Here is a 57,671-nt window from a genome sequence, read left to right as displayed (position 1 = left end):
ACACGCAGTCCCGGATTGTAACTCGGGGTCCTTACCGGCGACGATGTGGAGGTGAACTGCCTGATCTGCAATCTGACCGGCAGATGTAATTGAAGATGGTGCGGACTCTGTTTACTGGTCGCGCTTTTCCACCAGACATAGTTGATATTGAATTCTGCCTCGTAGTAGATACCATCGACTTTAAGATTGTTGTCCAAATCCACGCCGCCAAGTAAGGTGACGTAAGTAAGATTAAGATGTTCCAGGATCTCTTTATCGAATGGGTTTTGTGACTCCTGTATTGGATGAGGATGCGCCTGTGCCGAAGTGGCGACCACAAGGATCAATAGTCCGGCGAAGAAACGATACGTGTAGCGTGTCATAAAGTATTCCAGCATCCTTTGGCGAGTAAACCCATGGGTCATGGTCTTGAAAGGTTATTGTATGGTTACTATATTTCGAGGGCCGTGCTTAGTTTCTGTAGAGTATCGAACAACGGCGAGATTTGCAATTTTACCGTAGGTTTTTAATCGGAATGAACCTGTCCCAGGCCTTTAATTGCAGACCTTTGAGGTAAAAAAATTATTGACAAGAAGTGGGATTTTTGCCTATTATCCTGGGATTCTTACGGGCCTTCTTTGTGTGAAGGATGAAAGATTGGTCTTTGAGGGGGGCGTAGGTGAGCTATCCCCCCTTTTTTTTGTTCTCATAATCATAACATATTGAAAACAATAGTGACTTGACTCAAATTAATTATTGGAGGTAAGGTTATGGCAAAGGTTTTGGAGGGTCCGGGAATGGGGCTTCTCTCAAAGTGGGGGATGGCGGTTCCTCACTATGTGGTGATTACAGAGGCAGAGCAGCTTGAACGTCTTGCGCAAGCCAATCCCTGGTTGAGAGAATCAAAGCTCGTCACAAAAGCGCATGAAGCGATCGGCTCCCGAATGAAGTTGGGTCTGGTCAAGGTGGGGATCGACCTAGATGGTGCGGAAAAGGCGGCCTCGGAGATGCTGGGCAAAGAGATTTCGGGCATCACTATTTCTCAAGTTATTATCTCGGAGATGATTGATCATAATGAGGAATTTTATCTGGCCGTTCAATCAACCCGTGACGGAGCCGAGATCCTTCTGGCGAGTATGGGCGGGATCGAGGTGGAGTCCAACTGGGAGAAGGTTAAAAAGACATCCATTCCGCTGGGGACCGATCCGACAAAAGACCAGTTGGTTACATTAGCGAAAGAGGCGGGTTTTGAAGGGGGACTTGAGCAAAATGTCGCTGAGTTTGCGATCAAACTCTTCCAGTGCTATGACCAGGAGGATGGAACTTATCTCGAAATCAATCCCCTGGTTCGGCGCGATGGGGATGGGGAATTGATGGCCCTGGATGCGGTGACGATGGTAGATGCGGATGCCCGTTTTCGGCATCCGGATTGGAACTTCAGCTTTGCGTCTGAATTTGGCCGCCCTTATTCTGATGCGGAGAAGGCGATCCTCGAGATCGACACGCGCATTAAAGGTTCGGTCAAATTCATCGAAATTCCGGGGGGTGATACCGCCCTTTTGCCGGCAGGAGGCGGGGCTTCGGTTTATTATTCAGACGCGGTCCTTGCCATGGGAGGAACACTGGCCAACTATGCTGAGTATTCCGGCGATCCTCCTGATTGGGCCGTAGAGGCATTGACTGAAAAGGTTTGTTCTCTGAAAGGGATCAAGCGAATTATTGTGGGCGGGGCGATCGCCAACTTTACGAATGTAAAGAAGACCTTCGGAGGGATTATTAATGGTTTCCGTAAGGCCAAGTCGGAAGGAAAAATGGACGGTGTCCAGATATGGGTGCGTCGCGGTGGTCCTTTTGAAAAAGAAGGTCTTGCCTCAATGAAAGCGCTTGAGAAGGAAGGGTTTGATATTCATGTCTATGACCGCTATACGCCCTTGACCGACATTGTTGATTATGCCACTAAAGGAGTTGGAAAATGAGTATTGTTGCAAACAAAGATACCCGTGTGGTGATTCAGGGGGGACCCGCCGCCGTGAATGCGGCGCGCCGCATGGCGGAGTTTTGTCATCTTATCTGTAAACCCTTGAATGTCCTGGCTTTTGTCTTTCCACCCGATGCCGGAAAGACCGTAGAAATTACGTTTGGGAGCGAGTTAGTTTCTGTCCCTGTTTTTAAAACCGTTGCTGATGCAACCCGCAGCTTCCCAGAGATTAACACCTCGCTTGTGTACATCGGTCCGAATCGTGCCTACAAGGGGACGATGGAGGCGCTCTTGGACCCGAATATCAAGGTGGTCTCCATGATTACCGAGGGTGTTCCTGAGAAGGACGCGAAATTGCTGAGCCTTAAGGCAAAAAAACTGGGAAAGACCTTCAATGGTCCTTCATCCATCGGGATCATTTCCGCGGGGGAATCCCGTCTGGGTGTGGTTGGCGGGTCATACGATAATCTTATTCTTTGTCAACTTCACAGAGCGGGTTCATTTGGTGTTGTGACCAAGTCGGGTGGCCTTTCCAATGAGATCATGTGGATTTGCAGCCAGTTTGCCGATGGAGTCACAACCGCGATCGGCATCGGGGGGGATACGTATCCGGGGTCGGACTATGTGACCTACCTCGAAATGTTTGAAAATGATCCTCAGACGAAGGCTGTTGTAATGGTCGGAGAGATGGGAGGGGACCTTGAAGAGCGGGCCGCGGCCTGGTATGGCGAGAAAAAACGCCGAATCAAGCTGATATCAGTTGTGTCCGGTTACTGTCAGGAAAAGCTCCCGAAGGGGATGAAGTTCGGCCACGCCGGCGCCAAGGAAGGGAAGCATGGTGAAGGCTCCGCCCGTTCCAAGGCGGAGGCCCTGTCCAAGGCCGGGGTGATTGTGCCGGATACCTTTGGAGGTCTTGGTCCTGTCATAAAGAAGACTTATGAAGAACTTTTGAAAGATGGGTCGATAAAAGCGCTTGCCGATGAGGACATGAAAAATATCCCGAGCCTTCCAAAACCGCTGGAAGAGGCGGTGAAGTCGGGTGAGGTCTTCGCCGAGCCCCTTTTGAAATCGACGATTTGTGATGACCGGGGAGAGGAACCGCAATATGTGGGTTATCCTGCGTCGGAGTTGATCAACAAGGGGTATCAGATCCCGCATGTGATTGGATTGTTGTGGGATAAGCGCCTGGTGAGTCCGGTGGAAGCCGAGATTATTAAAAGGATTGTTATGCTCTCGGCGGACCATGGTCCCTGTGTCTCCGGAGCCCTGGTGACGATTATTGCGGCAAGTGCCGGCATCCAGATGGCGCAAGCGGTCGCGGCCGGCTTGATTATGATCGGTCCTCGCTTTGGCGGGGCGGTAACCGGTGCGGGAACCTGGTTTAAGTACGGTGTTGAACACAAGATGACCCCTGAAGACTTTCTGACCCATATGAAGAAGAATGTTGGACCGGTTCCGGGGATTGGCCATCGCGTCAAGAGTGTCTCTAATCCAGACAAGCGGGTGAAGGAGTTAGTTTCTTTTGTAAAGTCACAAGGCATCCCGACCCCGCATCTTGATTTTGCACTTTCGGTCGAAAAGATCACAACGGCAAAAAAGGGAACCTTGATTTTAAATGTGGATGGGGCAATGGCCGCGATTCTGGTTGATATCAGCTTTCCGGTTGATTCTTTGAACGGGTTCTTCATCCTCTCCAGGACGATCGGTTTGATCGGTCACTGGGTGGATCAGAAACGTCAGGGAAGCCGTCTGGTGCGTCTCTTTAAATATCTCGCGAACTATGTGACCACAAAAAGGAGAGAAGTTCCACCGCTTGATTCTGTGTAAAATGAATGGTTGAAATAGCAGGGGGGGGGGGAGTCATGTCTATCGAATCAATTAAGAAGCTTTATCAATCCATGCCGGAACGCCTTGTTCAGGCCCGAAAGAAGTTTGGACGTCCGCTGACTCTGGCGGAGAAAATACTGGTGTCCCACGCGGATAATTTTGAAAATCAAGACTGGGAGCGAGGAAAGGCACAGCTCCTTCTGCGACCGGACCGGGTGGCGATGCAGGATGCGACGGCCCAGATGGCAATGCTGCAGTTTATCCAAGCAGACAAGAAACGGGTCGCGGTCCCAAGTTCTATTCATTGCGACCATCTGATTCGTGCCCAGAGCGGCGCCAAGGAAGATATCGAAATTGCCATCAATGAGAACCGGGAGGTTTATGATTTTCTCGGTTCCGCAGCGAAGAAATACGGAATTGGGTTTTGGAAACCAGGGGCCGGAATCATTCATCAGGTTGTTCTCGAAAACTATGCCTTTCCTGGCGGTTTGATCATTGGAACCGATTCGCATACCCCGAACGGTGGCGGGTTGGGAATGCTTGCCATTGGTGTGGGGGGGGCGGATGCAGGTGAGGTCATGGCCGGTCTACCCTGGGAGGTTCTTCATCCCAAGCTTCTTGGTGTCTGCCTGACCGGATCACTTAATGGCTGGACGGCGCCCAAGGATGTGATTCTCCACCTTTTGGGACTCTTGACGACAAAGGGGGGAACGAACAAGATTGTCGAGTATTTTGGTCCGGGGACCGAGACAATCAGTGCCACGGGCAAAGGAACCATTACCAACATGGGAGCGGAATTAGGGGCAACCACCTCAGTCTTTCCCTATGATGCCAAGATGGCGGCCTATTTAAAGTTGACGGAACGCGCTGACATTGCGGCGCTGGCCGACGAACATTCTGAACTTTTAAGGGCTGATCCAGAGGTTTTGGCTTCACCGGAAGACTATTTTGACCAAGTGGTCGAGATCAATCTCTCCGAATTAGAACCCTATGTGGTCGGGCCGCATAGTCCTGATCTTGCGCGTACAATATCGAAGTTGGCATCAGAGGCCAAAGAAAAAAACTACCCACAAGAGGTGAAAGCTGCGCTGATCGGGAGCTGTACCAACTCTTCCTATGAAGATATCTCCCGCTCTGCACATATCGCACAACAGGGTTTGAAGGCCGGGCTGAAGGCAAAGGTGCAATTCCTTGTCACCCCGGGTTCTGTACGGGTCTACGAAACGATAAAGCGAGATGGTTTCCTGGAAACCTTTGAGAAAATGGGCGGAACAGTCCTTGCGAATGCCTGTGGTCCCTGCATCGGGCAATGGAAACGCGAAGATGTTCAAAAAGGCGAAGCCAACTCCATCATCAGCTCATACAACCGTAATTTCCCTGGCCGGAACGACGCCAACCCTGAAACACTTTCTTTTTTGAGCAGTCCTGAGATTGTGACGGCGATGGCCTTTTCCGGCGATCTTCACTTTAATCCCTTAACCGATACCCTGAGGACATCCGATGGGACGGAAATTCGGTTTGAACCGCCCCATGGGGAGGAGCTTCCTCCCAGCGGTTTTGCAAATGCGGAGGGAGGATACATTGCTCCTGTAGACAACGGAGATGAAGTAAAAGTTGAGATATCCGCCAGTAGTAAGCGATTGCAATTGCTAAAACCCTTTCCAAAGTGGGACGGGCAGGATCTTTCAAGGCTGTCGCTCCTCCTCAAGGTGAAGGGAAAATGTACGACAGATCATATTTCTCCGGCAGGTCCCTGGCTGAGATATCGAGGACATCTTGATCAGATTAGTGACAATATGTTCCTTGGCGCAAACAATGTCTTTACCTCTGAAGCGGGGAAGGCCAACGATATTTTTTCCGGAGAGGGTAATCTGACGCCTTCAGCGGTGGCAAGACGGTATAAGGCAAAGGGTATCGGGATGATCGTTGTCGGTGATGAAAATTACGGTGAAGGAAGTTCTCGTGAACATGCTGCGATGTCTCCGCGTTTTCTCGGGGTTCAGGCGGTGATTACGAAAAGTTTTGCGCGTATTCATGAGACGAACCTGAAAAAACAAGGGGTCTTGCCCTTAACCTTTGTAAATCCTGATGACTGGGATAAAATTGGAGAAAAAGACAAGGTGAGCGTGGTCGGTTTGTCGGAGTTGGTCCCTGGAAAGCCGGTCGAACTCATTATTCATAAATCGGGCGGAGAAGAGGTCTCCATTCAGGCAGATCACAGTATGACTGTTGATCAAGTCGGGTGGTTTAAGGCGGGTTCCGCACTCAATGCGTTGGCAAAGTAAGATTAAACATAAAGTGTTGCAGTATTTTTTGAGTGGCGATCTTTCCGGAGAAAGATGTCCGTATTGTGAGGCAAAGAGATGACCCCTCTTCCTGTCAAGAGTGAGACGAATCGCTTGATTAAAGTCGAGATTATGGGGAAGGTTTATGAGATTCCCGCCGGATTGACGATGCTGCAGGCGATGTGGCATACCGGTTATGAGTTGCTTCGCGGAGCGGGTTGCCTGGGCGGGATCTGCGGGGCGTGTTCGACGACTTACCGGACAGAAGGCGATATCAAGATCAAGACCTGCCTGGCCTGTCAGACTGAGGTTGAAGATGGGATGTCTTTTTCTCTGGTCTATACCTATTACCCAAATCGGAAGATCCCCTACGATTTCGATAAGGTTAAAGATCCGAAGCAGGATCTCTTCCGATTTTATCCCGAAGCGGCCCTCTGCCGGAACTGCGACGCATGTACAGAGGCCTGCCCCAAAGGGATTGATGTTCGGACCGCTGTCTGGGAAGCGGCCCTGGGAAGGTTTGATAAGTGTTCAGAGCATTTCCTTCCCTGTGTCATGTGCAGCCTCTGCGTCCCGGTTTGTATTGCAGATATCGCCCCCAATCAGGTGGGTCTTTATGTTCGCCGATCCCAGGGGATTTTTTTCAATGAACGTCCTCCCCAGCTCTTAACGCGGATCGAGGAGATTAGAAAAGGCAAGTTTGAATCGGAATGGGAAAAACTCCTTCCCCCCGCGGGGGGATGATGAGTCGGTCTATTACGATTGAGTTTGACGGGGCCCCACATTATGTCCCGGAAGGCATTACGGTGATTCAGGCCATGTGGCATCTTGGTCACCCGATGATCCGGGGGATCGGATGCCTGAATGGTGTCTGCGGGGCCTGTACGATTACGATGCGCTCTCCCAGCCAGGGTGAAAGTCGAACAGCCTTGGCCTGCCAGACGATGGTGGAAGATTCGATGTCATTCACCTTCCTTCCGCCGGATGCGTCTAAAAAGGCGATTACCCCGCTTTCAGCAGAAGTGCCGGACGAAAAGAAACTTCTTCATTTTTATCCGGAGACAAAACGCTGTGTTGCCTGCCAGGCCTGTACCACCATCTGTCCTCAGGGAATTGATGTGATGGGGGGTGTGCGTGCCGCGATTAATGGTGAAATTTCTGCGGTGGCGGAAAGATTTACCTCCTGCGTGATGTGCGGACTGTGTTCAATGGTCTGTGATGCGCGTATCCGGCCACATCGGGTCGGGATTTTAGCCCGGCGTCTTTCCGTCGCAGCACATCCTGGGTCGACTGAACAACTCTACGTCCGAATTGACGAGATCAACACGGGAAGATACAAGGAAGAATGGGAACGCGTGATGTCATCATGATGTCATCTACATGCTCATGGAAAAATTGGGAATGGATAAGATAGAAGAGTCAAAGAACCGTGTCCAGGCGCTTCGCGCGTCTCGGAAAGATATAAAGTGGCCCCTCCTTTCCGAGGAGGAGAAGCATCATCTCGTACACCAGTACCACCCGGACTATAAAAAAGAAGCCTACGGGGAAATTCGAATTGGACCGAATCGAGGGGAAAAGACCGTTCTAGAAGTTGTAAAGCTTCTGGAGGGAGAAAGCAGCATCGCGTCGGAGTCCATCTCTCTGTCGGCAGCGCGTCAGGTCGATGTCTTGATCATTGGAGGCGGCGGGGCCGGGGCGACGGCGGCCTTAAGTGTAAAAGAAGCTGGAGCAAGCGTTCTCATGGCGACAAAGCTCCGCCTGGGGGATTCCAATACTGTGATGGCCGAAGGAGGGATGCAGGTTGCCATATCGCCTGATGATTCTCCTATACAGCATTTTATGGACTCGCTGCGTGGCGGACACATGGAGAATGATCGAACCCTCTTGAAGACGCTTGTGGAATCCGGGCCTTCGGTCGCAAAATGGTTGCTCGATATTGGTGTCCTGTTCGATCGTGAAGAAGATGGTAATTTGAGTCTGCGGCCTGGAGGGGGAAGCAGCCGGGCAAGATTACTTCGGTGTAAGGATTATACCGGACTCGAACTGATGCGGGTTTTGAAGGACGCCGTTCTTGATGAGGAAATAGAGGTGCTGGAATTTTCGCCGGTCGTTGAGCTTTTGACTGATGGAGAAGGAATCTGCACCGGGGCGATCCTGAAAAATCTGGACAACAACAAGTATCTGACCGTTCAAGCGAAGACAGTCATTCTGTCTACAGGAGGCATGGGCCGCCTGCATATTCAAGGCTTTCCAACCAGTAATCACTATGGGGCAACGGCCGATGGTCTTCCGATTGCGTACCGGGCTGGAGCCGCGCTGACCCTTCAGGATACTTTCCAGTATCACCCGACGGGTGCCGTCTATCCTGAGGCGATGGCCGGGATACTCGTGACGGAGGCGATCCGGTCGGTGGGTGCCCAACTGGTGAATTCGAACGGAGAACGCTTCGTGAACGAAATGGAAACACGAGATGCGGTCGCCTCGGCCGTGATCCGAGAATGTCAGGAAGGGCGGGGCGTCGAGACCTCATCCGGCCGACGTGGGGTCTGGCTTGATATGCCTTTGGTTGACCTCCTGAATGGGGAAGGTACACTGAAAGACCGGTTCCCGAACATGGACCGGCAATACAGTCGTTATAAAATCGACATCTCAAAAGACCCTGTCCTCGTTTATCCGACGCTCCATTACCAGAATGGCGGCATCAAGATCAATGTCGATGGGGAGTCGACCTTGAAGGGACTTTTTGTCGCCGGAGAAGCCTCTGGCGGAATTCACGGACGAAACCGACTGATGGGGAACTCCCTCCTTGATATTATTGTCTATGGAAAACGTGCGGGCCGAGCCGCATCACTGAGGGCATCGGAGACCGAGTTTCGAAAATTGACCCTCCGCCACCTGGAAGAATATCAAAAAGAACAAAAAAGTGCGGGTGTTGTGCCGCAGATCGTGTCGCCGATTCTTTTTCCGGATTATGTTAATAAGGATTAAAATAAGAAATCTTATTTTGGTATGCGTGAAATAATGCAGGGGACCGGGAGTCAGATCGGTCATCCAGACTATCAGGGAGAAATCTGAATTATGAATATCCATGAATATCAGGCAAAGGCACTTTTTGCTCAGTACAAGGTTCCTGTTCCAAAGGGAGGGGTTGCTTTTTCGGCGAAGGAGGCTGTTTCCATTGCTGAAAGTCTTGATACCCCCATCTGTGTTGTGAAAGCGCAGATTCATGCCGGTGGACGGGGAAAGGCCGGGGGTGTGAAACTGGCGAAGAAAAAAGAGAATGTTGCAGAGATAGCCAAAGAACTCCTGGGCAAAATACTGGTTACGCACCAGACGGGTCCTCAAGGAAAAGAGGTTAAGAAACTTTTGGTCGAAGAAGGGGTTGATATCGCGAAAGAGCTTTATGTGAGTTGGGTTGCCGATCGGGGAACGGGAACGGTCGTCCTGATTGCCAGCACCGAAGGTGGTGTGGATATTGAGAAAGTGGCGGAAGAATCCCCTGAAAAGCTCGTAAAGCTTTCTATTGATCCGGTTTTTGGATATCAAGCTTACCAGGGAAGGTCTGTCGCATTCAAGCTGGCCCTTCCAAAAGAGGTCATCGGGCAATGGGCGGCGCTTCTGGGCAATCTTTATCGCTTCTTTATTGAAAAGGGCGCCACACAAATTGAAGTCAACCCCCTTATTATTACCCAGCAGAATACCCTGATCGCCATAGACGCGAAGGTTAACTTTGATGACACAACCCTTTTTAAAAATGAAGATATCCGCAAGCTTCGGGATCTGGATGAAGAAGATCCTCTCGAGACAAGGGCGACAGAGCATGGTCTGAACTATATCAAGCTGGATGGACAGATAGCTTGTATGGTGAATGGTGCGGGGTTGGCGATGTCCACGATGGATGTGATTCAATTGGCGGGCGGTTCACCGGCGAATTTTCTGGATGTAGGAGGCGGCGCGTCGGAAGAAACCGTCAAACAGGCGTTTCAGATTCTGTTGTCCGATCCGAATGTGAAAGGGGTCTTTGTGAGTATCTTCGGAGGGATTGTTCGTTGCGAGCGGATCGCGGGGGGAATCATTAATGCGGCCAAAGAGATCTCTCTCAATGTGCCATTGGTTGTCCGACTAGAGGGAACGCACGCCAAAGAAGCGAAGGAAATGCTGAGCGAGTCGGGCCTCAACCTGATTGTTGCGGATACATTATGGGATGGGGCGCAGAAAATTGTTGCAGCAGTGAAGTAACTATTCATCCAAGCTGAATAGTTACTAATGATTAAAAAGGAGCGAGAATGAGTATCTTGGTTGACAAAAATACACGTGTTCTGGTCCAAGGGATTACTGGAAAAGAAGGTTCGTTCCACGCCGCAGACTGTAAGTCTTATGGAACACAAGTTGTCGCGGGTGTCACCCCGGGAAAAGGGGGAGCCGATTTTGAGGGGATTCCTGTCTATAACACGGTGGAGGAGGCGATCCATCAGACCGGAGCAGATGTCGCCCTCATTTTTGTCCCGCCGCCTTTTGCCGCGGATGCCATTATGGAATCAGCCCATGCCGGGATGCGACTTATTATCGCGATCACTGAAGGCATTCCTGTACTCGACATGATGAAGGTCAAGCAGTTCCTCGCAGACAAGCCGGTTCGTTTGATTGGACCGAATTGCCCCGGGGTGATTACTCCGGGAGAGTGCAAGATCGGGATTATGCCCGGATTTATCCATAAAAAGGGTTCTGTCGGTGTGGTCTCCCGGAGCGGGACCTTGACTTATGAAGCGGTCTGGCAATTGACGGAGCGTGGCCTGGGTCAGTCCACCTGTATCGGAATCGGAGGCGATCCGGTCAACGGGACTCATTTTGTGGATGTGCTAGAAATGTTTGAGAAAGATGAAGAGACCGAGGCGATTGTTCTCATCGGTGAAATCGGCGGAGATGCAGAGGAACTGGCGGCGGAATACATTAAGAAAGAAGTCAACAAGCCGGTCGTTTCCTTTATCGCCGGGATCACGGCTCCTCCGGGCCGAAGGATGGGACATGCCGGGGCCATCATCTCGGGAGGAAAAGGAACGGCGTTAGATAAGATGGCCGCGCTTGAATCCGCGGGTGTGACGGTGGTCAAGAATCCTGCCCTGATCGGTGAGGCCATCGAGAAGGTCCTTCAGAAGTAAGGATTAAGTCCATCATGATTCCAAAAGACGTAACCCCAACTGAGATAGAAAAAATTGGTACAACAGGGATTCGTGTGGCCTGGAGCGATGGCCACCAGGCGACTTATACGAATGCGGCCCTCCGCGAAGCCTGTCGCTGTGCCTCATGCGTTCATGAATGGAGTGGTGAAAAGATCATCTCGGCGGAAAACATACCGGACAACATTATGTCGATAGAAATAGAGGCAGTCGGGCATTATGCCGTCTCGATCGATTGGAATGATGGTCATACCACGGGAATTTATGCTTTTGATTATCTGAAGGAGATCTGTCCCTGCGAAGTGTGTGCTGGTGAGCGGAGACAGGAAAATTAGTTCAAAAGTGACTGAGCGCAGCGGAAGCCGTTGTCCGGACCTGCGATGTGGGGCCGGTTGTAGTTTCGAAAAGTGACCTGAGCAAACATATCATCAGCGAAGTGCCGATTAACATTAAAAGAACCACCGCGTACCACCTTCTGGAAAATTCCGTAATCTTCTGACGGAAAGGTATTCCCCGGGTAAGCCCGATACCAGGTGTCGGTCCATTCTGAGACATTCCCAGCCATATCGAAAACGCCGTAGGGGCTTTTATCTTTTGGAAAAGAGCCGACCGGCATCGGTGCTGCTCCCGTATTTGCCAATTTAAGTTCAAACTTATTTCCCCATGGATAGGCGCGCCCATCGGTCCCCCGCGCGGCCTTTTCCCATTCGGCCTCCGTCGGAAGACGTTTCCCAAGTGAATGACAGTAGCGGTCGGCATCATGCCAGGTGACGTGGGTCATCGGGATGTCTGGCGTGCGATCCGGTATTTTCATTTCCGGTTCAAACTTTTGATAAGCACCATGGGTGACTTCATGCTGGTCGATGTAGAAAGTGGGAAGTGAGACCTCGTGTTTCGGTTTAGAATCTTTCTGGCCCCACGGGGTATCCGGAGGAAGTTCATCGATCCCCATCCAGAAAGGGCCTGCTGGAATGATGACCATCCCTTGTGGTAAGTCCTTGTCTGCGGTTTTGATCTTTGAGGCCTGAAGGTTACCGGAAAAGAAAAGGAAGGCAACGACGATCAGGATATGACAAATATTTTTCATAAGCAGATTTTAAGATGCATTGAGGATGATGTCAACTGAACAAACCCTTACACCCCCATATTGTAGTTTCTGCCCGTAATCCATTTGTCGTCTACTCCTCCATTTAACATCGTCATTTGCCCCTTCACAATGGGTAAATCACCTGTCTTATTATCGTTCTTTTCGACCCCCCCTCCATTGATTACAATAATACCTTATATTTTAATTAGTTATGATGACATCCCCACTTCTATCTCTATGGCATGGTGATTGCATCCCACATAGAGATAATTGCTTCTTTTCGAGGATACATCCAAAAAAAGGGTTTCAATTAACCGGATTTTATTACGGGGGAGAAATGAAAATTTTGCGTAAGTCTAAACTCAAACATAAAATACCAATCGGAGTGTTCATTCTCATCTTAATAGGTGCCATCGCCGGTTGCGGTGAGGGAGGATCTTCGGCTCCGGGCATCGAAAATTCTCAAGATATAGGAGCTCGCCAGAATGAGGAGATTCCCGTCGTTCTAAAAAAAAGTTTAGGACCACGAAAGGAGATATGTTGGAAAGGGAAGAGTCGATTAAAGGAAATAGAGCTTCAAAGAGATCTAAAAGCGAGTTTTAGAAAGTTGGAGTGTAACCAGATCACCAGAAGGGTAAAGGCGATACAAAATCAAATACGTGCACAAAGATAGCCACGTATTTGATTGGACCTTTTTATCTCTAGTCAGCACGTAAGGAGGACTTAGACATGATAACAAAAGAAAAAATGACAGCCAAGAACGTATATGTTACTAAGGTATGTATAATGCGTAGAGTTCTCGTTCTTGTCGCAATTCTTGCGGTCACTGGGTTTCCCATAATTTCGGCCTTTGGACAGCCCACTCCGGTCAATCAGGCTGAGGATCTGACAGCTGAGGCTGAGGCTCTGGCGGATCAGGCTGAGGTTCAGGCGGTTCAGGCTGCGGATCAGGCGGCTCAGGCTTCGGCTCAGGCGGCTCAGGCTGCGGCTCTAGGGGCTGCGGCTGAGGCGGCTCAGGCTGCGGTGACGGCTGAGGCTCTAACGGCTCAGGCTGAGGCTGAGGCTGAGGCTCTGGCGGTTCAGGCGGAGCTTGTGGCGGCTCAGGCTGAGGCTGAGGCTGAGGCTCTGGCGGTTCAGGATGAGGCTCTGGCGGCTCTGATTGAGGCTCAGGCTGAGCCTCTGGTTGAGGCTCTGGCGGCTGAGGCTGCGGCGATTCTGGCGGTTGAGGCGGTTGAGGCGGCTCAGGCTGGGGAGTTTCAGACTACGGCTCTGGCTGCGGCTCAGGCGGCTCAGGTTGAGGCTCTGGCGGCTGAGGTTACGGCTCTGGCGGCTGCGGATCAGGCGGCTCAGGCTTCGGCTGAGGCGGCCCAGGCTGAGTTGGCTGCGGCTCAGGCTGCGGTGACGGCTGAGGCTACGGCGGCTCAGGCTGAGGCTCAGGCTGAGGCTCTGGCGGTTGAGGCTGAGGCTCAGGCGGTTGTGGCTGAGGCTGCGGCTGCGGCTCAGGCGGTTCAGAATGAGGCTCTGGCAGCTCTGATTGAGTTTCAGGCTGAGCCTCTGGCTGAGGCTCAGGCGGCTGAGGCTGCGGCGATTCTGGCGGCTCAGGAGGCTCAGGCGTTTCTGGATGGGGATCTTCAGACTGCGGATCTGGCGGCGGCTGAGGCGGCTCAGGCTGAGGCTCTGGTGGCTCAGGCTGTGGTTCAGACTGAGGCTCAGGATGCTGAGGCTCTGGCGGTTCAGGCTGCGGCTGCGGCGGTTGAGGCTGAGGCTCAGGCGGTTGTGGCTGGGACTCTGGCGGCTGCGGCTGAGGCTCTGTTGGCTGAGGCTGAGGTTGAGGCTGAGGCTCTGGCGGCTGCGGCTGAGGTTCTGGCGGATCAGGCTGCGGCTCAGGCGGTTCAGGATGCGGCTGCGGCTGCGGCTCTGGTGGCTCAGGATACGGCTCAGGCGGCTCTGGTGGCTCAGGATGCGGCGAATCAGGCTGCGGCTGCGGCGGTTGAGGCTGAGGCTGCGGCTGCGGCGGTTGAGGCTGAGGCTGCGGCTGCGGCTGCGGCTGCGGCGGTTGAGGCTGAGGCTGCGGCTGCGGCTCTGGCGGTTCAGAATGAGGCTCTGGCAGCTCTGATTGAGTTTCAGGCTGAGCCTCTGGTTGAGGCTCAGGCGGCTGAGGCTGCGGCGATTCTGGCGGCTCAGGAGGCTCAGGCGTTTCTGGATGGGGATCCTCAGACTGCGGCTCTGGCTGCGGCCGAGGCGGCTCAGGCTGAGGCTCAGGCTGTGGCTCAGGTGGCTCAGCTTGTGGCTGCGGCTGCGGCGGTTGAGGCTGAGCTTGCGGCTACGGCTGCGGCGGTTGAGGCTGCGGATCAGGCTGTGGCGATTCAGGCTGAGGTTCTGGCTGCGGCTCTGGCGGTTGAGGCTGAGGCTGCGGCTGCGGCTGCGGCGGTTGAGGCTGAGGTTCAGGCTGTGGCTCTGGCGGTTCAGGATGAGGCTCTGTTGGCTGTGATTGAGGTTCAGGCTGAGCCTCTGGCTGAGGCTCAGGCGGCTCAGGCTGAGGCTCAGGCGGCTCAGGCTGTGGCTCTGTTGGCTCTGGAAGGGACGGCTCAGACTGCGGATCGGGCTGCGGCTCTGGCGATTCAGGCTGCGGCTCAGGATGCGGCTCAGGCGGCTCAGACTTCGGCTCTGGCGGCTCAGGCTTCGGCTCAGGCTGTGGCTCAGGCTGCGGCTCTGGCGGATCTGGCTTCGGCTCAGTTGGCTGAGGCTGCGGCTCAGGCTGAGGCTCTGGCGGTTCAGGCTTCGGCTCAGGCGGTTCAGGCTTCGGCTCAGGCGGTTCAGGCTTCGGCTCAGGCTGTGGCTCAGGCGGCTCAGGCGGCTCAGGCTGCGGCGATTGAGGATGAGGCTCTGGCGGTTCAGGATCCGGTTCTGTTGGCTGAGGCTCAGGCAGCTCAGAATCTAGCTCTGGCGGCTCAGGGTTTGGCTCAGACTGCGGTTCAGACGGCTCTGGATGAGGCTCAGAGGGCTCTGGATGCTCAGGCTCTGGCGATTCAGGCTGCGACTCAGGCTGCGACTTTGGAGGCTCAGAATTTGGCTCAGACTGCGGCTCTGGCGGCTCTGGATGAGGCTCAGACGGCTCAGGCTGCGGCTCAGGCTGATGCTCTGGCGGCTCTGGCGCCTGAGGATGATGCTCTGGCGACTCTGGCGGCTCAGGCTGGGATTCGGGCGGAAAATGCTGAGGTTCTGTTGGCTCAGATTGAGGCGGATCAGGCTGCGGCTCTGGCTGCGGCTCTGTTGACTCAGCCTGCGGCTCAGGCTGCGGCTCTGGCGGCTCAGGATGCGGCTCTGGCGGTTCTGGCGGCTGAGGCGGCTCAGGATCCGGTTCTGTTGGCTCAGGTTGCGGCTCAGGCTGATGCTCTGGCGGATCTGGCGGGTGATCCTGTGGCTCTGGCTGTGGCTGAGGCGGCTCAGGATGCGGTTCTGGTGGCGGCTCAGGCTCAGGTGGCTCAGGAGGCTCTGGCGGCTCAGGCTGATGCTCTGTTGGCTCAGGCTGCGGTTCAGGCTGCGGCTCTGGCGGCTCAGGCTGATGCTCTGGTGGCTCAGGCTGCGGTTCAGACTGATGCTCTGTTGGCTCAGGGGCCTCAGGCTGTGGCTCTGGCGGCTCAGGATGCGTTTCAGGCAGCTCAGGATGCGTTTCAGGCAGCTCAGGATGCGTTTCAGGCGAATCAGGATGAGGCTCGGGCTGGCGTTCGGGCTGATGCTCTGGCTGCGGCTGAGGCGATTGTTGCGGCTGAGGCTGCGGATCAGGCGGCTCTGGGTTTTGCGCCGCCTAAGACATGCCCTACCTCGCCGTGTGTGGAACTGATGAACGGAGTTCTATTGACATTAAAAGTGCCCGAATCGCCATTTGCGACCGAGGGCCCGATCTGGGATATTGATACTGCTAATCAGTCGATTAATGTGACCGGAAAAACTCTGACGCTCCCCAGGTTCCTCGATGGTCAGCACCTCGAGTTAAACGGTTCGTCGGCCTTTGGTCAGGACGGTGAAGCTGAGACCGGTATCAACGCGACGACCTTCGATCGCCTGCTAGATCTTAACGCAACTGATCGCGACGTGTTACCAGCAAGACAGGGCGCTGCTCGGTCGCTTTTCAGCACGAGTGAGGCCAGGCGTGTCGATGCTACTAAACCTCTGAGTCGTAATCTCGCGGCCTATCAGAATATGAAAGCGAACTATTTTAGGTACGTTAAAGCGGCCGCTGCCAAGCACGACGTCTTGCCGGCAGATTTTCTCGACCGTGCCGGTATAGGTCGGACCGGTGGGGACGTCTATCCGGTGACTGCGGGCGCGACGCTGAAATCGGCCGGACATATTTATGTGGGTCCAGGTGGTGGTGAATATTATATTCCAGACATCGAGGCTGTCCTTGAGCTTTCTGAGAATGTTGCGAGCGGAAAGATCATAAGTATCGATGCAGGAGATGCTGTAACGCCTGCCTCCTTCGTGATCGGCGAGTTACTAATAATCATGAACCAGGACCCCCGGTTCGGGGCTCATATATTCGGGCTGGCTGAAATGGATATCTCCCTGGATATTTTTGTTGCGCAAGGTATAGGCAAGACTGTTGACACCATCGGCCATTCGATCGGTGAACACGTTCTTTTTGTGCAGGAAATCATTACGGACTTGATTGACACCTCGAAGGGTATCATCGTGGGGACCGAGCGTTGGCAATTAGAGGACGTATCAAACCGGATCCGCTTCCGCGGCCATGTCAGTCAGGTGAACGTCACTGGACAGAAAGGCCCTTGCCCTCTACCTGCTACGATAGGAGAGTGCCTCCGGACCGAGGTGGCCCTGCAGGTTCAGTTCTTTGACGCAGATAGCTTCCAAATCGGAGATACCTTTACTGCCCTCCTAGATCCTCCTGGGGCTGATCTCGTCCTTGGTGTGGGTGCTGGAGCACCTCCAGGCGCGGTTTTTGACTTCCGAAGCCGAGGCGAAATTAACGTAGCGGAAGTGAGCACAATAGATGTTAGCTTGGTCTACCTTTATAATGGCATAAACAGTGAGACCGGTGTAAGCTTCATCGTGGGGGAGACGGTCGGCCTCAAAACAATATTTCGAGACGCGGTGGTAGATCCACTACCATAATCGTTCAGCTTCAAAATAGCTGTAAGTTTCCAAAGGGGTAATAACATACTGAAAGCCTCCTACCGCAAGCGGTAGGAGGCTTTCAGTACTGCTCGACTCTTATGATCTTTTTTCCTGGCAACAGATTGGTCAGAGATTTGACCGCTTCTTCGAGATAGATTTTATCTTTTGATTCGATTGTGATGATCATTTTGTAATCCGGCTGATGTGAAATCGGATAGGACCCGAGCAGGATATTCGGGAAACGTTTAAGCGTCATTTTTAAGTCTTCAGCAACCGTGATCTCGTCATCGGAAAAATATATCTTTTTGAGATAATAGGGCGGTTCTCTGAAACGCTCTTTAATCGCCTCAAACTTTTTCACAAAAAGTTCAGGGATTCCGGGGAGAATATAAATTTCATCAAAATGAAGTACCGGAATGCGAAGCCCTTCCGCGTAAAGGAGTTCTATTCCTTCGGGCACCAGGGCCAGGGCCATCTGCGTGGGCGTCACAACGCCGCGATAAATCTCCTTCAACAGGCGCGTCAACTCTGGATGCTGGATAAGTGGCTGTCCGACGGCCTCCGCAATCCCGGCCATGGTGACATCATCGTGGGTTGGGCCGACACCGCCACTTGTAAAGATGAGATCATACTTCCCTCGGCAGTAAACAGTTTCTTCTGATATGTGTTTCACATCATCGGGGATGATGACAATGCGTTGCAGGTCAACCCCTAAAGAGCGCAGCTCATGGGCTAGATAAACGGCATTCAGATCGGCAATCTTTCCGGAAAGGAGCTCGTTTCCGATAATAATGGCTGCGGCATTTTTGCTGTTCATGCTCAAGGATGTCCTGGTTCTCGCTGAATCGTACTTGTACTTCGCATATATATTGGTTAGGGAAGTGGTTTTCCGCAGTCTTTGCAATTATCGGCTTCTGAAAAATTTTCAGTTTTGCACGAAGGACATACCTTTGGGATGCAACCAGGGGGAGGCCGCCGAATGATGGGTAGCGCAAACATAACGATCCAAACGCCGAGAATGACAAAACCAAACATAATAAAAAGAGGATCACCCATGCTTTATCTTAATCCTTATGTCCGGACCCCAAACCATAAATCCAGGGGTCCCTTAGACTTTAATTCTTTATCCATTCGCAGTTTTCGGGAAGGACCGTGCCGATTGGATTGTGTTTCTTCATCTCTAATATAGAGAAGTTCCGTTCAAAAACCAAATCTTTTTATAGGAGATCTTGAATCAAGCGACCTTTCATGATATTAATCCATCCAAGTAATGAAACGCTATTGAGAGGATAAAGGGGATAGTATGAAACCAAATGGGGATCCGATTGAGGACGCATGGCAGGTTTTTCTTTCCAAGGCGGGGAAGGGACCACTCGGAATTGAAAAAATCTCCATTTTGTCGGCAAGCGGTCGCATTTTGGCAGAGGATATTGTTGCAGAAATGGATGACCCGCCTTATGCCAGATCAATTATGGAGGGTTACCTGGTCTCTCCTTTGGATATATCGGATGCTTCAAAAGAAAAGCCAGTCTCTCTCGGTATTGCTGGAGATATCCCGGTTGGCAGTGGAGAGGCGGTGGGCCTTGGCCCCGGAAAGGCCTTCAGTGTCACCACGGGTAGTTATATCCCGTCTGGAGAGTATTCGGTCATCAAGAAATGGGATGTTCAGGGGCGGGGAGATCAGATTGTCATAGACAAGCCTACGACAAAGGGAGAGAACATAGAGGCTGAGGGAAGCGAGAGGAAAAAAGGGGACGCCCTTTTTTCCAAAGGGACGCGAATTCTGGGAGAAGATATTTTTCTTCTGGCCAGTCAAGGGGTATTGGAAGTCAAGGTTGCCAATGCGCCGCGAGTCGCGATCTTCTCTTCCGGGAATGAGGTCATTCCACCCACTGCCCCGTTCAGAAAGGGAGCCATCTGGGATTGTAATTCATATGGGCTTTCTGCCTTGATTCGGGATGCTGGCGGGGTGCCGGTTTTTAAAGGCATTATAAAAGATGATTTTGATCTGTTTAGAGAAAAGGTCAAGGAGGCTTTTAAAGAGGTTGATATGGTTGTGATATCCGGGGGCACTGCAGTGGATGGAAGAGATTTTACAGCCGATCTCTTAAATGCGCTTGAGCCACCGGGTACGCTGGTCAATGGAATACCGATGCGTTCGGGCAAGCCAATCGTTCTCGGCGTTTCGGGAGTCGTACCAATTGTCTGCGTCGCTGGACATCCTCCGGAGGCCGCACGGGGTTTTAATCTTTTTGGGCGGCCGATGATGGCCCATCTCATGGGAGAATGTACTGAGGAAGCGGAATCACCAAAACTTGTAGGAGGAAAACCATGAAAACTTGGAAAGACTTGGTTGTTGAAGCAAAGCAGGAGATTGGACTTCTTCAGGTGGGTGATGTGAAAGAGAAGCTTGATCGAGGGGACGAATTCATCCTGATTGATGTCCGTGAGCAGGAAGAGGCACAAAAGGGACGTATCGAGAAGAGTGTTTTTATTCCGCGCGGTGTCCTGGAAATGACCGCGCAGCAGAATTTTAGGGATCCGCGTAAACCGATTATTCTCTATTGTGCCGGTGGCGGAAGAAGTGCGGTGGCCGCGCAATCCTTGAAAAAGATGGGATATGAGGATGTTTCCTCCATGGAGGGGGGATTCGAAGGCTGGAAACGCTCCGGTCTTCCGGTGGAGTCTTAAGGACCACAAGACCTTGGCGATGCAAAAATATCAATACCATCTCTTTATCTGTATGAATAAACGGGCCGAAAATGACCCTCGAGGGTGCTGCCTTTCAAGAGGCTCCGAAGAAATTCTAAGCACCTTCAAGGTAGAGCTCAAAAAGCGAGGTCTGAAGGGAAAAATCCGTGCGAACCGGGCCGGATGTCTTGATGCCTGCGCGTTCGGACCTTCTGTTGTGATCTACCCGGAAGGAATCTGGTATACCGTGAAAACTAAAGAAGACGCCTTAGAGGTGATCGAGGAACACCTCGTCAAGGGTAAAACCATCGAGAGACTCCTGATGAAAAGTCCGTGGGCAAAAGGTTAAGGTGCTGATCCAAATCGATCCAAATCCGACAATCGCGTCTCGTCCTGAACTCAGGGTTTCTCTCCATGCGCTCGGTTGTCGACTCAATCATTCTGAAAGTGTCTCTATCGGGGGCACATTTCACCATGCAGGATTTCAGGTCGTGAGTGATGGTCAACCGGCAGATTTGTCTATTATTAATTCATGTGCCGTCACTGAGCAGGCTGAGGCGAAATGTCGTGCTCTGGTACGTCGAATATTGAAAAAAAAACCTGACACCTTTATTGCCGTAACAGGCTGTTACGCTCAAACCAGCGTTGATTCCCTAAAGGAGATCCGAGGAATTGATCTTATCGCCGGAACGGACCAAAAGATGGAACTCGCGTCTCTTGTTCAAAGCCTTATTCAGGTTCGCCGCGATAAGGGAGACGCAAGCGGGATGCAGGGAGGCGAGGTGCTCTTAAAACAGTCGCGCCCTCTGGTCTTCCACACGCCAAAGATCCGTCGGGGAGATTTTACGATTGAAACCGAACGCTTCGCCGTTTTCGATCATACAACCCGTCCCAACATCAAGATTCAGGATGGCTGTGATTTCTTTTGTACTTTCTGTATTATTCCTTATTCACGGGGTCGCTCAAGAAGCCGGCGTATGGATGATATCCTTCTGGAGGTATCGGCCTGGGTGGCCCGGGGTCATCGTGAAATTGTCCTCACCGGGGTCAACCTGGGAGAATATGCCACAGAGGAAGGCGGGCTTTCAGACCTGATTGATGCCTTGGAAGGGATTGAGGGGCTTCGCCGGATTCGAATCTCATCTATTGAGCCGACCACGATTACATCAAGGCTCCTGGACCAGTTTTTAAATTCAAAAAAACTCTGTCCTTACCTTCATTTGCCTCTTCAAAGCGGCAGTGATCGCATCCTTTCACTTATGGGAAGAAGATATACACAAAAAGAGTACGTTGACTTTGTAAAGACGGTCACCGCGATGATTCCGCATCTTTGCCTGGGTACCGATGTGATGGTCGGCTTTCCAGGTGAAGGAGAGACGGAGTTTCAGGAAACCGTCTCCTTAATCGAGTCGCTCCCTTTTTCCTATCTTCATGTCTTTCCATTTTCGAGACGAAAGGGGACGCGGCTCAATAGAATGTCCCTCACACCTGTTCCTCCATCCACGGTTAAAGAGCGGTCTCGGGTCTTGTGTGATTATTCCAGGCAAATCCGCAGAAATTATTATCACGCCTTTATGGGGCAAAGGGTCGAGGTTTTGTTTGAAACGAGGAATAAAGACGGCCTCTTTTGTGGTTTGACAGGGAATTATATCCGTGTCGGTGTTTCCAGTGAGCAGGATCTCTCAGGTCACCTCATGTGGGTCCGTATCCAGCGGATAGAAAACGGGCTGGCCATTGGGGAGATTACAGGATGAAGGTTTACCTGGAAACCTATGGATGTCAGATGAATGAATACGACTCGGAACTGGTTCGATCTATCCTCACAACGGCCGGAAATGAATTGACTCCCAGACTCGATGAGGCCGAAGCGGTCTTGATCAATACCTGTGCGATTCGTGAGAATGCGCACCGTAAGATATACGGCCGTCTTGACCTGCTTCGCCCTTTGAAGAAACGCTTGAGAGGGCAGGGTCGGGATCTTGTGGTGGGTCTCCTTGGGTGTATGGCGCAAAATTTAAAACAAGAGCTCTTTAAACATCCGGTTTTGAATCTGATTGTCGGGCCAGATAACTACCGAGCCCTTCCAAAGCTGATCACGCGAGTGAAGAAACAGGGGAGCAAAGAGATTGATGCCAATCTTTCTGAATATGAAACATATCGTGGTATCGCCCCCGCGCGTGTGGAGGGGGTCAATGCCTGGATCGCAATTATGCGTGGCTGCGACAACTTCTGTTCCTTCTGTGTTGTCCCCTACACAAGAGGCCGGGAAAGAAGCCGGGAAATAGATGATGTTTTGGAAGAGGTGAAGGCCCTTGCCGCACAGGGATATCGCCAGGTCACCCTCCTCGGTCAGAATGTAAATTCATATCGAAGCAAGGGTGGAGCCTTTTCCGACCTGATCTTAAAGGTTGCAGACGTTCCCGGAATCCAACGCGTCCGCTTTACCTCACCCCATCCAAAGGACTTCCCGCAGGCTCTTTTGGAGGCCATCTCATCGCATCCGAATATCTGCAAGCATATCCACCTTCCGCTTCAAGCGGGGAGTGACCGTATACTAGAGATGATGAACCGAACTTATCAGATGAAAGAATATATGACGCTGGTCAATATGATCCGGAAAATGATTCCCGGGGTTGTCCTGACGACGGATATTATTGTCGGTTTTCCAAGCGAAACCGAAAAAGAATCCAGGGAGACGGCCGAGGTGATGGAAGCAGTCGGTTTTGACAGTGCCTACATCTTTAAATATTCCGAGCGCAAAGGGACCATTGCCTCAAGAGAGTTTTCGGATAATGTCTCGGCCGATGAAAAGAAGGATCGGATCATCCGGCTCTTCGATATACAACGCCGGATTTCTTTGGAAAAAAACCAGAAACGTATCGGACAGAACATTGAGGTACTCATTGAAGGATCAGCGGACAAACGCCCCGATCATCAAATGGGCAAGAGCGATGGAAATCAGACAGTAATTTTTCCCAATACCTCCCTTCACAGGGGATCGCTGGTTATGGTTGAAATCATGGAAGCCTCCGCCGGGACTCTCTACGGAAACCCTCTGCACACTCCCGCCTTGACCTGTATTTGATGATGAGCGATTCCCCCCTTTCTTTTCATCTGGAGCGTGGATCGATTCAAAGTGGCGATATCCCACTTGCTTTCCAGTCCGTTCTCCCAGAGGATCCTAAGGCACTTCTAATAATCGTACACGGCATCAGCGAACACAAGGGGAGGTACCTTTGTCTCCAAAATGATCTGGCGTCAGCAGGATTTGGAAGTTATGCCTATGATCAGCGGGGTTTTGGTCATTCGGGGGGGAAGCGAGGCCATGTTGATCGCTACAGCGACTATCTTCATGATATCAAGGCGGTGATCACCTTTGTGCGCTTAAGCCATCCTTCAGCCAAGGTCTTTCTGATCGGTCATAGTCTGGGAGGATTAATTTCCGCCACATTTTGTGTTGATTTTCCTCATGAAGCCGACGGCCTCGTCTTGTCCGCCCCCGCATTTGATGTGCTTGTTCTCCCCTGGGCACTTGAAAAGCTGGTTCGCTTGTTGAACTGTCTCTTACCTACCCTGCCGATGCATTATCCGAGTCTGGATGGGAAAAAAAGTCACGACCCTGAGGTCGATATCGCCTTCAATAAAGATCAGTTTGTCCAGACAAAGGCGACACCCCGGTTTTACGTTGAATTTAGAAAGATGAATGACTATCTCAGAAGTTCTGTCGGCAAGATCATCATCCCGACACTCATCCTGCAGGGAAGAGCGGACCGGATAGTCCGACCGGAGGGTGCCCAGACCATATTTGACCACTTGAAAATCATAGAAAAACGATTAGTATGGTATGAAGGATTTTTTCATGAAATTTTTAATGAGGTGGGTCGAGAGAGGGTGATCTCCGATCTTGTTACATGGTTGAAAGGAACAATCGATGGGGTTTCAGAAGAAACTGTTGTCTCCGATTAGAGGAGGTGCGATGATGAAAAACTTTATAGGAATCGTGGGTCTTCTCCTGGTTCTTTCCCATTCAGCACCTTCCGAAGGGGTGACGCTTCCGGGGGGATTCGGGAAAACCGTGTGGGGGATGTCCTGGGAGGAAGTGATCACGACATATCAGGTTAAACTGGTTCCCCCTAAAAGCGCTGATCCTGGAGGTATCTGGGCGATACAGGGACCGGCACCTGGAGAATTGACTGTCTCCGGCGAAGCGCTCGGAGAGCCGGAGGTCCGCTCTGTCAGCTTTGGCATTCACCCAAAATGGGGGCTTGTCATTGCGCATGTGCGTTTTAAGAATACGAACGACCCCTCTCATGTCGAAAAGCTCCTGCCAAAGTGGACGGCAGAGTATGGCGCGCCAAAAGAGAAACGTCCCGGCCCGAAGGTGATCTGGGAAGATGACGAAACGCACATTGAGCTGACCTACCACACGGTCTCGCTACGCCATCCGACACCCTCTGACCACCTTGCTATCGTCCTCTGGAGTATCCCCCTGATGGACAAGCTTGACGATCAGGAAACAGGACTACAACACGTCCCTGATGTGGAAAAGCTAGAGCCGATGCAAGAGCTTCATAAAAAAAAGTAGAGGTTATGCTGGATCGTGACAATTATTTAAGTTGATGTCGAACCCGTTATGGTGTAGCATTCTGTTATGGGAAACATGATATTGCTTGCAGCAGGTATCTTTCTTCTTTTCATGGCTGCTTTGTCGGTCCCCCCGCCTCCTGAATGACCCTTGGTGTTGTGTGTGTACAATTAAATTTGCTCAAAGATCCTGGGGTCCCGGAAGGGAGAAGGCGGTGACGCTGAACTCGCCTGAGGTGAAGAGGGAAGAGTATTTCTAAGGAGTTGAGAAGGCCCTCTCGGCTGGAAATTGTCCGGAACCGTGTAAAGTCTGGATGTCCAAGCGCCTTTGGGGAAGGTTTTTTAAGTGGTGCCGAGACGCAGAATCGAACTGCGGACACGAGGCTTTTCAGGCCTCTGCTCTACCGACTGAGCTATCTCGGCAATGGAGGTTGACACTAGCAAATGAGATGCATATTGTCAACCTCTTTCCCTGCCCGAATGGCCAGAGATCGATCATTTTTCTAAATTTATCCTCCTCGACTGTTTCCTCTATACAGCAAAACAAAAACATTTCTGATATAAGCCTGCTTGATCTTTGACCCTCACCCGATAAGCTCGAAAGCGGAAATAAGGGTTTGAAAATCGTCTAATTTTTGATATATTATCCGTCGATCCTTCTTGGTGTTCGCCCTTTTTGTTGTTTTGGAAGGTTTTTTGCGTACAAAATGCCAGGATATTTTCCGGTAGGCATATCAGGATTATTTACTTTGTCATTATTGTCACGTAGATAAAGGCAACTGCAAAACAGATGAAGTCTGTTAGTCAATTTATATATTCTTTTGCCGGTTTCATCTCCGTCCAGATTTGGGGACGCTTAAGCCGTTCAATGCAATTTGCGATATCTGCACTTATTGCGAGGTTGTATAATACGCGCCTTTCGGCGTTTCTGATTAGGCCCTATTGCTTGTGGCATTATGGAAACCCAGATTATCATCAGGGCTTTCTCCCCGGGAACGGGGCCCAGCATTTCAAAACATTTCAAGAATTCTTTACGCGTGACTTCATTGAGCTCCCCGAAATTAATTCAGGTGCGATCTGGCCTTGCGAGGGTTATCTGTGTGAATCTGGACAGACCGAAGCGCTGTCAACCGTCAAGGTGAAGGGTGAAGAGAGGGAAATCCCCAGTATTTTTGGGAGAAAAATACCAGGAGAGTCTTTTTTTAGCAACGTTTTTCTTCATAACAATAATTATCATCACATTCATGCCCCGGTGTCCGGGAAGATATTGCGTATTGTTCGTATACCGGGGGAACTTCTCCTGCTCAGGCCCTGGGCCTATAAAAATAACCCTTCACTTCCCGCATTGACCAATGAGCGGGTCAATGTGGATATCCTGGATCGCAAGGGTCGGGAGTGGTTGCTTTCCATTGTGGGTGGGCCGCTCGTGGCCACCATACGGCTTCCTGAATACCTGCGTATCAACGCACCCATAGAAATCGGTCAAAAAATCGCTACCTTCGAATTAGGCTCGACCTGTTGCATGGTTTCGCCAATTGCGCCTGAAAACTCAGTTGGGTCCCGTATTCAGATGGGAGCGCCTTTTGAGCAATGAGCAAACAGCCACTGTTCGGTTTAAGAATTAAGGAAGCTCTGATTAAGTCTGGGTTGAGTTTTCAGGAGATCTTATGTTTCGATTGAAGGCGAAAATCGCAGAGGATGGTTCTCGCGAAGCCATAGCCTGCTATATTCAAGATTTGCAACGCAGAAGCGGGATATTTTTGCCCTGAAAAAAAATTCATGACTTACTCAGAGGTTCCTTAAAGGATGTCCGGTCCCTTATTGCTACTCATGGTCGGGGTCATCAGCGGAATCATTTCATCCCTTCCAATCGGCCCTACAAACCTCTGGATAGCAAATGCGCTGCTGCCGCCTAAAAAGCCCCGGTTAAATCTATTTTGTTTTGTCAGCGCCATTACCCTGATGGACACCCTCTATGCGCTTATTGCTTTTTGGGGATATTACAGTTATTTGCGGGAAACGGCTTTTGGTGTTGGTCTGGGTTTCGCAGTTGCCCTTGGTTTGATGGCCTTGGGGTTTTATGAAATTTATGACAGCAAACGGCAGGCAAAATCAGAACAGGGGACAGTCTCTCCGAACTCTCCCTCCAAAATCGTAGGGGATTTTTTTCTCGGCATTCTTCTTGGGGCTAATCCGACCTTTATTCTCTACTGGCTGGCGGTCGCCCATGCTTGTAATGATTTTGGCATTGATCACCTGGATACAGGACTCGCCTTAGTGATTTGCCTTGGAGTTGTTTTTGGCGATGCCCTTTGGTACGGCGGCTTAATCACACTCCTCGAACGTGGTTTACAACTTATTTCCAGCACTTTTATTATAAGACTACGGGGCATGATAGGATTTGGGTTTGTGGCGTTTGCGCTAGTATTAATTTATAAAATGTTGTAATGAATTGTTCGCGCGAAATGGAAGAATAATATGGGTAGTTCGAAGTTGACTCCAGAGAGTAAGTCGTCACTGCTCCCTCACTGGGATGGCAAGGTTTATACGCGTTATGCGGCTCGGTTCTATGATAGGGTGACCATCCTCAGCGGCTGGCGTAAAAAAGTAATCGGATCGGCCCTGAAAGATTTATCCCATCGAACCGAAAAACCGGGAGATCAAGAACCAGCCAGATTACTGGATGTTGGTTGCGGGACCTGTTTTGTTCTGAACAAAGCGGTGGAAAGCGGGTTTGATGCCTTTGGCCTGGACTCGTCGACAGGGATGCTCGCCCAAGCTCCTTTGAAACAGACGGCCTTAAGTAATCGTTTGATCGCTGCGAGCGCTGAATCACTGCCCTTCCCCAACGGGTGTTTTGATGTTGTCATCGCTTCAGGGTCTCTTGTTCATATTCCCGCGATCCTGGCGGCAAGTCGTGAAATCATGCGTGTTACGCGGCCGGGCGGTACCATACGGATCATTGATCATGCCCGTCCTCGCAACCCAGGTATCTTCACGCCTATGTTCAGCCTATTTTCTCAGCTTTCAGGTGATATCATCCATGATTACGCCCATTACTTTTCAGACAATTGTCACTTTGAAAAACAACTCACCCTGGGGCGAGGGGGCTACTTGCAGTTGTTTGATTTTGTAAAACGATAATTGATTTGGATATGGTACCTGGAAAAATGAGGAGGCGGGGATCCGATGAGTGATAAAGTACGCCATTCCGGCCGGCATTCCAGATCATGGATCGACCGCAGACAGTCGAGAAACCGGACTATAAAGGAGTTGAACGCCGTAGTGGTCGAGAAAGAAGATCCATCAGAGACCGGATCATCATAGAGAAGTTGTCTGGATTTCATGATGCAAGTATGATGCGGGTCTTCAGCTTTCTCGCCTTCACTGGAGCCCGATTCCTCGCTCCAGTGAAGGCTCGGGGTAGCAATAAACTAAGGATTGACGGGAGAGGGAATGGGCTATAGAATGGCAAAACATTGAAAAGGGGCATATTGTAAGTCCTTCTCGCCATCAAGTGTGGGTATCGTCTAACTAACAAAAGGAGGTTGTCTATGGTCAGAGCAGGTTTTTGGGTGCTGGTTTCTTCATTTGTGATGTTCTCCTCCATGGCGTTTGCGCGGACCCCGTCACCCGAGTCCGCAAGAGTTTATCTCATCTCTCCCGCGACTGGAGAGGCGGTGGGTCCTTCGGTAGCGGTTAAATTTGGTTTGCAGGGCATGGGTGTTGCCCCGGCGGGTATTGACAAGAAGAATACAGGCCATCATCACCTCTTGATTGATCTGAAAGGTCTTCCTGCATTAGATAAGCCGATTCCTTCAGACAAAAATCATAAGCATTTTGGAAAGGGGCAGACGGAAACAACATTAAAGTTGTCGCCTGGAAAACACACGCTTCAGTTAATCCTGGGGGATAAGTCTCACGTTCCTTTCGATCCCCCGGTGGTATCGGAAAAGATTACGATATGGGTCAGATGATATATTGAAGAACCCCGCCGCAGAGCGGTCAGGATTCTCCGACCCGATAGGAGAAAGACTTCATTTATTCGCTCGCTGACCTCGCTCTGGAAGGGCGAGGATTGCGCTCACTATGCGTGTTCACTTGGAACTGAAAATGGAGGTTTGATGTGGATAAGGACACCAAAAAAGCTGTGCTTCGGATGATTCCGTATGGGCTCTATGTCCTGACAGGTGAAACGAAAGATGGTCGTGTCGCTGCGGCAACTGTAAATTGGGTGACTCAAACGGCTTTTGAACCGCCGCTTGTCGTCGTTGGCGTCAAGGCGGATTCGGGTGCCCATGCTGTCATTAAAGAGGCCGGGTCATTTGCTTTAAACATACTTGGAAAAGGGCAGCAATCGCTCGCCTACGGATTTTTCAAACCTGCGGAGAGAGAAGGAGATACCATTGGTGGACAGGCGTTTAGATCAGGTAGTACGGGGGCGCCGTTGCTGGAGAGCGCTCCGGCCTACGTCGAGTGCCGGTTGATTGAAACGATTGAAAAAGGAGATCACTCTATTTTTGTAGGAGAGGTCATTGACGCAGGCCTCCTGAAAACCCTGGAGGGTCGTCCGGATGATCAGACCTTGACGCTCAAAGACTTGGGAGAGAAGGTCTTCTATGGCGGTTGATAACGTGCCGATTGTTCTTTATCTGTCATGATAAACATGGAGGTTAAACCAATGAAAAGAAATGTTCTTATCTTGCTTGTCGCACCGATACTGCTGCAAGCATGTGTCGGCCTGGGGAATAAAGGTCATGATGTTCATGGACCGGTTTCTGATCAAGTGATTGCTAAGCAGCATGACATGCTTGCAATAAATACTGAAGGTAAAGGGTTCGGGCCTCAATCTCCGCGTGATATAGATTCAAATGGTGGTAATAACGGTCGCGCATTCAATGCTGCGCCCGCGTATACAGCGATGAATCTCTGTAATATTCATTTTCATAAGAACGCTGAACACAAGGGTGGTGAGTTTACCAAGTACGCTGGTAATGGTGATGGACACGGATACCAGAGTGGTTACGCGTATTCTGGCAATCTGAGCGAAGCAGAGCTATCGCCATTTAACATCCCAGGTAAACACGAGGGTCTTTCCTCTGGAGATACGATTGAAGTTCACTACGTACATTCAACCGCACAGATCAAGCCAGGCCCAACTTTGGGTGCTTGTCTAAGTGATTCGATCATGAATCCTCAGTTGCGGGTAGAGACTCAGATATATGTTTTAGTCAATGACGAGAATGCTCTCGACTTCATCGCATTGACCAAGCACGGCCTGATGATAAATGGTCTACACAAAGCATTCAATATCCCGGACAATACTGGCACTCCTATTCAGTACGCTGGATCAACGACGGGGCCGGGATACAATGAAAAAGGCTCTCCTTTGCAAGTAACCTGGAGTGTTCGCCCTAAAGTCGCCAAGGTGAACATTAAGACTGTCGGTGAGTGGTTGAAGGGCAATATTTTCAATGAAGATCATGCCCACGGTGTAAGGAACCTTGTTACCAATTCGGATCTTCTTTCACAAATCGAGCGTTAGTCTAGGCTGCCTGAAAAGAAGCCCTATGATGGTAGTGCCTGTTCGCCCCTTGTATAGAAGTACGCTTAAGGCAAATTAAAAAACCTCCGATGCTCCGGGGGTGCTATGGAGTTTAAATGTACTAGTGAGGGCGCCTCGGTTGTCCTGATGGATTCTGGCCTTGTCTTGCACGTGACTTGTCGGTTGGCAGTTTCGAACCTATGGGAAATTAAAAAAGGGGAGGCGAAATGAAAAAGGGTTTAATTCTTGCGGTTCTGATGTTGACGGTTTTCTTCCCGGTTCGGGGTCGTGCGGCCGAGACGAGGTTATTGACCGAGGGGGATGGGATCCGTATCGGGTATGATCAGGGCTTCCTGATCCAGGCGGGTGATAAGTTTGAAATGAAATTCGGGGCGTTCCTGCAATTTCAGTATCTTCACCGGGACAATGATTTTCCGGCGACGCAGGATATTTCAACCTTCAAGGTTGCCAAAGGGCGTCTACGCTGGACGGGTTTTATGTACAATCCCAATATTCGTTATGTGATTCAGCTTGAGTTGGCAAACGGGAGTGCAAATAAGAATGTTTCCTTGAAGGATTTTGCGATCAATTTGAATCTATACCCAAACGCAAAATTCCGAATTGGCCAGTTTAAGATCCCCTTCAACCGGCAGCAGCTTGCATTTTTCGCTGATCTACAGTTTGTTGATACCTCCATTGCCTCTAAAGCGTTTAATGCCAATCAGGTCAATGCGCGTGATATCGGGGTCCAGGTAAGCGGAGCATATTATGACAGTACACTCCAATATTGGGTCGGCCTCTTTAACGGAAATGGAATAAATAATGATAATGACCACACAGGCTTCGTGACCATGGCTCGGGTCGTCTATAATCCCTTGGGCAAGATGTCCATCTCAGAATCAGATGTCGCCAATTCAAAAGACCCGCTTCTTTCAGTGGGTATTGGCGTTGCCTACGACTCAGCACACGATTTTGGACCTCCAGGCCCTCCAATAGGGTCGACATCTTCCGCAGAGACAATCGCCTTGGAATTTGCCTATAAACATCGCGGGCTTTCCGTTCAGGGAGAATACTATACCCGGGATGATGACCTTACCCCGGATGCCGACGGATATTATCTTCAGGCTGGGATTTTTCTTGTCCCGGGGCACATTGAGATCGCAGGACGGATTGCAGAGATCAATTCCGATACTCCGAACAATGATCAATCTGAGCTGACGGTTGGTGTGAACATCTTCTTCGATGGCCATCGCCATAAACTCCAGCTCGATGTTTCTTCTTTTGAGACAGAAAATGCAGGGCCACCTGCTCGAGAAGATGATGACGAGCAGATCCGCCTTCAATATCAGGTTTCGTTTTAATCGCTTTTTCTTGAGAGTTGTCCGCCCGCTTTAGCCTAAGAAGAGGTGAGTGGGATCGTTTGATGACGGGTCATTTTGTACGAAGAGAGAAACCGTCGCTACAGAATATACCGCTTAACAGTTGGTTCTTTCCTCTTGACAAACCCTGAGCGACTTCATAGAATCCCCCTGTGGGATATTTGTCTAGAGTATAACTACTGTCTGAATATACCCGAAGCACCTAATAAATCAGAGAACGAAAACAACGGAAGGAGAAAATCAATGAGAAGGTTTTTTATGATGGCTTTTGTTGGACTGACACTAACTTTTGCTTCGAATAGCTTTGCTGCAGGATATGGTGCAGCAGGGTGTGGTCTCGGCTCTATGGTTTTTGGGAATGAGCCTGGAATTATCCAGATTTTTGCTGCAACCACGAATGGGACTTCTGGAAGTCAGACATTTGGCATTACTTCAGGTACCTCTAATTGTGATGCAAGTGGTATTATCCTGGCTGAACGTGAAGATGATCTCTTTGCCGCGCAGAACTTCGACACCCTCACCAAAGAGATGGCTGTTGGTAATGGGGAACACCTTGATACGTTGGCAGGTCTGTTGGGCTGTCCGTCAAGTCAGAGGGCAGTATTTGCTTCATTTGTACAAGAAAACTATGAAGCGATCTTTACCAGCGATCAGACCACTGCAGATGAAATGCTCCGTGCAGTGAAGGATGGGATGTTCCGTAACCCTGTCCTTTCTTCTTCCTGTAGCCTGTAATCTACTGATCGGACCCTTGGGGATACTCTCACTGCTAAAATCTGAAAGCAGGCGAGGGCATCCCCTTTTTTATTTTCAACTGACGATTCCCTAAAGATTCTTCATTGATGCAATCATTCATAAGAAAAATAATGATAAATGATTGGCTGCTTGTACTGGCACTTATTGTTCTCTTTTTATTGCCAAGAGAGTCCGATCTTTTTGCAGAAGGTTTAGATCAAGAACATTACCTCCAGTCCCTCATCGACCAAGCCACCGAGAAGCGCTTATCTCAGCAACGTTATTGGCATCTTCTCCTGCACTACAAGAAGTCCATTTTTGGGAAATATGAGAGTCAGGAAGATGGACTCTCTTTTTTCAATTCTCCGGGAGGAAAATCAGATCCTCAGGCGGAACTGCTTGCAACCCTGTCAAGTTTCTTCAAAAAAAATGAGGGCTTCAAAAAAGGCGAGAAACACCCGCAATGTAATTTTCCTGCCCGATTCAAATGGCTTTCAAAGCAACTTTCTTTCGATACAAGCCGGTTTCCGAAACCAGCTTGTAGCCTTCTCGAAGGGTGGTTGGAAGAATTGAACCCACGCCGTATCACCTTAGTTTTTGCGTCCTATTATATGAATAATCCCGCTTCCATGTTTGGGCATACCCTATTACGGATTGACACAAAGCGGGAAGGGCCAGATCAGTCCCTTTTGAATTACGGAATCAATTACGCGGCCACGCCCGATACAGATAATCCACTCATGTATACGCTTAAAGGACTCTTTGGGTTCTTCAAGGGAAGGTTCTCTGTTTTCCCGTATTACACCAAGGTACAGCAATACAGCAATATTGATAACCGTGACCTGTGGGAATACGAATTAAATTTCTCAGAGGATCAGATGAACGATTTACTTCTCCACTTGTGGGAACTGGGTGGAAATTATTTTGACTATCTTTATTTTCAGGAGAACTGCTCCTATCATCTTCTTGCCCTGCTCGAAGTTGCCAATCCGGATCTACATTTAACCGACTCGTTTTTCTATCACGTTATTCCTGCAGACACCATAAAGGTGGTCACCCGCAATGACAACCTTGTTGTAAAAAGAGTCTATCGCCCTTCGCTTCTGAGTCAGATGAACAACAAAAGATTAAAGATGACTCCGCCCCAGGATGCAATGTTGCAACAACTGGTAAAAGATTCATCCTGGTTAGAGAGAGACGAATATCGGTCCCTTGAGATCTCGGATAAGGTACTTATTCTAGACACATATCTTGATTATGCTCAATATAGAAATATGAGAAACAGGAAAGAAGAAAAGGCTCCTACGGAGGGGGATCGTAAAATTCTCTTAGCGCGGAGTCGTTTACGATATCAACGTCAAGACCAGGGAATGATCCAATTTTCGACACTCCCCGAACTGGGCCATGGGAGCGACTGGCTCAAGATCGGGGTCGGTCGTTCCGCAGGTCAGACATTTGAGGAGATTTCCTACCGGCCGGCCTACCATGACCTTCTTGCAAAAGATATTGGTTATGGAAAAGATTCACAAATTCTGTTCTTAGATTTGACTGCGAGATACTATAATGATCTTGAGGAGACCAAGCTTGATCGCTTAAAAATTATAGAGATTATTTCGTTGACCCCTTATGATCGATTGCTTCAAAAAAAATCCTGGCGGTTTGGCTTTGGGATTGACTCGATCAAAGATTTCGACTGTCACTTCTGTCATTCGTTTAAAACGTCGTATGGTCTGGGTTTTTCATACAAATCGTCATATGCCAACCCTTTTCTTCTTTACGCACTAGTAGATTCTGAAGTGGAATTTTCAAAGCGACTGGACCATGACTATCGTGTAGGTGGGGGGGGGACGATAGGTCTCCTTCTTGACCTGACAGAAGATTGGAGGGTACAGATTTTGGGTAACATCCTCGCCTTTCCGCTCGGACATGAATCCGATTATTATAAGGTTTCAATAAATCAGAGAGTTGCGCTGACCCAACACTCCGATTTAAGGGTTGAAATGAGTCAAATGGAGGGAAAAGATGAATGGGTGTTATCAGGGAACTATTATTTTTAGAAAGAATGAAGTTTTGAGAGATTTGAAAAATGATGGAGTCATCTCTGTCACAATGTTTTATACCGTAATGCTATTATTATCCTTCCTCTTGTTGGCGTGTGTCAGGACAAGTTATTCCAGAGATATCCATTTTGGGAAAAAGATGGTCAATGTATCCGGACTGTCCGATGTGGATCTCCATAAACTTAAGGAAACGATCGAACACTTAAGGACACTTCAGCCGGACAAGATGGAGATAAATGAGGAGGTTTATAAGCGGCTCAGCCATTTTGAAGAAAGATTTGGTTTTCCATTTAACGGGGAGAAACTTGTACATTGGCTTCTCAGCAGAGTCCAAACATTTTCATATCGAAATACCTGGACAGTTGCCATTAACCAGAATAAGGGGACATTTTTTTTAGGAGATGCTTTTTTTAATGATTTAAGCGAGTTGGAAAGGCTTTATCTTTTGATCCATGAGGCGCGCCATTCTGATTCCGGTGGTTATAAGCACATCAAGTGTCCAGAAGGGTTTGTTTTTATCTCGGCGGGTCAACCCAAAAAAGATTTACAAGAAGAGCTTGCCTGCGATGAAAGTGGTGACGGAGCATATGCATTTCAGTCCGCGTTCTTATTCGAGTTGTTTGCGTTCGGGCTGTTTGACAAGAGAGAAGTGGGGTTGCTATACAATAGCTCTATATCCAGGGTCATCAGGTAAAGGATGACTTTGTAGCTGTTTTAGTATGCAGGAGACAGGAATCCACAGGTGTTCGTTATCGGTTTCTAGATGCTGTCTTAATCATTTCTGAAATGATTATTTGGTGTGGATTTTCTTCATTCTGCTCCCCATAAACGGTTTCAGAAGTTTAATAAGGAGTGGTCAATGAGCCTTAAAAGGAGAATTGGTTATGAAGAAGATTATTGCTTTTTTTATGGGGTTTTTTCTGTTGACCGGATGTGCAACTATTTTTTCCGACGGAAAGGATGTTATTACATTTGATTCCAATGTTGATAAAACCAAGGTCTTTTTTGATAACAGCCTCATGGGAGAAACTCCGCTTACCCTTTCTGTTGACCGAAAGCTACAAAAGATTCAGCTCCGATTCAGCAAAGAGGGCTATCAAAGCCAGGAAATGCGTCTGGCCCACAAGTTCAACTTGAATGCAGGTGTGATTTTGGATATCACCGGAACCGCGACGTCTTTAACACCGGGGGCAATAGATGTTTTAAGCGGAAACCTGATCAAATACTCGCCGACTGAATACCATATCGAAATGGTTCAAAATATATCCGGTGATCTCAACTTGTTTCGCAATCGACTTGCGTCGATGCGGTATACCGCCCACAACTTTCTCAGTATTCGGCGAGAACTGTTAGCTGGAAACGGAGATTTTTTGGACAGCCTACATGCCAGTTTCCGCATACCTCTACGACAAAAGGAAATGTTTGATGAAATCCTCCAGAAAAACTTAAAAATGCTGGTTACTTCAGATAATGGCTTGGAATTCTGGAACCGTCTGAATCAGCTGATCAAGGACCATCCTACCTTGAAAAATTACGAGTTATAACTAAAGATAGTGCTCGAAAGGGATGACGGGCTGTCTCGTTGTTTTGATTCTTTGAAAGCTACAAGTTTCCAATTTGGTCGCTTCTGCGTGGTTCGTCTCCGTTTAGTTTTCCAGGTTAAAAGAACCACAATCATCTAATTTTCTTCTGCCCCTCCAGGATGTTTCCAACCCAATACGCCGCTTTTTTCAAGCCCTCCATACATCACTTTAAGTTATAAGTCATGACTTTGCGCTTATACCCCTAAAAGATTATAATAAAAAGTGACATGAAGCTCGGACAATTTGAAATCTACCCGATTACCGATGGTGTGCTTCGCCTTGATGGCGGGGCGATGTTCGGTATTGTTCCCAAGGTTCTTTGGGAGAAACACCATTCTCCGGATGATCTAAACCGGATCAAGCTTGAACTGGGATCGCTTCTGATCAAAGCCCATGGTTTTAATATCCTGGTCGATACCGGCATTGGGAACAAGGGGGATGAGAAGTTCAATCAGATGTATGGGGTTGAGCGGCAGCCCTCACTTGAAGAGTCCCTGTCACAATTCAATCTCTTGCCTGGAGACATTGACCTAGTGATCAACACGCATTTCCACTTTGATCATGCCGGCGGGAATACCCGGAGGGATGATCGGGGAGAAGTCCATCCGACTTTTCCGAAGGCCGCTTATTTTATACAAAAAGGGGAGTGGGAGTTTGCAAACAAGCCGAATGAGCGAACCCGTGGAAGTTATCTTCTCGATAACTATGAGGTCTTGCCCAAGGCCGGGCGGCTGAATCTCCTCGAAGGGGATTCTGAGATATTAAAAGGGATCTCTGTGATCCGAACCCCGGGTCATACACCACATCATCAATCAATCTTTATTGAATCAAACGGTAAAAAGGCGGTTTTTCTGGGAGACCTGATCCCAACGGCTTCCCACATTCCTCTTCCCTATATCATGGGCTACGATCTCTTTCCTCTGACCACGCTTGAGACAAAACGGAAGCTTCTGGAACAGGCTGCGGAGGAGCAATGGCTTTTAATCTTTCAGCATGATCCGAAGGTCCGGATGGGATATGTGAAGAAAGTAAAGGGCCGTTTTCTTCTGGAAGAGGTCAAAAATGCCTAGAACGGTTCAGAAAAAGAACTCAGGAAATGCTCGCCGGATCGACATGCCCAAAAGGGTAAGAATCCTCCTTGCAAAGGTGGGTCTGGATGGGCATGATCGTGGGATCAAGGTGGTTGCGCGAACCCTCCGCGATGCCGGAATGGAGGTAGTCTATCTGGGTCTTCATAATACACCCGCCGAAATTGTCTCCTCTGCGATTCAGGAAGATGTAGATGGGATTGGCCTCTCAGTACATTCTGCCGCCCACATGACCCTCTTCAAAAAGGTTAAGGCCCTCCTAAAGAAGGAGAGTGCGGAGGATATTGCCGTCTTCGGAGGGGGAATTGTGCCGGATGCAGATATTCGTGCCTTAAAGAAGGCCGGGATTGGTGAGATCTTTACCCCGGGCACGACGATGGAGGAGATCGTCAAATCTGTAAGAGAATTGGTTCGTCCTTAACCTTCTTTTTCTTAAGCGAAGCTATGCTGATGGAGGTGTCACTATTCAGGGTGCCTCTATTTTGGCTTCGCAAGACTCATCCTTCAGGGCAAGGCGTGAGGAACACAGAACCGGAGCGTATATTCCATACGTGAGGATTCGAGTACCACAACAACGCAGTCCTGGAGGAAAGGAGGGGTGCGCTGGGTGGTTACATGGAGATGTAGATGCAGCCAGTTTACATGATTACAGGCGGGATCACGAAGTTCACGAAGGCCAATACACAAATGGACTTTCGTCTCATGGTCAAAGAGGCCTACGACTTTGCCCTCAAGGACCTTCCTAAACTGAGGCCGGAGATGATCGATGGCAGTGTCGGATCTTATTTTTCCGATCATTTTACACGACAGTTGATGGCGGCCATCATGGTTCAGGATTATCTGGGCCTCTGTCCAAAACCCTCTCGGAGAGTAGAAGGAGGCGGGGCAACCGGGGGACTTTGCTTTCAGAGTGCCTGGGAGTCGGTGGCCTCTGGAAGGATGGATATCTGCCTTGCCTTTGGATTTGAGACGATGTCACGCGTGAACACCTGGAAGGGAAACGAGTTTATCGCCCTTGCTTCAGACACCAATTTTGACTACCCCGTTGGGGGTTTTTACAGCGGCTACTATGCCATGATGGTTCAACGGCATATGCATGAGTTTGGAACGACGCCGGAACAGATGGCGATGGTTTCCATCAAGAATCACGCCAATGCCCTTTATAACCCCTATGCACAGAAACCGGGGCTGTTGACGATTGAGGATGTCCGGAGCGCCACGATGGTGGCGACGCCTCTCACGATGCTTGATATCTGTACGATGTCAGACGGCGCGGCGGTTGCTGTTCTGGCCTCGGAAAAGGTGGCCGAAAAAATATGTAAACGCCCGGTCAAGGTGACGGGCATCGGAAGCGGAACGGATGCGATGCGGATGGCAGACCGGCCTCATGGAAAGGTTCTCCTCCTTCCTCATGAACGGGCAAGCGATTATAAAGGATTAAAATATCCCGGAGTCCACTCCTTCAGAGGTGGTCGTATGGCGGCAAAGTTGGCCTATAAAATGGCGGGCATCCAAAACCCTGTAGAGGATCTTGACTTTGTAGAACTTCATGACGCCTATACCTCATCCGAGATTCAAACCTACGAAGATATGGGTCTCTGCAAGTATGGAGAAGGGGGAAGCTTTGTTGAAGAAGGAAGTCCCTTCATGCCGGGAATTGAGTATGGCCTGAGCCTTCCGAAGAGAGGAAAGATTCCGGTGAATCCAAGCAGTGGTCTTCTTGCCTGTGGTCATCCGGTGGGTGCAACCGGTCTGATGCAGGCGGTCTTCGCGTTCTGGCAGTTACAAGGGAGCATCAAGAAACATTTGGGGAGTAACAAACTCCAGGTCAAGAATGCAAAACGGGGCCTGATCCACAGCCATGCGGGGACGGGGACGTATATCACAGTCAGCATTCTCGAGCGCCCCTAAATAAACCGCCGATTCGCCTGCCTTACTGCGTTATCGGCCTTTTTTGCTCCTCAACGTACGAAGAGTACGCCTCGATCACAAAAAAGACCTCTGGCCTTGTCTTGCAGGCGACTTGTCGGTTTATTCTCACATTACTTATCAGATTATCCAGGAAATCATTAAAAGTGAGTGGGCTTTTGCTGGATAAAGTGGCTCTTGTTACGGGGGGAAGCCGGGGCATTGGATATGCCATTGCGGCAGCGTATATCGAGGAAGGGGCGAAGGTTGTTATTTGTGGTCGGGATGAAAGCCGCTTGCGGGAAGCCGCTGAAAGTTTAGGAATACTTGGTGAGGTGACGGCCATCGGGTACGATGTTTTCATTTTTGACCAGGTTTAAGGGATGGTTCGAAAGATTATTGCGCAATTCGGGCGGATCGACATTCTCGTGAATAATGCGGGGATCTCTATGACCTACGGGCGTGTAGGAGAGATTGACCCTAAACGATGGGCCGAAGTGATCGGAGTGAATCTGATCGGAACCTTCAATTGCTGCCACGCTCTCCTTCCTCATATGCTGAAAGGGCGTAGAGGGAAAATTATCAACCTCAAGGGCTATGGAGCCCGTATGTCCTCTCCCCGGATGACGGCCTATGGTGCAAGTAAGGCGGGAATCGCCGCTTTTACACGCTCTCTCTCCAGGGAATACAGCGGGACGGGTATCACCGTGAATATACTCTCGCCCGGGGTTGTCCGGACGGAACTGCTTCTGAGTCGTGAAACCACTGATGAAGGTCGGAACTACCGTGATAAGTTCAATTGGGTCATCGACCTCTTGGCAGGCCCGGTGGAAAAACCCGCGGCACTTGCTGTAAAAATGGCCTCTGCTCAAACCGATGGCGTCACCGGAAAAGAATTCCGTGTGATGACAAAGACCAAGCTGCCTTTCGGATGCTGGGGTATGGAATGAAGAGGCTCTTTACTCCTGGATGATTGCGAACTGCTGTTTGGTGGGTTCCGCGCAACAAAACCAGGGTTCGGTCAGTCTTGGGGGTCGTTTCCGGTCTGCTTTGACCGGATGTGTGATTCTCTGGGCTGGGCGCCCTTCATAGGCTGCATATGCGAATTCTTTCAGCTGATAGAAAATGATGGCGGGGTCGACCTCTTCCTGGGTTCCTTTTCCCACTTCCTCAGCGAATACTTCCTGGAGCCGATCGATCCTGGGATCGCTGTGGGTCCACAGATAGGTAAATGATTCTTGAACCAGGGGACCCAGGTGAGCCGCGATGCTGGGTTCTGACAAAAGAAGGGAACCCGGCGGGATGAGCAGGCGAATCGTATACTGTACCGGGTCGAGGGAATCGATCATGTCTTCCTTTTCAACAAAGTCGAAGAGGTCGATGATATCCTCAATAGTCGTCCAGGGGGTAAAAGGAACCAGCGAGGCGCGGAGTGTGATCCCGGCCTGTCGTGTCAGGTGAACCGCGCTTTCAATATCGGCCCTCGTGTGGTTCTTATCGAGATGGACCAGGATGGTGTTGCTGAGTGACTCCACAGCTGAGATAATGAAGATACAGCCGAGTTCGGCCAGTTCCGAGAGGGAGGACTGATCCCGGATCAGATGCTCGATCTTGGCGGTAAAATCAAAGGTGAGATTGGGGAAAAGGTCATGCATTGCTCGGACGATACGTAGAGAATGGACCGGGCCGTTTAAGAAGTCGGGATCGCCAAAGGTAATATGCGTCGCGCCCATCTTAACCAGATTTTCAATGTCTTCCAGAACAACTTCACGGGGAACAAGAAAAAAACGCCCGCCATAGACCGGCGGGATCGGGCAGTGACGGCAGTGGTAACGGCAGCCACGGCTTGCTTCAACGTAACCCACCTGACGACGAGTACTCCCTTCTTCCAAGTGGGCGTATTTTTCAAGAGGAGGAAGGAGCGCCCGGCTCGGCGCGAAAAAAGGAAGATGTGTCAGGAGGGGTGCTGCATCACTTCGGTGCGTACTGACCCCCTCAATAGAACGATCATCATTCCTCTCAAGAGCTTGAACAAGTGAAACCAATGCGGTTTCATATTCTCCCCCGATGACGGAGTCTGCTGCTTTTTCCAGAAGGGCGTCTTTGTTGAGAGATGAATAGAGACCGAAGAAGGTGATATGGCAGCCGGCATTGGCCTCCCGAACCTGTGTGGCGACCACGGCCCCGATCCGCAAGGCCGTGTGCATGGGGACAGAAATAGCAACCAGTCTGGCCCGCCGGACTTTGGACATGTCGAGTTTCTGGACGGAGAGGTCGATGACGTTAGGGCGATATCCCGCCTGTTCTAAAAAGGCCAAAGGTGACGCAAGCGCGACGGGCTGATGTCCCAGCTCATAACAGGAGATGAGTAGGATTTCTCCGGGAGTCTTCATTTTAAGTCTTTTGGATTGTAGGCGAGGATATTCCCCCAATAGGTGAAGGCCTTCATCCCTGGTATCGCGATGTGCTCCATATACCCAAATTTTCCACCCTTTGTGATGATTTTGATGTAACCGCCGGTTTTGAGGTCGATAAAAAGATCAAAATTATTCATGGATTGATAGAGCAGCTCTCTCTTGTCCCGTGTTGCCCAAAAATATTTTCCATCTTCTTCTGTAATGATGGCGGCATTGGTGATTTTTTGATTGTTGTCGAGCTTGACGTTGTGCGAGAGGTCTGCTGAACTTCTGTTTTGAATGACGGGTATGCCATGAAAGACGATTCTTTTCCCAAAGGCCGGGGATGTCAGGAAAAAAGATAATCCAAGGGGAATAATCCACAAAAGACGATGCTTGTTCATTGACCCTCCTACTAATTATTGACAGTGATACAGATTTTTCGTTCATACGAAATTACGTCACAATATATCAGAACTTCCCGCACGCCGTAAACCGGGAGGGGAGACCCCAAGGTCATATCGACGATCTTAGGGTGAGGAATAGCATTGAAATCGGGTGCAGTGCCTCAGTGTCCGAGTATTTTTGAGAGAAAGTCCCGGGAACGTTCATGGTTTGGATTCGTGAAGAATATTTCGGGTGTTGTTTCCTCAATGATTTTCCCCTGGTCGAAAAATAGGACCCGGTTCGCGACTTCTTTGGCAAAGCCCATCTCGTGCGTTACAACGAGCATTGTCATCCCGGTTGTGGCAAGTTCCTTCATGACATCGAGCACCTCTTTGATCATTTCAGGATCTAATGCCGATGTCGGTTCGTCGAATAACATGACTTCAGGGTCCATCGCAAGGGCTCTGGCAATGGCGACCCGCTGCTGCTGGCCGCCAGACAGTTGCCCGGGGTATTTAGAGGCCTGTTCCGGGATGCCTACCCGTTTTAACAATTCCATTGTTTTTTCTTCAGCCTGTTTTCTGGGGCGTTTACGAACGTGAATCTGCGCGAGCGTGATATTCTCCATGATGCTCAGGTGGGGAAAGAGATTAAAGCTTTGAAAGACCATCCCTACCTCTCTCCGAATGGTTTCGATGTTCTTCAAATCATCATTCAAGGGTGTTCCATGGATGATGATCTCTCCTTCTTCATGGACTTCCAATCGATTGAGTGTTCGGATGAATGTTGATTTTCCAGACCCTGACGGCCCAATGATCACGACCACTTCCCCTTTGGCGACTTCAACATTCACGCCCTGTAAGGCATGGAAGTCCCCGAACCATTTGTGGACGTTACGGCAGACGATCACGTTTTTATTGTCTTGGTTCTTTGAACTCATCGAACGCCGACTCCAAGCTGTTTTTCTAAATTTCGACTATATTTTGACATTAAAAAACTAAAAATCCAATAGACAAAAGCGATCGTCATGAAGACCTCGGCTTCCAAACCAATAAAATCAGGTTGTCCAATCGCGGCCTTCGCGGCTCCGGTTAGATCAAGCAGTCCAACAATGGCAACCAGGGAGGTATCTTTGAACAGGGAGATGCATTCCCCGACGAGTGCAGGAATGACGGCACGGATTGCCTGGGGTAGAACGATGAAAAGGTTTGTTTGAACTGTGTTCAATCCGAGGGCCTGTGCGGCTTCGATTTGTCCTGCGGGGAGCGCTTGTAAGCCTCCCCGGATGTATTCTGCCATATAAGCTGCGGCAAAGAGAGTGACGGCGATCATCACGCGCACCAGGTTACTGACAACCAGAGCGGGGGGGAGAAACAAAGGAATGAGAACCTGACCCATAAACAGCAGAGTGATCAGAGGAACGCCACGAATGGTTTCGATAAATCCGATACAAAGCACCTTGATTCCGGGCAGCTTACTTCTTCTTCCCAGAGCCAGGGCGATCCCAAGAGGGAAGGACACAACAATGCCGACGACGGTCACTAAGAGTGTTAGAAGCAGTCCACCCCAGAGATGGTTTTCGACTCTGGGCAGAATATCGCTTCCTGTAAAACCACTCAGTAATATCGGGCTGAGTGTGATATAGAGAAACCATCCTAGGACAATTCGGCGCTTTTGTCCTTTTTGGGCCGTGGTGTATCCAATCAGGTAGAGGATAGCTCCGGCAATGGGAAAATAATGGTTGGCGGCATTAAACCCTGTACGGTCTGCATCATGGCCCACGATGGTGCTCCACAGGGCGAACCCCGTGAAGCAAATAAACAGTGACCAGCTTTTGACTCCCATCCTTGTTCGGATGGCAACGGTGGAACCCAACAAGCCCATCAAGAACACGAGGGTCAGAAAAATTCTCCAGAGCTGTTCCTCTGGATAGGAGCCGACTGCGAAAAGGTGGAGATTGTCGACGACAACTTGCCAGTCTGCGTTCTGAAACACAAATGCAAGCATCGGAACAAATAGAAGATACCCCAGCCAGAGACTCCCAATGGTTAATGAGGTGTTGATCCAGGAACCAAACAAGTTTTTTTTGATCCAGGGAATGATCATATTTTTAGACTTTGTATAAGCAGACATGATCAAGCCATTAAAGATTGTTTGTGATAGGTCTCATGCAAATCGCTGCCTTAGACTTTATTTTGCGATTATTCCTGTTCTGGCGTTAAACCAGTTAATGATCGTCGAAATGAATAAGCTGACACCCAGGTAGGATCCCATCACCAGAAGTATCAGGGGGATCGCGTTTCCAGACTGGTTGGAGATGGTCTGAGAGACCTGAAAGAGGTCGGCAAAACCAATCACAAGGGCCAGGCTGGAATTTTTTGTCAAATTAAGATACTGATTTGCCAAGGGAGGAAATATGACCCGCAAGGCTTGAGGAAAGACAACCAGCCGAAAAATCTGTAGCGGGGTTAATCCCAGGGCCTGAGCCGCTTCGCTTTGTCCTTTATGGACGGCCAGGATGCCTGCTCTGACAATCTCAGCAATGAAGGCCGCCGTATAGATTGTCAGTCCGGTCAACAATCCCATGAATTCGGGGGAAAAATGAATCCCGCCCTGAAAATTGAATCCTTTCAAGCGGGGGGTACTGAGGCGGAGGGGATATTCGGGCAGTGCGAAGAGGCTGAGGAGGACCACTCCCAAAAATACCATATAGGGGATGAATGCTTTGGACCGCAGCAGACCACGACCCGCTTCCCTCCCTTTCAGGATTCTCAGTACTCCGAAGCCGCTGATGACGGCAAGGCCAATGAAGCCTAACCACATTCGAGTGGTGTCCGTCCCTTCCCACCATGGGAAAAATGCGCCGCGATTGCTCAAGTAAATTCCGCCAGGGAGTGGAATAGACTGTCGAATCCCTGGCAGGGCCAAATAGACCACATGATACCAGACAAAAAGCTGTACCAGCAAAGGGATGTTTCGAATGATTTCCACATAGACTGTTGACAAGGTATTGATCAATAAATTTTTTGAGAGGCGTCCCATCCCAATGAAAATACCAAGAAAGGTGCTTAGAAGAATACCCAATGCTGAGATACGAAGCGTATTGACTGCGCCGACTTGAAAGGCCCTCCAATAAGAGTTTTCAGATGAAAATTCGATGCCTTCACTAATTGAAAACCCCGCTTCTTCTGACATAAACTCAAACTGGATCTTTAAGTTCTGCTGGGCCAGTCCTGAAAACATATTACGCAACAACCAGAAAAAAAATATCCCAATGACAAGAAAAAAAAGGACTTGCAGCAGAATATTAATCACTTTGACATCCCGATAAAAAGGAATACGGATCGCTTCAGACTTGTGAAGAGGAGGGTGTTGGGTTTTTTTCATAGCAAGTTGTAATGATTTTTATTGCCTGGATAAGGCTTCAGGGCAAGGCGCGAGGAGCGCAGAACCACAGCGTATGTTTCATGCGTGAGGATTCGAGTACCACAGCAACGCAGACATGGAGCCTTGGATGGGTGAGTTGAACTGTTACTTTTATCGAAAAGGAGGGGCATACATCAAACCGCCATCGGTCCAGAGAGCATTCAGGCCGCGAGACATCTTGAACTTTGATTTCATCCCGAGGTTTCGATCAAAGACCTCACCGTAGTTGCCTACATTTTTGATGATATTGGCGACAAAGGTGTTGTCTACACCCAGGCCTTTTCCGAGGGTTCCGGTAATGCCTAAGAGCCTCTGGATGACGGGATCTTTATTAAGCTTCATGACCTCAAGATTCTTTTGGGTCACTCCCAGTTCTTCCGCCGCCAGCATGCCGTAAATGGTCCAGACTACCACGTCCCTCCATTGGCTGTCATTGGACCCGACTGCAGGCCCCAGCGGTTCCTTGGAGATGGTTTCGTCCAGAAGGACATAGATCGAAGGATTCTTTTCCGCATACTGGCGGGCAAGGAGTGTGGACCGGTCCGAGGTAGCGGCGTCACATCGGTTTGCCCTGAATGCGGACATCATTCCGTCGGCATCTTCAAAGGTCAGCAGCGTGAAGTTGGAATTTATTTTCGCGAAGTAATCTGTGATATTTTTTTCAGTCGTGGTTCCTGAAATGGTACAAAATGTGGCTCCTGCGAGTTCGCTGATCCCTTGAATGCCCAGATCTTTTTTTACCAGAACTCCCTGGCCGTCATAAAATGTCGTTACCGTAAAGTCAAGCCCCACCGATCCGTCTCTGGAGACCGTCCATGTGGTATTTCTGGAAAGGACATCGATTTCACCTGCCTGAAGTGCCGTAAAGCGCTGTGACGAGGAGAGAGGGACATATTTCACTTTCTTGGGATCACTAAAGACGGCGCTTGCAATGGCCTTGCAAAATGCAACATCAAATCCTTCAAATTCGCCTTTGGGATTAAGAAATCCAAAGCCCGGGATCATTTTGTTCACACCGCAATGAAGAATCCCGCGACGCTTTACCGTATCCAATTTTCCGGCAAAAACTGAAGAAGCGCCCAGGAGGAGTGCCATCGAGATCAACGCGCTTGCGGCCACCTTTAAACTATTATTCCTCATAAGCATTGCTCCTGAATATCTGCGAAGAGTTGATCATATCTTTATGTACACTTCATCTAATGGGATGTTCCTCTTTAGTTTCAAATTGACAATCACATCAATGAAGGAATCATTCTATAGAATTAATGAACTAGAAACAACCTCATATTTTATCCTTTTTGAGCGAGACCCAGAAAGGAGTAAATGTCGTGAAGTTTGACGGAGGTAGTTTGACTTTTATGGTATAATTATAGTAGTTTTGAAGGGTCATTCATGTACTTTTCTTTCCCCCCGTCCATGTGGGGAGTGGACGTAAGATCCATGTGAGTTCATGGAGATAGGCGGATTGCTTATGGATCGTCCCTGGGTCAAGTATTATGAACAGGATGTACCGGAAACCATTCAATTCCCCTCCATTCCAATTTACCAGTTTATTGACGATTCTGCGGTTCGATGCCCTGAACTTTGCGCCATTCTTTTCTATGGGAAGAGGACGAGCTATCAGAAATTGTCCCTTGAAATCAATCAATTTGCCCATCTCCTTACAGAACTGGGTGTGCGCAAGGGGGATCGAGTGGCCATCATGCTCCCGAATATCCCCCAATGTGTTGTTGCCTACTATGGTGCACTGAAAGCGGGTGCAATCGTCGTCATGACGAATCCTTTGTACGTCGAACGAGAACTTCAAGTGCAGCTTGATGATTCCGGAGCGGAAACGATTATTGCTCTCGACTTCTTTTATCCCCGTATTGAAAAAATTAAAAATAAGACCCCCTTAAAAAATATCATCTTAACTTCCATTCGAGATGCACTTCCCTGGTTCTTGTCCCTCCTTTACCCGATCAAGGCAAAGAAGGAGGGCCAGTGGATTCAAGTCCCAAAAGTCCCGCCTGTATACGACATGATGGCACTGATGAAGGAGATGCCTTCATCTGATCCGAATGTGCTTGTCTTTTCCACAGACCTGGCTCTCCTCCAATATACCGGCGGAACGACCGGAACCCCAAAAGGGGTGATGTTGACGCATCAAAATCTTGTGGTCAACGCGATTCAAATCCGTAAATGGATGCCATCCCTTACGGAAAAGGAAGAGATTTTCCTCGGGGTGATCCCTTTCTTCCATGTTTATGGGATGTCAACCTGCATGAACCTAGCGATTTATTTGGGGTCGACACTCGTCCTTTTGCCTCGATTTGTGACCAAGGATGTCCTGAAGACGATTCAGAAAAGCAGGGCGACAATGTTCATGGGGGTTCAGGCGATGTACGTCGCGATTAATAATTTTGCCACCATCAAAGAATATGATCTCTCTTCCGTGCGTGTTTGTATCTCTGGTGCCGGACCGCTCCATGAAGAGGTCCAGCGCCGTTTTGAGGCGCTGACAGGAGCAAAACTGGTTGAGGGATATGGGCTGTCAGAGGCCTCTCCCGTGACCCATGCGATCCCGATCAATGGAAAGCGGAAAGAGGGGAGCATCGGACTTCCTTTTCCGAATACTCTTGCAAAGATCGTTGATATTGAGACAGGAAAGAAAGACCTTGCAATTGGGGAGGTCGGCGAATTAATTGTTCAAGGCCCTCAGGTGATGGAGGGATATTGGCAAAAAGGGACGGAAACCAGAGATGTCTTGCGGGATGGGTGGCTTTTTACAGGGGATATGGCCCGCATGGATGAGGAAGGATACTTTTTTATTGTAGACCGAAAGAAAGACATGATTAAGACAAAGGGTGAGAATGTTTATCCGCGTGAAGTGGAAGAGGTTCTTTTCCGGCATCCAAAAGTAAAAGATGCGGTTGTGGTGGGTATCCCTGAAAAGTTTTTTGGGGAATACATCAAGGCCTATCTTGTTCTGAAAGAAGGAGAAAATGTAACAGAAGATGAGGTGATGGATCACTGCCGAATAGAGTTGGCTGAGTTCAAGGTGCCGAAAGAGATTGAGTTTCGATCCGAGCTTCCGAAGACAATTATTGGAAAGGTCTTGAGGCGTGTCTTGCTGGAAGAAGAAATGAAGAAGAGGCGTAACGATTGAGCCTACCCATCTTTTTCCCCATGACTGCGTTGCTGTGGTGCTCGAATCCTCACGTATAGACATACGTTGCGGTTCTGTGCTCCTCGTGCCTTATCCTGGAGGATGGGTCTCGCGTAGCCAAAATCTAGGCAAGCTGAATCGTTACGAAGTTATAATCCGTTTTCGGGTTTGTCCGTGCAATAAGATCTGATTGGTCTGATATATTTGATGCAAATAGAAAGGAGTCTGTATGAAGGAAGCGGTCATTGTTGAAGGGGTCCGAACACCGATCGGCAATATGGGAGGCGCACTTAAGGAGATCACGAACCAAAAGTTGGGTGAAGCGGTCACCCGCGAGGTGTTCAAGCGTTCCGGTATCGATCCATCGGCGGCAGAAGAGGTCATCTTTGGTTGTGTCGGGCAATATAGTGACGCGACCAATCTGGCGCGTGTCATCATGCTGATGGCGGACTTGCCCATCTCCACCCCGGCCTATACCGTCGCGCGTAATTGCGCCTCCGGCCTGCAAGCCGTCGTGAATGCCTGCCAGAATATCTATTCGGGGGATGCAGACCTCCAGGTTGCCGGAGGGGTAGAAAACATGAGCCTGGCGCCTTTTGTTTCACGCGACATGCGGTTTGGACAGCGCCTGCGTCATTCGATGATGATTGATTCGATCTGGGAGGGCCTGACCGATGGTTTCTGCGGCCAGGTCATGGGAAAGACGGCTGAAAACCTTGCAGAAGAGTTTCAAATCACCCGTGAGGAACAGGATAAATATGCCGTAGAAAGCCATAAGAAAGCCTTTCGGGCAACACGTGAAGGGAAATTCAGGGAAGAGATCGTTCCTGTTCTTATTCCAAAAAAAGTGGCTGGAAAGGAAGTGACTCCAGAGCCCTTTTCTCAGGATGAAGGACCGAATGTTGCCCTGACCGAACAGATGCTCTCTCTCTATCCGGCGATCTTCAAGGAAGGGGGGACGGTGACCCCTGGAAATGCCTGTCCGATCAGTGATGGTGCGGCGGCGCTTCTCATGATGTCACGGGAGCGGGCCAAGGCACTGGGAAAAGAACCGATCGGGGTGGTACGGTCCTATGCTTCTGTTGGGGTTGAGCCGCAACGCATGGGAATCGGCCCGGCACTGGCCATTCCAAAGGCCTTGAAGAAGGCAGGGCTTTCAATCTCTGATATCGAACTGATTGAAGTGAATGAGGCCTTTGCCGTTCAATATCTTGCGGTCGAACGGGTTCTGGGGCTTAAGCGGGAGATCACAAACGTCAATGGCGGGGCGATTGCCCTTGGACATCCGGTCGGGATGAGCGGTGCCCGTCTGGTAATCACTCTTTTGAAAGAGATGAAGAGACGAGACCTGACGCTCGGGGTTGTTTCCCTTTGTGTGGGCGGCGGGCTCGGCTCGGCGATGGTTCTGGAACGAAAATAGAGAAAGGCGGGAGAGCTATGTATATCTACAAAGCAGCGGTGATCGGTGCGGGGACGATGGGTGCCGGAATCGCCCAGGTGATTACTTATTCAGGCCTTCCAGTCATCTTAAAGGATGTCAATCAGGAGGCCGTTGATCGGGGTTTGGAGACGGTCCGTAAAATTTATCAAGGGCGGGTGGATAAAGGGAAGATGACGTCCACCGAGATGAATCAGAAGATGGCCCTGGTGATCGGTGCGGTTGACTATTCAGGATTTTCAGATGTCGATATTGTCATAGAAGCTATTTTTGAAGATATCTCGATCAAGCAAAAGCTCTTTCATGAGTTGGAATCGGTTTGTCCTGAAAATACGATCCTGGCCAGCAATACCTCTTCTCTTCCCCTCTCCGCCATTGCCTCCGCTTCAAAGAGGCCGGAAAAAGTGGTCGGCTTGCATTTTTTTAATCCAGCGCCCGTGATGAAACTGGTTGAGGTGATCCCCGGTCTCGGGACATCTCAGGAAACGATTGACGATGTCACCCTCTTTTCAGAGAGTCTGAGGAAGATCCCCATCCGGGTGCAGGAGTGCGCGGGCTTCCTGGTCAATCGTCTTTTGCTGCCCTATTTAAACGAAGCGGCTATTGCCCTGGAGGAGGGTGCGGCCACGGCAAAGGAGATGGATGATGCTGCCCTTACCTTTGGACTCCCCATGGGTCCCTTTACACTCTTTGATCTGGTCGGGATTGATGTCTCTCTGAAGGTGGCGAATATTCTTCATCAGGCCTATGGTCCACGGGCGAAGGCCGCCGAAATCATTGCGGCCCTGGTGAATGCCGGACGCTATGGATTAAAAAGCGGCTCGGGTTTTTATGAATATGGGGATGGAAAACCTGGTGAACTCGATACGATCATTGATCAGGTGGGAAAAAAGCCAAAAGCCGGAAGAACTTCTTTTTCAGTAGACCGTCTGATCATGCCGATGATCAACGAGGCCGTGATCGCCCTGCAGGAAGGTGTCGCATCTGCTGCCGACATCGATGTTGCAATGTTGGCGGGAACCGGATTTCCCCAGGAGAAAGGGGGGCCGCTTCATTACGCGGATCAAGTTGGCGTTGATACCGTCCTCTCTACCCTGGAAAAATTGAAGGAAGAGCACGGGGAGCGCTTCTGGCCCGCGCCGATGCTGAAACGCATGGTCATGGGAGGATATCTGGGCAAAAAAACCGAAAAGGGCTTCTTTCAGTATTAAGAAACAGAACATGCTGAACAACGACGAAAGAACAGGAGGGTAATTTGGAAAATGAGATTGTAAAATATTCAACAGACGGTCATGTGGCGACGATCACCCTGAATAATCCTCCCGCAAATCTCTTGACCTTTGATCTCTTGTCCGCGCTGGAAAAAGTGGTGGATTCGCTGGCGAAGGATGATCAGGTTAAGGCGCTTGTCATTACGGGATCTGGGAGTCTCTTTGTTGCTGGGGCGGATATCAAGGAGATTGCCTCCATCTCCTCGTCGGAAAAGGGGGAATCCATTGCAAAAAGAGGTCAGGCGGTTCTTGACAAAATTGAACAAATGCAAAAGCCGGTAATCGCCGCGATTACAGGTTTTTGTCTGGGGGGTGGTCTTGAGTTGGCCATGGCCTGCCATCTCCGTATCGGAGGAGAACGTGTCCGCTTGGGGCAGCCTGAGATCAACCTCGGCATCATTCCGGGTTTTGGCGGGACGCAGCGGCTCCCGAGCCTCGTCGGGAAGGCAAAAGCCATTGAATTGATCCTGACCGGGGATATGATTAATGCGGAAGAGGGGAAAAGGATCGGCCTTTTCAATAAGGTGGTCCCGGAAGGAGAGGTACTGAAACAGGCTCAGGGCCTAGCGAAAAAGATTGCATCAAAAGGAAAGAAAGCGGTCGAGGCGAGTCTTCTGGCCATTCAATATGGGATAGACCATCCTCTCCCTTCCGGTTTAGAAAAGGAAGCGGAACTTTTTGGAAAGGTCTGTGCAACCGAGGATAAAAAAGAGGGGGTTTCGGCCTTTCTTGAAAAGCGCCAAGCAAAGTTTCAGGATCGTTAACCCCTGATGGTTTAGGGCCTATGAGGGAACATCCGACAGAGTACTTTTTCCGTGATACCAGAATGAAGCGTATCTTTGAAGGGACGCGTGAGATTCAAGGGATGGTCATTCGGAAGATGCCCTGAGGAGAGGAAATATTGATGAAGATGGCTGTTTGTATTAAGCAAGTCCCTGCCACAGAGTCGAAAATAAAGCCATCTTTTGATGGCAGGGAGATTGACCGGGCGGGCCTTTCTTATGTTGTGAATCCCTATGACGAGTTTGGTGTTGAGGAGGCCTTGAGAATAAAGGAACGTTTCGATGAAGGTTCTGTCACCGTGATAACCATCGGGCCGGAAAGGGTAACAGAAGCCTTGAGAACATGTCTTGCCCTAGGGGCGGACCAGGCAATACACATCAAGGATGATCGACTGGAGGGGGGAGATGCCTACGCGACGGCCTTTGTCCTTGCCGCTGCCTTGAAGAAAGAAAATTATGACATTATCTTTTTTGGAAAACAGGCGGTTGATGACGACAATGGCGCCGTTGGCATTCACCTTGCTGAATTGATGGGCTTGCCGCATGTGGCCGTGATTAATAAACTTGATCTGAAGCCGGGAAAGGGGAGGGCCGTTGCCTCGCGGCAGATCGAAGGGGCAACTGAAATAGTTGAAATTAAACTCCCTGCCGTCTTTACCTGCCAAAAGGGACTGAATGAGCCGCGGTATGCCTCCCTCCCCGGCATTATGAAAGCGAAGCAGAAACCATTGGCAACGCTGACTCTGGAGAATTTGGGCCTGGATGAGGAAAGCGTCGGAGCCAAAGGGGCAAAGCTCATGGTAACCCACATCGAAGCGCCGACTGAACGGACGACCGGAAAAATCTTTGATAAGGACCCCGCAGAATCCGTCGAAGAATTGCTTGGCTTACTTCGAAATGAAGCAAAAGTCTTGTAGCAAGGGAACAAGGAGGCAGCATGGCGGGCATACTGGTCTTTTCAGAACAACGTGACGGAAAGGTCAAGCGTGTGGCCCTGGAAGCCATTTCGGCTGCCCACTCCCTCCAAGCCAAGGTGGGAGGGGAAGTGGGTGCTGTGATCATCGGAGATCAGGTGGCCGATGAGGCGAATGTTCTCATGGACGCGGGTGCAGAGCGGATCTACCTGGCGGAAGATCCGCTTCTGCACTATTATACATCGGAAGGATATGTTTCCCTTGTCGGTGACCTGGCAAAAAAACTGGAGACCCGTCTGATCCTGATGGGAGCAACCACGATGGGGAAGGACCTCGGTCCGAAGTTGGCGGCCAGACTAGGTGGTCCTTTTGCCGGCGACTGTATTGGGCTGGAAATCGATGATGGGGGAATCCTCATTGCCCAGCGGCCGATCTACGGGGGAAAGCTCATGTCAACGGTCAAGAGTCGCCTAAATGCCTTCCAGGTGGCCACTATTCGGCCGAATGTCTTTCCCGTGAAAAAGCAGAAATCGGAGATCCCCTCCCGGATCGAAAAGATCACTTCCTCTTGTAATCTCTCCAGCCTGCTTGCTCGGGTTAAAGAGGTGGTAGAGACGGCGAGTTCGAAGGTTGAACTGACGGAGGCACGTATTATCGTGTCGGGGGGAAGAGGACTTAAAGCTCCTGAGAATTTCAACCTGGTGGAGGACCTGGCAGAGGTCCTTGGAGCTGCTGTGGGGGCATCTCGCGCCGCGGTCGATGCGGGATGGAAACCGCACAGTTATCAGGTTGGCCTGACAGGAAAGACGGTTTCTCCTCTTCTCTATATTGCCTGTGGTATTTCTGGAGCCGTACAACATCTGGCGGGGATGTCTTCTTCCAAGTATATCGTTGCGATCAATAAAGATCCAAATGCCCCGATCTTCAAGATTGCAAACTACGGCATCGTTGGAGACCTTTTTGAGATTCTTCCTCTCATGACCGAGGCGGTAAAAAAGATGAGAGAAGGTTAAAACCCGGGGACAGGGTTCACGTATTCTGGAGCATGCTCTTGTCGGACAAATTTGATGTCATCATCGTGGGTGCCGGACCGGCGGGTTCGGCCGCTGCGCTCACATTGGCACGGGCCGGTCTATCTGTCGTCGTCTTTGAACGGGGTGCGTTTCCCGGAGCAAAGAATATGTTTGGTGGGGTCCTCTATACACCTATTCTGAACAAATTGATCCCCGGATTTTGGGAAGAAGCCCCTATTGAACGGCATATTGTGAAACGCCGGTTTAGTCTGCTCTCCGGGAAATCAGAGGCCGCTTTTGAGTTCCGTTGCGAAGATTACAATGAAAACCCACCTTTTAATCATAGCTTTTCTGCACTCCGAGCACGCTTTGATCCATGGTTTTCCAAAAAAGCGGAGGAAGCGGGTGCTATGGTTATCACTGAAACCGTTGTTGATGACCTGATCTTTGAGAATGGCAAGATTTGCGGCGTGAAAGCCCGGCGGGAAGGAGGAGAGGTCCTGGCCGATGTCGTTATTGCCGCAGATGGGGTAAATTCTTTTCTGGCCAAAAAAGCGGGCCTTCGTAAAGATTTTCGCCGAGCCGTTCTAGCCGTCGCGGCAAAGGAAGTCATCGGTCTTCCACGAGAGGTGATTGAGGACCGTTTCTCCCTGGAAGGTGACGAGGGAGTGGCGATGGAGTTCTTTGGAGATTCGGTGGCAGGAATGGTTGGCGGAGGATTTATTTATACGAATAAGGAGACGCTTTCTGTCGGAATAGCCTGTTCCATCAAGTCATTCATCGATAAAAAGGTGGCACCCAATGATCTCCTAGACCGTTTTAAGGCGCATCCGAGCATAAAGCGCCTGATTAGAAAAGGCGAGACGCTGGAATATTCAGGACATATGATTCCAGAGGGTGGTTTTGAGCAGGTACCTCAGGTTTATACCGACGGACTCCTCCTGGTTGGCGATGCTGCTCATTTGGTGAATGCGTCTTTTTATCATGAAGGAACCAACCTGGCCATGGCCTCGGGTATGTATGCGGCGGAAGCCATCATTGAGGCGAAAGAAAAGGGTGATTTTTCGGCACAAACGCTGAAGTGCTACGAGGAAAAACTAAATGATAGTTTCGTTATGAAGGATTTGAGGAAATATCGAGCGGTGGAAAGGTGGTCGCATGAAAATCCAAAATTCTTTCAGGAATATCCATTTCTTGCTATAGAGATGCTAAAGGATTACTTTAGTATTTCTGAGCTGCCAAAAGAAGCGGTTCAAAAAGAAGCCTACCGAAAAGTACGCTCGCATATTTCCCCAATACAAGCCTTTTTTGAACTGAATAAATTTCGGAAAACCTTTTTTTAAAGGGTGTTTGTAAGATCAGCCGGGGAGGGAGCAGGTTTGACCTATATCAGATACCGCAATCCAACCGTATACCCACCTTGATTTTCGTGACTGTCGACCCAACAAACCTCGGCAAGAGTCGGCAATGAAGATTTCATCTCCGGAATTGGCATCTGGACCTGGATAATCTGGGAGCGGGTTAGAGGCGTCTCCGTTTTGAGACAAAATCCTCCGTTGCTTATGTTGAGCATAAGCCCATAATACCTTCTCTGCCCTAGCTCTAATGACGCAGAGGGTTCGTAGGCCACCTCCTTCTCCAAACCATGTCGATCGGCGATTCTTCGGTTTTCTCTATCCATTCTGATTACCCCAGATCAATAGGGTCTCCTTAATATTTGAGCGATAAGCTGATAAAATCTGCTTTACGCAATCACTGGCTTTTAATCAATCCCCTCAAATGAGGGGGAGAGTCCTCAGGAAAGATGATGACTTTGTAATATTTTTGCGACGATTCCGGCCCGGGTTGTTACGTCCAGTTTTTTCATAATCCTCTTCATATGGTCCTTCACCGTATATTCTCCGATATTCATAAAGACTACAATTTCTTTATTCATTTTTCCTTCAGACAACAATTGAACAACAATCTGTTCACGTTGTGTCAGTTTTATCAAATCTCTCACGTCTTCAATCCGAACGCCCTCAGAAACTCTCTCGATCAATATCATGATATGGGTACTGTCCTGATTCCCGGCACCCCTCTGTAAAAGCAGGGCTCGAAAAAGATAGACTGCTTCTTCGTGAATACAAATTCTGTTCACAGTAGGTGCTGATGCTTCAACTTTTCCTTAATCAGCGGATACCATATCCTTGAAATGATCATAAAGCTGGTAAATGATTTGGGGCAGTGGCCGTCCCGGATCCATTTTCTTTGACTTTCTAGGAAATTTTGGAATTGCAGTCAAACGATCCAGAAGGTTCTTTGCGTCGTAGTTCAGGTAGAGGGTTTCTCCTTCCTTCCCCATGATCAGTATTCCGGGTTGGGCTCTTCTTCGAACTAGATTGTGAAGGTCGTCTTCACTCATGTTTGACGGGCGGATAATTGGTTTTAGTGGTTTTGGAGGTGAATCATGGAGGATGTCCGGCTTTTCCCCCTGAACGATGTCGATGGATAAGTTGTGCAGAAGGTTGCCCAAAACGGCGGATCATGAGACCATTAATTCCATATCGGACTGTGTGAAAGGGCGGTTACTCTTTTCTCTCCAGAGTACGAGATAGCCTCTGCATTGTTTCTTTTTGTCCAATAGAGAGAATGATCAATGAAAAATAAAGCTTGGCCGGCATGAGGATATTTTTATAAAAAGGGTGACGTGTCAAGCGGGAGGATGTCCACACATCCTCTCCTCGGATACAGGGGGACTTGTTCTGCATCAGTTGTTCAACACTGGGGAGTAATGTCTTCTCCAATGTGATCTCATTGGTATCGATTGAGCGGGTCCGACCTGACCAGCTTTGATGTGTGAGCAAGGTTGCTTTTGAAGAAACAGGATCAACCGGAAAAAACCAACCGGATCGAAAGGAGATCTCTTTTTGTAATAAATGAAAGAGGGTTTTTAGAAGGGTGTCCAGACCGACCTGAGATGAGTCCATGTTTTTGAACTGGAGAATGACCTCCTTTTGCTGGATTGTTAAGCGAACGGACACAACGAAACCCCATTTCTAAAAATATTTACGGAAAGAATACTCTGATCCACGAATACAATCAAATGTGACTCGCGAAAACAGAGATCAAATGCACACCCGGCCCTTCCAAGGTTGATTTACGTTCAAATAAATAGGTTTCCCCAGCATCAAAGAACGCTCGCCTCTTTGCTAGGGGGTTTGTAAATTCATTACGGGTCTATAGTCGCTTATAATATTATATCAGGTTATATTAGTCCTGAAACTGAATGATCATACCTTTTTTAAGTTTTTCTTGGTGCGTAAGTCCGGCGGCGACTTCAAGCACATAGAGAGCTTTATCTTTTGTGGGGCCGTAGCTTGGACAAGGATCTGATTTGCATGGAGGTGTGTTCTCAGAAATGTATACAATTTCTCGGTGTTCATTCATCCAGATAATATCGATTGGGAATTTGCAGTTTTTCATCCAAAACCGGTGACGCGCTGCCACCTGAAAGACAAAGAGCATCCCGCCACCTTCTGGCAGGTGTTCCCGGAACATCAATCCAAGTCTTCTGGTTTTTGGGGTGTCGGCGATTTCTGCGTTGAGTTGAGTCCCGCTCGGAAAGGTTACCGTCTGATGGCTTGGGGCTTCGTTTGCATAGGCGGGGTTGATCGCAAGAAAAAAAGCAACGGCGATCAGAACCCTCTCTTTTCTCCACATGATGGGCATCTTATGAAAAAGAGGGGAGCGTGTCAACAAATCAAGATCCTACGGTAATCCCCCCATTAATAATGGTTCACAGAAGTAGAGCCTGTGTTGCCAGCGTCAATTTTTGATAGGGTGTAATTCCTCCAATCGCCATATTAGGC

55 protein-coding genes, 1 tRNA gene and 2 pseudogenes (1 of these 58 running past the window's edge) are annotated in these 57,671 nt (G+C 49.7%); 43 read left to right on the top strand and 15 right to left on the bottom strand.

Annotated elements, in window-relative coordinates; genetic code table 11:
* Positions 1–404, bottom strand: partial view of a hypothetical protein gene (locus EYQ01_09440; GenBank protein HIE66009.1) — the 5' end (the start) only. The gene continues 604 nt to the left of window position 1, outside the view; only the first 404 of its 1,008 coding nucleotides appear in the window; it begins with the start codon at positions 402–404; the stop codon falls past the left edge of the window.
* A gap of 345 nt (positions 405–749) precedes the next feature.
* Between EYQ01_09440 and EYQ01_09435 the strand changes: the two genes are divergently transcribed.
* The 9 genes from EYQ01_09435 (at position 750) to EYQ01_09395 (ending at position 11,581) form a co-directional block, all read left to right on the top strand.
* The gene (locus tag EYQ01_09435) at positions 750–1,955 is read left to right on the top strand and encodes an ATP citrate lyase (GenBank protein HIE66008.1); all 1,206 of its coding nucleotides are present in this window, start codon (positions 750–752) and stop codon (positions 1,953–1,955) included.
* Positions 1,952–3,784 (top strand): ATP citrate lyase, encoded by a 1,833-nt coding sequence (locus tag EYQ01_09430; GenBank protein HIE66007.1) that lies wholly within the window; start codon positions 1,952–1,954, stop codon positions 3,782–3,784. Before EYQ01_09435 ends, EYQ01_09430 begins: the two co-directional genes overlap by 4 nt.
* Positions 3,785–3,819: 35 nt before the next feature.
* Entirely contained in the window at positions 3,820–6,069 is a 2,250-nt protein-coding gene (locus EYQ01_09425) for an aconitate hydratase (protein HIE66006.1), read from the top strand.
* A gap of 78 nt (positions 6,070–6,147) precedes the next feature.
* Positions 6,148–6,813 (top strand): 4Fe-4S ferredoxin, encoded by a 666-nt coding sequence (locus EYQ01_09420; protein ID HIE66005.1) that lies wholly within the window; start codon positions 6,148–6,150, stop codon positions 6,811–6,813.
* Complete coding sequence (locus tag EYQ01_09415; GenBank protein ID HIE66004.1) at positions 6,780–7,439, top strand: 4Fe-4S ferredoxin; 660 nt, start codon at positions 6,780–6,782, stop codon at positions 7,437–7,439. The genes EYQ01_09420 and EYQ01_09415 overlap by 34 nt, the downstream gene beginning before the upstream one ends.
* Before the next feature lie 10 nt (positions 7,440–7,449).
* Positions 7,450–9,057, top strand: a complete 1,608-nt coding sequence (locus EYQ01_09410) for an FAD-binding protein (protein HIE66003.1) — start codon at positions 7,450–7,452, stop codon at positions 9,055–9,057.
* A 90-nt stretch (positions 9,058–9,147) separates the two neighbouring features.
* Positions 9,148–10,308 (top strand): ADP-forming succinate--CoA ligase subunit beta, encoded by a 1,161-nt coding sequence (sucC, locus tag EYQ01_09405; protein HIE66002.1) that lies wholly within the window; start codon positions 9,148–9,150, stop codon positions 10,306–10,308.
* A gap of 47 nt (positions 10,309–10,355) precedes the next feature.
* A complete protein-coding gene (gene sucD / locus EYQ01_09400) occupies positions 10,356–11,228 on the top strand; it encodes a succinate--CoA ligase subunit alpha (protein HIE66001.1) in 873 nt (290 codons plus the stop codon).
* Between the two features lie 14 nt (positions 11,229–11,242).
* Positions 11,243–11,581, top strand: a complete 339-nt coding sequence (locus EYQ01_09395; GenBank protein ID HIE66000.1) for a DUF971 domain-containing protein — start codon at positions 11,243–11,245, stop codon at positions 11,579–11,581.
* Here the strand turns inward: EYQ01_09395 and EYQ01_09390 are convergent.
* Entirely contained in the window at positions 11,578–12,333 is a 756-nt protein-coding gene (locus EYQ01_09390) for a hypothetical protein (protein HIE65999.1), read from the bottom strand. The genes EYQ01_09395 and EYQ01_09390 overlap by 4 nt on opposite strands.
* A 337-nt stretch (positions 12,334–12,670) precedes the next feature.
* Between EYQ01_09390 and EYQ01_09385 the strand changes: the two genes are divergently transcribed.
* The 3 genes and pseudogenes from EYQ01_09385 to EYQ01_09375 all read left to right on the top strand — a co-directional run bounded on the left by EYQ01_09385 (position 12,671) and on the right by EYQ01_09375 (position 15,209).
* Entirely contained in the window at positions 12,671–13,006 is a 336-nt protein-coding gene (locus EYQ01_09385) for a hypothetical protein (protein ID HIE65998.1), read from the top strand.
* Between the two features lie 1,309 nt (positions 13,007–14,315).
* Positions 14,316–14,390: pseudogene (locus EYQ01_09380) on the top strand (peptidylprolyl isomerase).
* A 585-nt stretch (positions 14,391–14,975) separates the two neighbouring features.
* Positions 14,976–15,209 (top strand): annotated as a pseudogene (locus EYQ01_09375) (hypothetical protein).
* A 2,342-nt stretch (positions 15,210–17,551) separates the two neighbouring features.
* On the opposite strand, the gene EYQ01_09370 reads toward EYQ01_09375, so the two are convergent.
* Positions 17,552–18,289 carry a competence/damage-inducible protein A gene (locus tag EYQ01_09370; GenBank protein ID HIE65997.1) on the bottom strand — a complete coding sequence of 246 codons (738 nt, stop codon included), beginning with the start codon at positions 18,287–18,289 and terminating at the stop codon, positions 17,552–17,554.
* Positions 18,290–18,775: 486 nt separating this feature from the next.
* Here EYQ01_09370 and EYQ01_09365 point away from each other — a divergent pair, with 486 nt between their 5' ends.
* The 7 genes from EYQ01_09365 to EYQ01_09335 are packed head-to-tail and all read left to right on the top strand — an operon-like array spanning position 18,776 to position 24,748.
* The gene (locus tag EYQ01_09365) at positions 18,776–19,807 is read left to right on the top strand and encodes a molybdopterin molybdotransferase MoeA (protein ID HIE65996.1); all 1,032 of its coding nucleotides are present in this window, start codon (positions 18,776–18,778) and stop codon (positions 19,805–19,807) included.
* Positions 19,804–20,163: a sulfurtransferase gene (locus EYQ01_09360; GenBank protein HIE65995.1), complete on the top strand. Its 360-nt coding sequence runs from the start codon at positions 19,804–19,806 to the stop codon at positions 20,161–20,163. Before EYQ01_09365 ends, EYQ01_09360 begins: the two co-directional genes overlap by 4 nt.
* A 19-nt stretch (positions 20,164–20,182) precedes the next feature.
* Positions 20,183–20,512 carry a (2Fe-2S) ferredoxin domain-containing protein gene (locus tag EYQ01_09355; protein ID HIE65994.1) on the top strand — a complete coding sequence of 110 codons (330 nt, stop codon included), beginning with the start codon at positions 20,183–20,185 and terminating at the stop codon, positions 20,510–20,512.
* A gap of 1 nt (position 20,513) precedes the next feature.
* Positions 20,514–21,917: a tRNA (N(6)-L-threonylcarbamoyladenosine(37)-C(2))-methylthiotransferase MtaB gene (gene mtaB / locus EYQ01_09350; protein HIE65993.1), complete on the top strand. Its 1,404-nt coding sequence runs from the start codon at positions 20,514–20,516 to the stop codon at positions 21,915–21,917.
* Positions 21,914–23,248, top strand: a complete 1,335-nt coding sequence (miaB, locus tag EYQ01_09345) for a tRNA (N6-isopentenyl adenosine(37)-C2)-methylthiotransferase MiaB (GenBank protein HIE65992.1) — start codon at positions 21,914–21,916, stop codon at positions 23,246–23,248. Before mtaB ends, miaB begins: the two co-directional genes overlap by 4 nt.
* Entirely contained in the window at positions 23,248–24,129 is an 882-nt protein-coding gene (locus tag EYQ01_09340; GenBank protein HIE65991.1) for an alpha/beta hydrolase, read from the top strand. Before miaB ends, EYQ01_09340 begins: the two co-directional genes overlap by 1 nt.
* Before the next feature lie 13 nt (positions 24,130–24,142).
* Positions 24,143–24,748 carry a hypothetical protein gene (locus EYQ01_09335; protein ID HIE65990.1) on the top strand — a complete coding sequence of 202 codons (606 nt, stop codon included), beginning with the start codon at positions 24,143–24,145 and terminating at the stop codon, positions 24,746–24,748.
* Between the two features lie 346 nt (positions 24,749–25,094).
* Here the strand turns inward: EYQ01_09335 and EYQ01_09330 are convergent.
* Positions 25,095–25,170: transfer RNA gene (locus EYQ01_09330), tRNA-Phe, on the bottom strand.
* 367 nt (positions 25,171–25,537) lie between these two features.
* Between EYQ01_09330 and EYQ01_09325 the strand changes: the two genes are divergently transcribed.
* From EYQ01_09325 to EYQ01_09250, 16 genes are all read left to right on the top strand, one after another.
* On the top strand, positions 25,538–26,341 hold the full coding sequence (locus EYQ01_09325) for a phosphatidylserine decarboxylase (protein ID HIE65989.1): 804 nt from the start codon (positions 25,538–25,540) through the stop codon (positions 26,339–26,341).
* 212 nt (positions 26,342–26,553) lie between these two features.
* Entirely contained in the window at positions 26,554–27,195 is a 642-nt protein-coding gene (locus tag EYQ01_09320) for a hypothetical protein (GenBank protein ID HIE65988.1), read from the top strand.
* Positions 27,196–27,225: 30 nt separating this feature from the next.
* Positions 27,226–27,891 carry a methyltransferase domain-containing protein gene (locus EYQ01_09315; GenBank protein HIE65987.1) on the top strand — a complete coding sequence of 222 codons (666 nt, stop codon included), beginning with the start codon at positions 27,226–27,228 and terminating at the stop codon, positions 27,889–27,891.
* A 410-nt stretch (positions 27,892–28,301) separates the two neighbouring features.
* Positions 28,302–28,724: a DUF4399 domain-containing protein gene (locus EYQ01_09310; GenBank protein ID HIE65986.1), complete on the top strand. Its 423-nt coding sequence runs from the start codon at positions 28,302–28,304 to the stop codon at positions 28,722–28,724.
* A gap of 149 nt (positions 28,725–28,873) precedes the next feature.
* On the top strand, positions 28,874–29,377 hold the full coding sequence (locus EYQ01_09305) for a flavin reductase (GenBank protein ID HIE65985.1): 504 nt from the start codon (positions 28,874–28,876) through the stop codon (positions 29,375–29,377).
* Positions 29,378–29,428: 51 nt separating this feature from the next.
* Complete coding sequence (locus tag EYQ01_09300; protein HIE65984.1) at positions 29,429–30,292, top strand: hypothetical protein; 864 nt, start codon at positions 29,429–29,431, stop codon at positions 30,290–30,292.
* Between the two features lie 227 nt (positions 30,293–30,519).
* Positions 30,520–31,653, top strand: a complete 1,134-nt coding sequence (locus EYQ01_09295) for a hypothetical protein (protein ID HIE65983.1) — start codon at positions 30,520–30,522, stop codon at positions 31,651–31,653.
* Between the two features lie 261 nt (positions 31,654–31,914).
* Positions 31,915–32,406, top strand: coding sequence for a DUF3015 domain-containing protein (locus EYQ01_09290; protein HIE65982.1), 492 nt, complete (start codon positions 31,915–31,917; stop codon positions 32,404–32,406).
* Positions 32,407–32,537: 131 nt separating this feature from the next.
* Positions 32,538–34,463, top strand: coding sequence for a DUF4105 domain-containing protein (locus EYQ01_09285; GenBank protein HIE65981.1), 1,926 nt, complete (start codon positions 32,538–32,540; stop codon positions 34,461–34,463).
* Positions 34,429–35,160, top strand: a complete 732-nt coding sequence (locus EYQ01_09280) for a hypothetical protein (GenBank protein ID HIE65980.1) — start codon at positions 34,429–34,431, stop codon at positions 35,158–35,160. The genes EYQ01_09285 and EYQ01_09280 overlap by 35 nt, the downstream gene beginning before the upstream one ends.
* Before the next feature lie 190 nt (positions 35,161–35,350).
* Positions 35,351–36,010, top strand: a complete 660-nt coding sequence (locus EYQ01_09275; GenBank protein ID HIE65979.1) for a hypothetical protein — start codon at positions 35,351–35,353, stop codon at positions 36,008–36,010.
* Between the two features lie 266 nt (positions 36,011–36,276).
* Complete coding sequence (locus EYQ01_09270) at positions 36,277–37,119, top strand: MBL fold metallo-hydrolase (protein HIE65978.1); 843 nt, start codon at positions 36,277–36,279, stop codon at positions 37,117–37,119.
* Between the two features lie 43 nt (positions 37,120–37,162).
* Complete coding sequence (locus tag EYQ01_09265; GenBank protein ID HIE65977.1) at positions 37,163–37,558, top strand: cobalamin B12-binding domain-containing protein; 396 nt, start codon at positions 37,163–37,165, stop codon at positions 37,556–37,558.
* A gap of 206 nt (positions 37,559–37,764) precedes the next feature.
* Entirely contained in the window at positions 37,765–39,048 is a 1,284-nt protein-coding gene (locus EYQ01_09260) for a thiolase domain-containing protein (GenBank protein ID HIE65976.1), read from the top strand.
* Between the two features lie 11 nt (positions 39,049–39,059).
* Entirely contained in the window at positions 39,060–39,425 is a 366-nt protein-coding gene (locus tag EYQ01_09255; GenBank protein HIE65975.1) for an SDR family NAD(P)-dependent oxidoreductase, read from the top strand.
* 3 nt (positions 39,426–39,428) lie between these two features.
* Positions 39,429–39,995 (top strand): SDR family oxidoreductase, encoded by a 567-nt coding sequence (locus EYQ01_09250; GenBank protein ID HIE65974.1) that lies wholly within the window; start codon positions 39,429–39,431, stop codon positions 39,993–39,995.
* A 9-nt stretch (positions 39,996–40,004) separates the two neighbouring features.
* Here EYQ01_09250 and EYQ01_09245 read toward each other — a convergent pair whose 3' ends face one another.
* From EYQ01_09245 to EYQ01_09220, 6 genes are all read right to left on the bottom strand, one after another.
* Positions 40,005–41,438 carry a radical SAM protein gene (locus EYQ01_09245; GenBank protein HIE65973.1) on the bottom strand — a complete coding sequence of 478 codons (1,434 nt, stop codon included), beginning with the start codon at positions 41,436–41,438 and terminating at the stop codon, positions 40,005–40,007.
* Complete coding sequence (locus tag EYQ01_09240; GenBank protein HIE65972.1) at positions 41,435–41,845, bottom strand: hypothetical protein; 411 nt, start codon at positions 41,843–41,845, stop codon at positions 41,435–41,437. The genes EYQ01_09245 and EYQ01_09240 overlap by 4 nt, the downstream gene beginning before the upstream one ends.
* Before the next feature lie 164 nt (positions 41,846–42,009).
* Positions 42,010–42,738: an amino acid ABC transporter ATP-binding protein gene (locus tag EYQ01_09235; protein HIE65971.1), complete on the bottom strand. Its 729-nt coding sequence runs from the start codon at positions 42,736–42,738 to the stop codon at positions 42,010–42,012.
* Between the two features lie 26 nt (positions 42,739–42,764).
* Entirely contained in the window at positions 42,765–43,961 is a 1,197-nt protein-coding gene (locus tag EYQ01_09230; protein ID HIE65970.1) for an amino acid ABC transporter permease, read from the bottom strand.
* A gap of 57 nt (positions 43,962–44,018) precedes the next feature.
* Positions 44,019–45,215 (bottom strand): ABC transporter permease subunit, encoded by a 1,197-nt coding sequence (locus tag EYQ01_09225; protein ID HIE65969.1) that lies wholly within the window; start codon positions 45,213–45,215, stop codon positions 44,019–44,021.
* A gap of 150 nt (positions 45,216–45,365) precedes the next feature.
* Positions 45,366–46,394: an amino acid ABC transporter substrate-binding protein gene (locus tag EYQ01_09220; protein HIE65968.1), complete on the bottom strand. Its 1,029-nt coding sequence runs from the start codon at positions 46,392–46,394 to the stop codon at positions 45,366–45,368.
* Positions 46,395–46,725: 331 nt separating this feature from the next.
* Between EYQ01_09220 and EYQ01_09215 the strand changes: the two genes are divergently transcribed.
* The 8 genes from EYQ01_09215 to EYQ01_09180 all read left to right on the top strand — a co-directional run bounded on the left by EYQ01_09215 (position 46,726) and on the right by EYQ01_09180 (position 55,163).
* Positions 46,726–48,402, top strand: coding sequence for a long-chain fatty acid--CoA ligase (locus EYQ01_09215; GenBank protein ID HIE65967.1), 1,677 nt, complete (start codon positions 46,726–46,728; stop codon positions 48,400–48,402).
* Positions 48,403–48,631: 229 nt separating this feature from the next.
* On the top strand, positions 48,632–49,822 hold the full coding sequence (locus EYQ01_09210) for a thiolase family protein (GenBank protein ID HIE65966.1): 1,191 nt from the start codon (positions 48,632–48,634) through the stop codon (positions 49,820–49,822).
* 17 nt (positions 49,823–49,839) lie between these two features.
* Positions 49,840–51,051, top strand: coding sequence for a hypothetical protein (locus EYQ01_09205; GenBank protein HIE65965.1), 1,212 nt, complete (start codon positions 49,840–49,842; stop codon positions 51,049–51,051).
* Between the two features lie 56 nt (positions 51,052–51,107).
* Complete coding sequence (locus tag EYQ01_09200) at positions 51,108–51,875, top strand: enoyl-CoA hydratase (GenBank protein HIE65964.1); 768 nt, start codon at positions 51,108–51,110, stop codon at positions 51,873–51,875.
* 20 nt (positions 51,876–51,895) lie between these two features.
* Positions 51,896–52,000 (top strand): hypothetical protein, encoded by a 105-nt coding sequence (locus EYQ01_09195; protein ID HIE65963.1) that lies wholly within the window; start codon positions 51,896–51,898, stop codon positions 51,998–52,000.
* Positions 52,001–52,015: 15 nt separating this feature from the next.
* Positions 52,016–52,810, top strand: coding sequence for an electron transfer flavoprotein subunit beta/FixA family protein (locus EYQ01_09190; protein HIE65962.1), 795 nt, complete (start codon positions 52,016–52,018; stop codon positions 52,808–52,810).
* A gap of 20 nt (positions 52,811–52,830) precedes the next feature.
* Positions 52,831–53,820, top strand: coding sequence for an electron transfer flavoprotein subunit alpha/FixB family protein (locus EYQ01_09185; GenBank protein ID HIE65961.1), 990 nt, complete (start codon positions 52,831–52,833; stop codon positions 53,818–53,820).
* A gap of 32 nt (positions 53,821–53,852) precedes the next feature.
* Complete coding sequence (locus EYQ01_09180) at positions 53,853–55,163, top strand: FAD-dependent oxidoreductase (GenBank protein ID HIE65960.1); 1,311 nt, start codon at positions 53,853–53,855, stop codon at positions 55,161–55,163.
* Between the two features lie 41 nt (positions 55,164–55,204).
* Here EYQ01_09180 and EYQ01_09175 read toward each other — a convergent pair whose 3' ends face one another.
* The 5 genes from EYQ01_09175 to EYQ01_09155 all read right to left on the bottom strand — a co-directional run bounded on the left by EYQ01_09175 (position 55,205) and on the right by EYQ01_09155 (position 57,531).
* A complete protein-coding gene (locus EYQ01_09175; protein ID HIE65959.1) occupies positions 55,205–55,501 on the bottom strand; it encodes a PilZ domain-containing protein in 297 nt (98 codons plus the stop codon).
* A 114-nt stretch (positions 55,502–55,615) separates the two neighbouring features.
* Complete coding sequence (locus EYQ01_09170; GenBank protein ID HIE65958.1) at positions 55,616–55,960, bottom strand: LuxR family transcriptional regulator; 345 nt, start codon at positions 55,958–55,960, stop codon at positions 55,616–55,618.
* 27 nt (positions 55,961–55,987) lie between these two features.
* Positions 55,988–56,335 carry a hypothetical protein gene (locus EYQ01_09165; protein ID HIE65957.1) on the bottom strand — a complete coding sequence of 116 codons (348 nt, stop codon included), beginning with the start codon at positions 56,333–56,335 and terminating at the stop codon, positions 55,988–55,990.
* Positions 56,336–56,387: 52 nt separating this feature from the next.
* Positions 56,388–56,843, bottom strand: coding sequence for a hypothetical protein (locus EYQ01_09160; protein HIE65956.1), 456 nt, complete (start codon positions 56,841–56,843; stop codon positions 56,388–56,390).
* 229 nt (positions 56,844–57,072) lie between these two features.
* The gene (locus tag EYQ01_09155; protein HIE65955.1) at positions 57,073–57,531 is read right to left on the bottom strand and encodes a DUF192 domain-containing protein; all 459 of its coding nucleotides are present in this window, start codon (positions 57,529–57,531) and stop codon (positions 57,073–57,075) included.
* Positions 57,532–57,671 lie beyond the last annotated feature (140 nt).

It is taken from the genome of Candidatus Manganitrophaceae bacterium (assembly GCA_012960925.1).
Classification (GTDB): Bacteria; Nitrospirota; Nitrospiria; order SBBL01; family JAADHI01; genus DUAG01.
This window is presented reverse-complemented; position numbering and strand designations above follow the sequence as displayed.

What these genes read in the sequence shown, in the direction of transcription:
- EYQ01_09355 (HIE65994.1), top strand. Translation starts at nt 20,183, where the DNA reads ATGCAAAAATATCAATACCATCTCTTTATCTGTATGAATAAACGGGCC.
- EYQ01_09185 (HIE65961.1), top strand. Translation starts at nt 52,831, where the DNA reads ATGGCGGGCATACTGGTCTTTTCAGAACAACGTGACGGAAAGGTCAAG.
- EYQ01_09430 (HIE66007.1), top strand. Translation starts at nt 1,952, where the DNA reads ATGAGTATTGTTGCAAACAAAGATACCCGTGTGGTGATTCAGGGGGGA.
- EYQ01_09260 (HIE65976.1), top strand. Translation starts at nt 37,765, where the DNA reads ATGCAGCCAGTTTACATGATTACAGGCGGGATCACGAAGTTCACGAAG.
- EYQ01_09315 (HIE65987.1), top strand. Translation starts at nt 27,226, where the DNA reads ATGGGTAGTTCGAAGTTGACTCCAGAGAGTAAGTCGTCACTGCTCCCT.
- EYQ01_09195 (HIE65963.1), top strand. Translation starts at nt 51,896, where the DNA reads ATGAGGGAACATCCGACAGAGTACTTTTTCCGTGATACCAGAATGAAG.
- EYQ01_09175 (HIE65959.1), bottom strand. Translation starts at nt 55,501, where the DNA reads ATGGATAGAGAAAACCGAAGAATCGCCGATCGACATGGTTTGGAGAAG.
- EYQ01_09325 (HIE65989.1), top strand. Translation starts at nt 25,538, where the DNA reads ATGAAGTCTGTTAGTCAATTTATATATTCTTTTGCCGGTTTCATCTCC.
- EYQ01_09230 (HIE65970.1), bottom strand. Translation starts at nt 43,961, where the DNA reads ATGTCTGCTTATACAAAGTCTAAAAATATGATCATTCCCTGGATCAAA.
- EYQ01_09300 (HIE65984.1), top strand. Translation starts at nt 29,429, where the DNA reads ATGAAAAGAAATGTTCTTATCTTGCTTGTCGCACCGATACTGCTGCAA.
- EYQ01_09245 (HIE65973.1), bottom strand. Translation starts at nt 41,438, where the DNA reads ATGAAGACTCCCGGAGAAATCCTACTCATCTCCTGTTATGAGCTGGGA.
- EYQ01_09190 (HIE65962.1), top strand. Translation starts at nt 52,016, where the DNA reads ATGAAGATGGCTGTTTGTATTAAGCAAGTCCCTGCCACAGAGTCGAAA.
- EYQ01_09410 (HIE66003.1), top strand. Translation starts at nt 7,450, where the DNA reads ATGCTCATGGAAAAATTGGGAATGGATAAGATAGAAGAGTCAAAGAAC.
- EYQ01_09240 (HIE65972.1), bottom strand. Translation starts at nt 41,845, where the DNA reads ATGAACAAGCATCGTCTTTTGTGGATTATTCCCCTTGGATTATCTTTT.
- EYQ01_09270 (HIE65978.1), top strand. Translation starts at nt 36,277, where the DNA reads ATGAAGCTCGGACAATTTGAAATCTACCCGATTACCGATGGTGTGCTT.
- EYQ01_09335 (HIE65990.1), top strand. Translation starts at nt 24,143, where the DNA reads ATGAAAAACTTTATAGGAATCGTGGGTCTTCTCCTGGTTCTTTCCCAT.
- EYQ01_09225 (HIE65969.1), bottom strand. Translation starts at nt 45,215, where the DNA reads ATGAAAAAAACCCAACACCCTCCTCTTCACAAGTCTGAAGCGATCCGT.
- EYQ01_09205 (HIE65965.1), top strand. Translation starts at nt 49,840, where the DNA reads ATGTATATCTACAAAGCAGCGGTGATCGGTGCGGGGACGATGGGTGCC.
- EYQ01_09295 (HIE65983.1), top strand. Translation starts at nt 30,520, where the DNA reads ATGAAAAAGGGTTTAATTCTTGCGGTTCTGATGTTGACGGTTTTCTTC.
- EYQ01_09385 (HIE65998.1), top strand. Translation starts at nt 12,671, where the DNA reads ATGAAAATTTTGCGTAAGTCTAAACTCAAACATAAAATACCAATCGGA.
- EYQ01_09250 (HIE65974.1), top strand. Translation starts at nt 39,429, where the DNA reads ATGGTTCGAAAGATTATTGCGCAATTCGGGCGGATCGACATTCTCGTG.
- EYQ01_09435 (HIE66008.1), top strand. Translation starts at nt 750, where the DNA reads ATGGCAAAGGTTTTGGAGGGTCCGGGAATGGGGCTTCTCTCAAAGTGG.
- EYQ01_09420 (HIE66005.1), top strand. Translation starts at nt 6,148, where the DNA reads ATGACCCCTCTTCCTGTCAAGAGTGAGACGAATCGCTTGATTAAAGTC.
- EYQ01_09370 (HIE65997.1), bottom strand. Translation starts at nt 18,289, where the DNA reads ATGAACAGCAAAAATGCCGCAGCCATTATTATCGGAAACGAGCTCCTT.
- EYQ01_09275 (HIE65979.1), top strand. Translation starts at nt 35,351, where the DNA reads ATGAAGAAGATTATTGCTTTTTTTATGGGGTTTTTTCTGTTGACCGGA.
- EYQ01_09310 (HIE65986.1), top strand. Translation starts at nt 28,302, where the DNA reads ATGGTCAGAGCAGGTTTTTGGGTGCTGGTTTCTTCATTTGTGATGTTC.
- EYQ01_09415 (HIE66004.1), top strand. Translation starts at nt 6,780, where the DNA reads ATGGGAAAAACTCCTTCCCCCCGCGGGGGGATGATGAGTCGGTCTATT.
- EYQ01_09280 (HIE65980.1), top strand. Translation starts at nt 34,429, where the DNA reads ATGAATGGGTGTTATCAGGGAACTATTATTTTTAGAAAGAATGAAGTT.
- EYQ01_09320 (HIE65988.1), top strand. Translation starts at nt 26,554, where the DNA reads ATGTCCGGTCCCTTATTGCTACTCATGGTCGGGGTCATCAGCGGAATC.
- EYQ01_09340 (HIE65991.1), top strand. Translation starts at nt 23,248, where the DNA reads ATGATGAGCGATTCCCCCCTTTCTTTTCATCTGGAGCGTGGATCGATT.
- EYQ01_09265 (HIE65977.1), top strand. Translation starts at nt 37,163, where the DNA reads ATGCCCAAAAGGGTAAGAATCCTCCTTGCAAAGGTGGGTCTGGATGGG.
- EYQ01_09155 (HIE65955.1), bottom strand. Translation starts at nt 57,531, where the DNA reads ATGCCCATCATGTGGAGAAAAGAGAGGGTTCTGATCGCCGTTGCTTTT.
- EYQ01_09365 (HIE65996.1), top strand. Translation starts at nt 18,776, where the DNA reads ATGAAACCAAATGGGGATCCGATTGAGGACGCATGGCAGGTTTTTCTT.
- EYQ01_09215 (HIE65967.1), top strand. Translation starts at nt 46,726, where the DNA reads ATGGATCGTCCCTGGGTCAAGTATTATGAACAGGATGTACCGGAAACC.
- EYQ01_09285 (HIE65981.1), top strand. Translation starts at nt 32,538, where the DNA reads ATGATAAATGATTGGCTGCTTGTACTGGCACTTATTGTTCTCTTTTTA.
- EYQ01_09290 (HIE65982.1), top strand. Translation starts at nt 31,915, where the DNA reads ATGAGAAGGTTTTTTATGATGGCTTTTGTTGGACTGACACTAACTTTT.
- miaB (HIE65992.1), top strand. Translation starts at nt 21,914, where the DNA reads ATGAAGGTTTACCTGGAAACCTATGGATGTCAGATGAATGAATACGAC.
- EYQ01_09210 (HIE65966.1), top strand. Translation starts at nt 48,632, where the DNA reads ATGAAGGAAGCGGTCATTGTTGAAGGGGTCCGAACACCGATCGGCAAT.
- EYQ01_09425 (HIE66006.1), top strand. Translation starts at nt 3,820, where the DNA reads ATGTCTATCGAATCAATTAAGAAGCTTTATCAATCCATGCCGGAACGC.
- EYQ01_09360 (HIE65995.1), top strand. Translation starts at nt 19,804, where the DNA reads ATGAAAACTTGGAAAGACTTGGTTGTTGAAGCAAAGCAGGAGATTGGA.
- sucD (HIE66001.1), top strand. Translation starts at nt 10,356, where the DNA reads ATGAGTATCTTGGTTGACAAAAATACACGTGTTCTGGTCCAAGGGATT.
- EYQ01_09220 (HIE65968.1), bottom strand. Translation starts at nt 46,394, where the DNA reads ATGAGGAATAATAGTTTAAAGGTGGCCGCAAGCGCGTTGATCTCGATG.
- EYQ01_09390 (HIE65999.1), bottom strand. Translation starts at nt 12,333, where the DNA reads ATGAAAAATATTTGTCATATCCTGATCGTCGTTGCCTTCCTTTTCTTT.
- EYQ01_09395 (HIE66000.1), top strand. Translation starts at nt 11,243, where the DNA reads ATGATTCCAAAAGACGTAACCCCAACTGAGATAGAAAAAATTGGTACA.
- sucC (HIE66002.1), top strand. Translation starts at nt 9,148, where the DNA reads ATGAATATCCATGAATATCAGGCAAAGGCACTTTTTGCTCAGTACAAG.
- EYQ01_09180 (HIE65960.1), top strand. Translation starts at nt 53,853, where the DNA reads ATGCTCTTGTCGGACAAATTTGATGTCATCATCGTGGGTGCCGGACCG.